We start from the raw sequence: 57671 nt of genomic DNA, 5'->3' as shown, positions 1-57671 counted from the left end.
CAGATCATAATGCATTTGGCCGCGCTGTCGTTCGCGCTGTATCACGTATGCCAAAAGAAGAGCGCCCAGTTATCCATGCTGTTGCGATTACGAAAAATCGTGAAGCAGTATTAGGAGAACCGGATGTTGTAAATAACATTAGTGAAGTATTTGATCATAAATTAACTGCATTAGGTGCGCACCGTTCACAAACAGAAGCAATGCTTGAAGACACGCATGCAAAAATAAAAAACAAAGATGCAGCAACATTAAAATGGCTGCAACTTGAACAGTTTTGGACTTATAAATGGGAGTAGGCTAGAAGGATACCTTCTAGTTGCTCTTACATAGAAAAAGCGCCGTCACTTGTGATGGCGCTTTTTCTTGTTGAAGACTATAAATTTCTTAGGGTGCTTCAAAATTTTTAAATTAACGTGCAGTATAGCCTCCATCAACAAGAAGTGTTGTACCGTTAACAAAACTAGCATCATCACTTGCTAAAAATAAGACAGCTTTAGCGACTTCTTCTGGTGTTCCAAGTCTGCCTTGTGGATGAAGTGAAGCTAAATATTCTTTCTGTTCAGGATTAACACTACCAAGTAAAGGGGTGTCAATATAACCGGGGCACACCGCATTAATACGTATTCCATATTTAGCGTAGGCAGTACATAAATTTTGAGTTAATAGTTTCACACCACCTTTTGCAGAGGAGTATGCTGTTGGGGTAGGTAATGAAACAAAACTATGAATCGAACCAGCGTTAACGATGACACCACCTGTACCTTGTTTAAGGAATTGTTCAATCGAATATTTATCAGAAAGGAATACCCCAGACAAATTAATATCAATAGTTCTTTTCCACTTTTCATAGGATAATTCGTTTGCTGGTGCATCATCAGCAACGCCGGCATTGGCATACATAATATCTAATTTACCGTATGTACTTACTGTCTCATGAATTAGCTGTTTAATATCTGCCTCTTTTGTTACATCAGTTTTAATAAATAACGTATTATATCCATGTGCATTCAATTCATCTGATAGTTCTTTTCCACGTTCAGAAAAGTCAGCAATAACTACTTTTGCACCTTCTTCGATAAAAAGACGAACAGTAGATTCGCCAATTCCACTTGCACCACCAGTTATGATTGCTACTTTGTCTTTCAATTTCATATAAACCTCTCCATTCATCAATGAATTTAAGTCGAATTTTTAAATCTGGTTATATCACTATTAACCTTAAATAGTAAGTAGATAGAAGAAAAAGCTCGCGTTTACTTAATTGTGAGAGTGCTATTTTTTCTTTAGTGTACTTTTTGATACAGTTATGGACTAAAATATTAATTTGGTCAATCTTATCATTAGATTGAATATTTGGTAAAGAGCTCTCGAACAGAGCGAGTACGGATGCTGAAAAATTAAAATAAATATGAAGTATTATTTGTAGGGTAAGGAACAAGGGGGAGAGAAGCATAATGAAAACTACTACTCTATTTAAATAGGAAAAAACCTTGCAGGGGGGCAAGGCTTTAAACAGGGTATTAAAAATGATTGATTTATTAAGAAGAACTTCTTCTTGTGAATAAACTAATTTTAGCATGATAACTCATATGTATGTGTTACGAATTTGTGAATAAAAACTCAATGATAAAAGTATGAGTGAAAGGAAATAATGTATTTGAAATATGTATTATTACACAAAGTTTAGTTGAAATAGTGAGGGAAATAAAAAAGCGCAATGAGCAAAATAATTAAGAGACGAATTATATGAAAGATTAGTTGAACGCCTAATATTTAATTTGTTTTACTATATTATTAATTCCGATGATACAAAATTCAAGAAATGACTTATCAATATAAAAACAAAAAGTCCTTAGAATCTACGGCTTTAATATGAAAAGATTTTAATCATTGGGCATAAGGGAATTCTATATTGATTGGTTGAAAGAGGGGATTTGTATATGTAATTTCTTTTTTCATTTAATTCTTTAGAACCTATTTTTAATAATGTATATAAGAAGCGTATATTTTGAATTATTTAATAGAATAATATATATTTATATTGATTTAGTGATTTTAGTTTGTTAAAAATGGGGAAATCGATATGAAGGTTAAATTTGCCGTAATAAAAGATGAGAGCTTTGATTGTAGTTTATTGGAAACAAAATTATTGAAAACTTTTAAAGAAGTAGATTGTGAAGCAGATATTGTAAAGGTTGAGGATGAAATTTTTGAAAACAATGATGTACAAACGCATTTATCAGAAATAACCATTCATGTTACTGGAAAAAATATTGGATATAGATCCGTTTCAGCCAGTATATTTATTGTTCTAGAGAGTTTATCAATACAGCTATTTCGTATTCATATTAGTATACTTTAAGCAGTTCAAAAATTGGCTTCTTCAGAAAATCATACTGATTATATGGAGTTGTAAATATGAAAACAATAGAAATTATCGTAGGTGCTCCCGAATGGTGGATTGCACCTTGTTTGTTGTTAAATAAACAAGGGATTCCTTTTCTAATTTTAATGTATCTCAACGCTAATTTATAAATAGAAGAATGGAAACATGTGAGTAATTCAATTAGATTGTACAAAAAAATTGGTACGCGGATATACGCAATGTATTCACAGGTAAGAGGGTTGTCTCATAATATATATAGATTTTTCTATTAAGATGAACAGAGGGTGTGAATATATGGAAGATGTTTACGCTAAAATTGACAATCTCAAGGCGGAGCAAAAAGAAATTATGAGAGACATTCGAAATTTAGAAACGCGTACCACTATTAATGAGAAAGACATAGCAACAATCAATAAGCAATTAGAAAAAATAAGTACAAACACTACTTGGATTTTGCGAATTATTATTAGCGCGATAATAATGTCAGTTTTAGGATTAATATTAAAAGGAATGATTTAGTCTTGTGAAATAGAACGATATAAAAGAAAGAGGGGAGCTCCCTCTTTCTTTTATGTAAATGAGAATCTATAAATTTTCCGTTTCCTTTTCGTCTGCATACTTATCCTCTAAGGAAATTAATAGAGGGATTGATATAGTTACTAGAATGATTAAAGTAGTTATAAAAGATTTAGAAAGAGAAAAAGAACCTTCAATTAAAGGTGATAAAAACTTGAATGAAAGTATACTTGTTATTAAGGAAATTACTAAAAAGCTAAAAAGAGAGGTATTTTTATTCTTTATAGATGCCTCTATAAAGTCTTTAACACAGGTTATTACAACAAATATAGTTAATATGATAAGAGAAACAAAATAATGTGTTAAATTCGTCATACTAATAGTAGAATCGTCTATTATGTAAGCAAGTAACTTAGATACTAATATTCCTCCAAACAATAAAATAATAAAAGCAAGTAATCCTTCCGATATATAAGTGCTGAAATTGTTTTTCTTGTTAAAAAGCTTATAGTTCAGAGTAGATTGGATTATTTGAATTAGGAATAGGGTAATAATCCATACATAATACACAAAGGGTAATTCTCCTGAGAATAGAGAAATTAGGAAGTTTACTACTGTCCTTAAAATTTCAATCATTACGAAAATCCTCCTACTTGTTCAACTTTATGACATTAGGAATATATGAGTCTATCATTTTATAATCAGGTTCATTAATTCAAACTATTTCTAATTATTCCATAATAAGGCGTTCATATCAAGTTGTTATCTTTTATGGTGTTTATTATTTGTTCACTAATATAAAAAGAGCATTCGAAATGATAATACTAGAAAAATAAAATTAATATGTAATATAATTGAAAAAGTATATTTAAAAATCGATGTTAATATTACCCTCCTATAAGTATTAACATACGTAATTGAGGTGTTTTCTTTGTTGTTTTATGACCGGATTTCTATAATGGCCCCTCCTGTTCCGTAGCTTAGGAAAGTCTTTTTACTTCTGAGATTTTCAAAGTTATAGGAGGGTATGAAAAATGAAAAAAGTCTCAGTACCATCACTTTTGTTAATGATTATTCTTGTCGCATTTCCGCAAATTAGTGAAACGATTTACACACCGTCTTTACCTGACATTTCAAAGGCGTTACATGTAAGTAATAATGAGGTGCAGTTAACGCTTAGTGTGTATTTTGCTGGATTTGCTTTAGGTGTATTTTTTATTGGATGGCTATCAGATATAATTGGCCGTCGCCCAGCAATGTTATTTGGAATTGTCGTATATGGCGCTGGGAGTTTCTTGTGCTTTATTGCAAATTCCATTGAAGTTTTATTGGTAAGTCGTTTTATTCAAGCGTTTGGAGCAAGTGCAGGATCAGTTGTGACGCAAACGATTCTTCGTGAAAGTGTAGAAGGGCATAAGAGGCATGTTATGTTTGCTCAAATTTCAGCAGTCATTGCTTTTACACCAGCGATAGGACCGTTAATTGGTGGCTTTCTTGATCAAATGTTTGGATTTAAAATAGTATTTTTAAGTTTAGTAGTTATGAGTATCGGTATTTTTCTGTATACGTTTGTTTCTCTTCCTGAAACAAAAACGGGCTCAGTAACGAATAAAATAAATGTATTTTCAGTCTTGAAGAGGTTAATTACAAATCCAAAAGTGGTAACGTATGGGCTATTAATTGGAGGAGCAAATGGTGTTTTATTTAGCTATTATGCAGAAGCGCCGTTTATCTTTATTGAATACTTTCAGTTATCGCCTAGTATGTATGGCTTTCTAGGAATTGTTGTAGCGTCTGCTTCTATTGTTGGAGCGAAAATTTCAAAACGTTTACTTGCTACTTATAAACCAGAGAAAATTATATATATCGGTTGTCTCGTAATGACAGGAGGAGCTATCCTTTTATCTGTTATTACGTTTGTGGGATCAAATCCGAATGTAATATATATGGTTGTATTTTTAATAGCGATGTTTATATTGTTATTAGGAATTGGAGTATCGTTACCTAATTGTTTAAGTTTAGCGTTAGTAGATTTTCAAGATGTCATTGGTACAGCTGGAGCGTTGTTTAGCTTAGGATACTATGTAATTGTAACGATGACAATTTGGGGAATGAGTCAATTGCATACGGGCTCGTTACTGGTGATGCCACTTTATTTTCTAGTTATTGTAGTTATAATGGCAGTGTTTACTAGGGTATTTATCTTTGGTAAGCAAACTTCGAAATCGATTTAAATATGAAATTGTAAAAGAGTCTCATTTTTTAATGAGACTCTTTTATATTTTATCCCGTTGTTTTGAGGCAGAAAGGTTTCTGCCTCAAAATTTGGCTGGGGTAAAGAAGTTAGTAGTTTATTAATATATTAAATTTCTTATTGGTATATGAATCGAATGTGTGGGAAATTACGTTATCAACTATAAAGGTTGAAGTATTTGAGATATGAAACCGAGGAAGATAGCATCTCCTCGGTTATTTATATTGTAATAATATACATGCCGGAATCATATTGAATAGATGTATTTTATTGTTAATTTAGTTAAAAATTAATCAGACTTATGTATAATAATTTATTGAAAAAATAATTGAATTTTTCAGATTAATGAATTAATATAAGGTAAGTAATTTTAAGATTTATAGAATATTGGAAGATGAAAGGTTTTGAGAATTTTATTAGGAGCACAAAACGATTTTAGGATAGCTTTAAAGCTAGTGTAAAATGACGTTTGCTTCATCATTTTCAGGGCCAAAAAAGGAATTAGGGGAAAGCATCTTGTGTTAAAATGCGGCTATGAATCATCTAAGAGGGGGAAGTGAAGTGGCAAACAAAGAATTGAAAAGAGGTTTAGAAGCACGTCATATTCAAATGATTGCTTTAGGCGGAACGATTGGTGTTGGTTTGTTTATGGGGTCAGCCAGCACAATTAAATGGACAGGTCCGTCAGTAATGCTTGCTTATGCAATTGCAGGTATTTTCATCTTCTTCATCATGCGTGCCATGGGAGAAATGTTGTATATGGAGCCAAGTACAGGCTCATTTGCGACATTCGGTCATAAGTATATTCATCCACTAGCTGGTTATATGACAGCGTGGAGTAACTGGTTCCAGTGGGTTATCGTTGGGATGTCAGAAATTATCGCGGTTGGAGCGTATATGCAATATTGGTTCCCGGATTTACCAGCTTGGATACCAGGTATAATTGCAATGGTTATTCTTGGTGCAGCTAACTTAATTTCTGTTAAGTCATTTGGTGAATTTGAATTTTGGTTTGCGATGATTAAAATCGTTACGATTCTATTAATGATTATTGCAGGATTTGGCCTTATTTTCTTCGGAATTGGTAACGGTGGAGAAGCGATTGGCATATCTAATCTTTGGTCAAATGGCGGTTTCTTTACAGGTGGTTTTTCAGGATTCTTCTTTGCATTATCACTTGTAGTTGGAGCGTATCAAGGTGTGGAATTAATCGGTATTACTGCTGGTGAAGCGAAGGATCCGAAGAAGACACTTACAAGAGCGATTCAAAGTACAATTTGGCGTATTTTAATTTTCTACATCGGTGCTATTTTCGTTATTGTAACTGTGTATCCGTGGGATCAATTAAGTACAATTGGTAGCCCGTTCGTAGCAACTTTTGCGAAGGTTGGTATTACGGCAGCAGCTGGCCTTATTAACTTCGTTGTTATTACAGCAGCAATGTCTGGTTGTAATAGTGGTATTTATAGTGCTGGTCGTATGCTTTATACGTTAGGTGTAAATGGACAAGCACCGAAATATTTCACGAAACTTTCTGGAAATGGTGTACCTTTATTTGGTACAGTTGGCGTAATTATCGGTCTGGCGGTTGGTGTTGTTTTAAGTTACATCGCACCGAAAAACTTATTCGTATATGTATATAGTGCGAGTGTACTTCCTGGTATGGTACCATGGTTCGTCATTTTAATTAGTCAAATTCGTTTTAGGAAAGAAAAGGGAGCAGAGATGAAAGATCATCCGTTCAAAATGCCATTTGCTCCTGTAACAAACTATTTAACAATTGCCTTTTTAATTATGGTATTAATCGGAATGTGGTTTAACGATGATACACGCATTTCATTAGTTGTAGGTATTATTTTCTTAGCTATCGTTACAATTAGTTTCTATGCTTTCGGAATAGGAAAGCGAGCTCCGTTAGACGTTCAAAATAATAAAGAGATTTCAAGTAAATAAAGAAGAGGCTGTTCATCTGGAACAGCCTTTTCTTATTGTTGTTATTTGTTGATAAATTGATATAACTTGTCGAATCGTTGATATAATTTGATTTGTGATAGATATATTTGAAAAATCGTTGATATATTGTACGTTATGATAGATATATTCGAAAAATTGTTAATATAATTTCACATACTATCTGTCACTATCATGATTAAAATTTTTCTAATACGATTTTCCCAATGGTGTGCCCGCTTTCAAGTAGTGCATGTGCTTTCTTTAAGTTTTCAGCGTTAATCGGTGTTAATGTTTCATTTAAAGTAAGAATTCTTTACTTCTATATTATAGTTGGTGAAATACTGCTATGTAAAAAAATATCCTCTTTTTTATGCAAGCTGCACTGATAGTCTAGAAGGAGTTTATTTCTAAAAAGAAGAATTTTTTAATGTATTACTTTATCCAAAACTAAATGTAAAGGTGGATACATAATGACAGTAAAGAAACTTTATTTCATCCCAGCAGGTCGTTGTATGTTGGATCATTCGTCTGTTAACAGTGCGTTAACACCGGGGAAACTATTAAACTTGCCGGTGTGGTGTTATCTTTTGGAGACGGAAGAAGGTCCTATTTTAGTAGACACAGGTATGCCAGAAAGTGCAGTTAATAATGAAGGGCTTTTTAACGGTACATTTGTTGAAGGACAGATCTTACCGAAAATGACTGAAGAAGATAGAATCGTGAATATATTAAAGCGTGTAGGGTATGAGCCGGACGACATTTTATATATTATTAGTTCTCACTTACATTTTGATCATGCAGGAGGAAACGGTGCTTTTACAAATACACCGATTATTGTGCAGCGAACGGAATATGAGGCAGCACTTCATAGAGAAGAATATATGAAAGAATGTATATTACCGCATTTGAACTACAAAATTATTGAAGGGGATTATGAAGTGGTACCAGGTGTTCAATTATTGTATACGCCAGGTCATTCTCCAGGCCATCAGTCGCTATTCATTGAAACGGAGCAATCCGGTTCAGTTTTATTAACGATTGATGCATCATACACGAAAGAGAATTTTGAAGATGAAGTGCCGTTCGCAGGATTTGATCCAGAATTAGCTTTATCTTCAATTAAACGTTTAAAAGAAGTTGTGAAAAAAGAGAAACCAATTATTTTCTTTGGTCATGATATAGAGCAGGAAAAGGGTTGTAGAGTGTTCCCGGAATATATATAGTGCAAAAAGTCATGAGTTCGCGTGCTCATGACTTTTTCGTTTAAATAATTTTTTTAAATAAATTATAAACTTTTTGTGAACTATCTTCGTTTAACTGATAGTACGTAAGGTTTACATCATCAGGAGTATCTTGCTGCGCAATCATCACTTCGCTGCTGTGATGATCAACTATCCATATGAAATATTTTTTATAAGTTCCATCCTCGAAAGTAATCCACATATCACAATCTATTAAATCTGATCCTTCTTCATCCAATGTTAATTTGCCTTTTTTTGCGGTATTCATACTGTTAATAAATGTTTTTAATTCATCTGTTTTTGTGAGAAAGATATCCTTTTTTGTTTTAATTGATTCTACATGTATATCTTTTATTTCCTGCTTTCCTAAAAAAACAGGGGGCTCATTTGGATCTCGCGAGCTTGAAATAATAGTAGCTTTCTTTTTCGGTTTGTTTGCAGTATAGAGATCTTGAATAGATTTTCCCGAGTTTACAAACCATACAATTCCACAAATAATTAATACGCTACCTAGCAATAAAATAATTTTTTTAATAGAGTTTTCTCCTTTCTATTATTTCGTGTGAAGAGCTTTTCTATTAATATATGATAGGTAAGCGTAAAGTATTATAGTTGAACTTGGTTATGCTTCACAGTTTTTATCGGGCGATCTATGAGTAAATTGTAAGTGAGCCCAATTAATACGAAAATGCCACCGATAACTTTACCGATTGAGAGTTCATTTGTCAGGAAGAAATCAATAATAGTCCCCGCAAATAATTGTCCGATAAAGATGAGTAATGTTAAATAAAAGGCTGATATTTTAGGAGTAATATAGTTGGATAATGAAATAACGATAACGCCTACTAATCCGCCTAAGTACACAGCAATAGGAATAGATTGTAACGTCTGCATTGGAATATACAATGAATCTGAACTGAAAATTAAAAATAACATAGAGAAAAATAATCCAGTAATATAATTAAAAAACGTGCCTTCCCAATTTCCGATTTTCGCTGCTAAATTCGCGTTAATAATTCTAGCAACAACGATAGAAACACCAGCTAAAATAGCGATCGTAATATATAACATTTTCTTGCCCCCATTAATAAATTGTCATGATTATAATTCCAGAAGAGATGAAACATAATCCAATTAGTTTTTTCTTTTCAAACTTTGCAACTTTCATTCCTAATAAGCCGAAATGATCGATAATGATGGAAGCAATGGATTGGCCGAGTAAACTTAATGCGATCGTAATAGAGGCACCAAGGACGGAGAAACTTATATTATTAAAAAGAACAGTGAATACTCCAATCGCTCCAGCGCTATATAAAAAAAGCGGAATACCTTTATCGAAATGAATTTTATGTTTGTTTAAGATTAAAACGAAAATAACTGCAATTAAACCGACAAGGTGAATGACAACGCTTGCTGTATACTTTCCAATTAACTCGGATAAAATTCCATTTAATGGAAGCATAACGGCGATGAGCACACCAATAAAGACAGAAAGAAAGTTATACAATGTAATATCCCCTTTATATTTCATATTTGTAATGACTGTATCATGCTGAAATTGTGTATTGTTATGACATATGTCATAGTGGAAGAAGAAAATTTTGATTACAATGGGGATGAGTTGTAAAGGTGGGGAACTATGAAGAAAGTATGTAATTCTATTAAATTAGCAGAGTATATAAAGCAAAATAATATTGATTCATTTTTTAGTCATGATATGAAGCCATATATGGAACTTATATTTTTTAAAAAGAATGAGTTTATTTGTAGAGAAAATGAAGAGATAGATTATTTATATTTCTTTGTTGAAGGAAAAGCGAAAGCGTTTAACACATTAAGTAACGGGAAATCGGTATTATTATGTTTTTACGATAGTTTGCAGTTACTTGGAGATGTGGAGTTAATTCATTCTCAAAGAATCACTTCAAACGTACAAGTGATGGCAGATTCGTATTGTGTGGGTTTACCTTTAGGAAAGGTGAGAAATAAGCTATTTCATGATGCGAAATTTTTAAGATGTATTTGCGGATCATTGGCACATAAATTAAACCGACTTTCCAAAAACAGTACAATTAATTTATTGTATCCGCTTGAAAATAGACTTGCGAGTTACATGTTAGCAGCAGGAGAACGAGCAGTTCAGCATGAAAATAGAATTGTGTTTAGTGGGAATTTAACGGAAATAGCGGAGTTGTTAGGAACGAGTTATCGGCATTTATTACGTACTTTGAATCTCTTTTGTGATAAAAATATAATCAAGAAAAACAATGGTTGTTTTGAAGTAGTGAATGTAGAAGTTTTGAGGGAATTGGCTGCAGATGTTTATAAATAATATATTAAAGTAGGGATTAAGATGAAAATAGCTATAATTTCAGATATCCACGGAAATAGTCACGCTTTAAAATCGGTATTAAAAGATATTACACGTCGCAAGGTCGAAATGATAATAAATTTAGGAGATAGTGTGTATGGGCCGTTAGAGCCTTTAGAGACAATTGAAATATTAATGAGTAGCGAGATGATACATATTAAAGGCAATTGTGATCGCATGCTTTGGGAACCTATACAAGAGCAATCTGCTACACTAACTTTTGTTCAAAATCAATTAACAAATTATCATATAGGTTGGTTAAAACAACATCCTTCACAATTTATTGTAGACGATATGTTATGTTGTCACGGTACGCCAACTTCAGATGAAGTGTATTTGTTAGAAGAGATGAATGAGAATGGTGCAATATTAAAGAATGAAAAAAATATAATGGATCAACTCCAAAATATAGAACAAAAAATAATAGTATGTGGTCATACACATATTCCTAGAGTTGTTTATTTAGCGAACGGAAAGATCATTATAAATCCAGGAAGTGTAGGACTTCCAGCATACAAAGATGAGTTACCTGTTATGCATAAAATGGAATCAGGAACTCCGCATGCAAAATATGTAGTGATAGAAAAGGTTTTGGGAGAATGGACAATTGAACAAATTTCAGTTCCTTATAATTGGGAAGAAGCTGCTGGATTGGCTGTTCAACAAGAAAGATATGACTGGGCACAGGCGCTAAAGACTGGGAAGATAGAATGAAGGGGAGTTTACTTTATGGTAAACTGCTCTTTTTTATTTTGAGTAGATATTGAATTATATAAAAATAAAATGTTATGATTATGGAAACGCATGAATATATGAACAAGTATTCATATGTAAAGGAAGGAGGGATTAGAATGAAAGACCTAATTATTATTGGAGCGGGTCAAGCTGGATTAACAATGGGATATTACTTGAAGCAAGAAGGATATAATTTTTTATTACTTGAGGCAGGAAACCGAATTGGGGATTCATGGAGAAATCGATATGATTCTTTGCAGCTTTTTACCCCAAGGTCTTACAGTAGCTTGCCGGGTATGGCGTTAATAGGTGAAAAAAATGAATTTCCATGTAAAGATGAAATTGCGACTTATTTAGAAGAATATGCAAGACATTTTCAATTACCGGTACAATTACAAACGGAAGTTCTAAAAATAAAGAAAGAAAAAGAAATATTTGAATTACATACTCCTACAGAAATTTTACAAACGAAAAAAGTTATTATCGCATCAGGTGGTTTTCAGCAACCATTTATTCCCTCAGTTTCAGCAAATCTATCATCACATATTTTTCAAATACATTCATCACAATATAGATCATCATCGCAAATTCCACAGGGGAAGGCACTTGTAGTAGGTGGCGGAAATTCAGGAATGCAAATAGCAGTAGAACTTGCAAAAACGCATGAAGTTATGTTGTCTATTAGTCATCCTTTAACGTTTTTACCGTTACAACTTTTTGGAAAAAGTATTTTTAATCTGCTAGAAAAAGTGGGTTTATTGTACGCTGAAATAAATACAAAGAGGGGAAGATGGTTTCAGAAGAGAAAGGACCCTATTTTCGGTTTGGAGGGTAAGAAACTTATTCGGAATAGAGCAATTAAACTGCAAGAAAAAGTAGTAAGTGCATCAGGAAATAACATCATGTTTCAGAATGGTGATACTTATAGTGCAGAAAGCGTTATATGGTCAACTGGTTTTGTTCAAAATTATAATTGGATTGAAATTGAACAAGCAGTGAATGAGAAAGGATTTCCTAATCATATAAAGGGAATCAGTCCAGTAAAAGGATTGTATTATATCGGATTGCCGTGGCAATCTCAAAGGGGTTCTGCACTTATTTGTGGTGTAGGAAAGGATGCAGCATATTTGCTTTCTGAAATCAAAAAAATAGATCAGTAGCGATAACTACTGATCATCCATATGTACATGAATTAGGAGAGGTCAAACATTTATTAACTTTATTATAATAGATTTTTACGGAATTAAAAACTGAAAATTCAAATTTAATGTTGAGAAAGTTTTTTGTATCGAAATATATGAAAGAATAGGGATTTTTATTGAAACAGAAAAAGATATTTCTATTTTAGTAAATTATGATATAGTCTAAATAAGCGTGTTTTTCCATAAATGTAATTATTTTCATTGTAGTTTTGTTTATATGAGGGAAGGAGAAGTAATTATGAAGTTTGATGATCAACGCTTATTAGGAGTCCGATTAGGTTCTATACTTGTGACAGAGGAAAATCAATATTTAGTAATTAAGAAAAAAGATCATTATGCACTGTTAAATATACATAATTTAGAATGCACACATGTTGAAGTGCAGTTAGAACATTTGGAAGAAATGTTGCGGGAAGATTTCCAAGAAAGTATAACGGAGATTATCGCACCAGAACATATAAAAATTGTTGCGAAAAATGTTATATAGATAAAGAAGCTGGAAGGAACAGCTTCTTTATTTTCATTATAAGGATAACGTTTTTACAACCTCACCAATGATCCCTTCCATTTGATGAACACCTAAATCAGAATTGGTCATAATAACAGCACCATTCCCGCAGTATGGATAACAAACCATCATACATTGAAATCCAACGCCCCATCCGAGTGAATAAACCTGTAATTCTTCATTAGAATCATCTAGAAAAACACCTAATCCAGTCCATTTTGAGCAACCTTGAGGAGAAATCATGTCTATTACTAATTTTTGAGAAAGTTTTAGTTTACCCTTTCCTTGTAAGGAATGAATGATTTCAATAACTAAAGCTGATAAGTCAGTTGGTGTTGTCCAAATACCTGAAGCAGCTGCGAATGGATAAAATGGATACTTCTCATTTGTTACAGTTCTATCTTTATTATGTCCGCAAGCAAAAACATCGGTTTTATCTATGTCTTTTGGAGAGAAAAGTGTACTATTTTTCATTTGTAGTGGCTGGAAGATGTGTTCTTCTAATAACTGACTAAATGATCTTCCTGTAATATCTTCAAGTAGTAGTTCGATTATACAAAAGTTTGCGTCTGAGTAGCGAAATTTACTTTCTGGTTTATAAGTTACCTCTATAGGTACGGGGCAATATAGTGTTTTACCGGAAAGGAGCTCAGACATATTAGGTAAGCCTTTTGCAGGTGTATAATGTTCAAAACTACTAGGTGGATCAATGAGTCCAGATTGATGGCTTAATAAGTTTCTCAAAGTGATGCTTTTTTGTGAAGTAAATAGATTAGTAGGAATGTTCCAAGATGTGAGTTTATCATTTACGTTTTCATCTAAATATACGATACCTTGCTCTGATAATGTTAGTACGAGCATTGTAGTGATGAATTTGCTGATAGAACAAGAATTAAAGAGAGAATTTGTAGTAATAGCTCTAGTTGTTCCAGCTTCAAGTGTTCCAAAGGCAGTCGCTTCATCTAGTTTGCCATTACATATAACAGCGAGGCTTAAACCTGCAGCGGAATATTGGTTCATTTTCTCGTATATATTGCTAATTTTTAAGTTCATGGTGACTCCTTTCTTTAAAGACAGAATATTATTTTTATTATACAGTAGTAAAAAAAAGAAAACACTTCGTAATTCACCAATGAAGTGTTTTCTTTTTTAGTTAGTTTGAAGTGAACTTTTGAAAAAATTTGTCTCGGTACATGTACATAACCCATGAGATTGTTATTAAAGAAATAATGATTTGTTTGTTTTTAATTGGTGCATTGAAAACAAGCCAACCAACTATATCAAATAATAAATGTAGCACGATTGACAGAACTACAAATTGAAGTAACGTATTTAAAAATCTTTTCATAAAGCGTCCCCCTAAAATAATAGGTTTTATTAACAGTTTGATATAGTGGTATTATACAGTAAATGTGTCCTGTGGTAAAATTTACATAAGTTAGTGAAATAAAACAAATGAAAGTTAGTAAGGGGGAACATTTATGGAATTCTGGATGGTTATACTGATATTAGCCTTTGGTTTCATTTATATCGCTGAAAAATTAGCTACAATTGAAAAGAAAAATGATGCGCGTTTAAAGAGAATTGAAGATAGATTACAATTAATTACGAAAGAAATGAGAATTGTAGAAAGAGAACCTGAAATTAATAAAGAACTACGCCAGCTTGTAGAAGAAGGCAAAAAAGTTACAGCAGTTAAGAGAGTAAGAGAAGCTTTTGGTTTTTCCTTACTAGAAGCGAAGCAATATGTTGATAAATTATAAAAAAGATCATCCATTTGGGTGATCTTTTTTACTGCACCATGCGTGTATTTACATAAGCGGCGATAATAAAGTGTCCAATTATATGGAACAAACATTTGAGATGAATTGTCTAATATAGGTAATAACTATTTAGCTTGAAAGAAAGGGTTGATAACATGAAAAAGAATACGTTGTTAAAAGTAGGATTATGTGTAGGTTTACTAGGAACAATTCAATTTGTTAGCACAATTTCTTCTGTACAAGCATCACAAAAGGTAGAGAAAACAGTAATAAAAAATGAGACGGGAACCATTTCAATATCTCAGTTAAACAAGAATGTATGGGTTCATACGGAGTTAGGTTCTTTTAATGGAGAAGCAGTTCCTTCGAACGGTCTAGTTCTTAATACTTCTAAAGGGTTAGTACTTGTGGATTCTTCTTGGGATGACAAATTAACGAAGGAACTAATAGAAATGGTAGAAAAGAAATTTCAGAAGCGCGTAACGGATGTCATTATTACACATGCGCACGCTGATCGAATTGGCGGAATAAAAACGTTGAAAGAAAGAGGCATTAAAGCGCATAGTACAGCATTAACTGCAGAACTAGCAAAGAAAAGTGGATATGAAGAGCCACTTGGAGATTTACAAACCGTTACAAATTTGAAGTTTGGAAATATGAAAGTAGAAACATTTTATCCAGGGAAAGGGCATACAGAAGATAATATTGTCGTATGGTTACCGCAATACAATATTTTAGTTGGAGGCTGTTTAGTGAAATCTACGTCCGCAAAAGATTTAGGAAATGTTGCTGATGCTTATGTAAATGAATGGTCTACATCGATTGAGAATGTGCTGAAGCGATATAGAAATATAAATGCAGTAGTGCCTGGTCATGGGGAAGTAGGGGACAAAGGATTACTTTTACATACATTGGATTTATTAAAATAAGAAATTGTAGAAATACAAAAGAGAGGAGAAATAATTTTCTCCTCTCTTTCTTCTAACTATATTTAAATGCTGAATCTGTTGATTACGTCAGCATATATTACTGAGATTTTAATTCCAAGTATACAAATACTAGTACTGTCATAATTGCTATAACAACATAAGTAGCATCAAGCATTATAAGTGTTTTTAAAGTTTCAGTCATCGTAATTCACCCCTGTTATAAAAATATAACATGATCTTTTTATTGATTAGATAAGAGATCATAAAGAGAAAATGTATATGAAATTTCTTAAGTAGCTTCTATATAAATATATCATATAAATAATGTAAGTAATGTTAAGATAATGTAAATGTATTGTAAATAAAAAGGTTTACAATAAAGACTTTAATAAAAAATGATAGCTCCTTAAAATGACAAATACGCTCTTCTTTCTATTGAATGATAGAAAGAAGAGCGTATTTTTATGTCTATTTTCATATGTGATGAATTGCAACTATTTGTACATTTGATTCAAAAATTTTTTTCGTTGTATATATTTCTCCAAATTAATTAGCTATTTAAAAGTATCGAAAGATGTGTGTACACTAATGCATATTTTTTAGTGTCAATAAAAATATTATGTCAACAATATGAACTGTCACAAATCTTTATATATTATTGTGATTGATATCACATCACTTTTTTTCAATGGGTATTATGCTTAAGGTGTAATGAATGATTGGGAGAGGGTGGGATGATATGTTTTGTTATCAATGTGAACAAACGCCAGCAGGCGGATGTAAAGTAATGGGTGTGTGCGGCAAGAATGAAACGATTGCGAGTTTACAAGATACGATTGTGTTTGGGCTAAAAGGAATTGCAGCTTATCGCACACATGCTGCTCAGCTAGGGTATACGGATGCATTTGTAGATGCTACAACACAAGAAGCTTTATATATGACATTAACAAATTCTAACTTTAACGAACAAGAGCATATTGATATGGCTATGAAAGTGGGGAAATCAGCTTTACGGGTGATGGAATTATTAGATGAGGCACATACGAATCATTTTGGTGTGCCAGAGCCTGTACAAATTACACAAAATCGTGTAGAAGGTAAAGCAATTGTAGTTACGGGTCATAATTTATTTGCACTAGAAGAATTATTAAAGCAAACAGAAGGAAAAGACATTAATATTTATACACATTCTGAAATGCTACCAGCACACGGATACCCGCAGCTGAAAAAATATAAACATTTAAAAGGAAACATCGGTAAGGCATGGTATGATCAAAGACGCCTTTTTGAAAAATTTACTGGTGCCATATTAGCTACAACGAACTGTGTTATGCCAATTAAAGGCTCGTACTCTGATCGATTCTTTTCATATGACATTGCAGGTTTAGAAGGTGTACAAAAAATTGAAAATGATGATTTTACACCATTAATTCAAAAAGCACTAGAACTTCCAGAAGTACATATGGAGTCGGATGAACAGTTAGTGACAGGGTTTCATCATAATACAGTATTGTCATTAGCTCCAGAAATTATTGATGCAGTAAAAGAGGGGAAAATAAAGCGTTTCTTTGTTATCGCCGGTTGTGATGCACCGGGAAAAGGCGGAGAATATTATCGTGAATTAGCAACGTCACTTCCGCCAGAAACGGTTATTTTAACAACTTCTTGCGGGAAATTCCGCTTTAATGATGTGGATTACGGTGTTGTACCTGGTACGGAAATTCCGCGTTACATTGATTTAGGACAGTGCAATAATTCAATTTCTACAGTGAAAATAGCGGCTGCTTTAGCTGATGCTTTCCAATGTGAAGTGAATGAATTGCCAGTAAGTATTGTGCTATCATGGTTTGAACAAAAAGCGGTTGCCATTTTACTCGGGCTATTTAGTCTTGGGATTCAAGATATTCGCATCGGTCCAAAGGCTCCTGAATTTATTTCACCTGGCGTGCTTGATGTATTACAAGAAACATTTGGTTTAAAACTAATTACAAATGCAGCAGAAGACATGGCTATGATGTTATCGTAACGGAAAAGATGTTTTCACTTAATTGTAGCTTTATAAATCATTTGTATGTGTGTGAGTAAACGTACATACAAATGATTATTAATAAAGAAAATCGCTATATCTATAAATTTTATAAAGCTTTTAAAGTGTAACACCACATGCCCATCACCTTAAGATTTTAAGTATCCCCAAAACGAAATTTCTACATGAATATCTATAATTTTACCTCTTTTTCATTTGATTTGAAAATAAGCTTTCTATTTTTAAAAACCAACGATACCACCTCAAATTATATGAATAAAATCCATTCATTTATTAGGAAAATGGATTGAAAATAATAAGGTAGACTAAAAAGTAAAATATTATTTATGATAATCATTCTTTTATAAAATTTAAATTGGAAATAGCCCTACTCATTTTGATTGCGCATTTTCAAAATGGAGGGGCTTTTCTTACTGTAAAATCAATAACTGCAGCTTATTTTGTTGAAAAAATTCTCATTCTTATTTTGAAAGTGATATGGGTACATTTACATGCACATCAATCTTTTATGATGAAGTGGCCCTTGAATATATTATTTTTTATTGACAGACATAAAAATGATTTATTTGCTATATTGATAATTTATAGACGTTATAATAAAATGTTTACGTATATGTAAACTTAATTTATTCTTGTTTGGTTTTATTGTGAGGTTAGGCAGTGTTAATAACAATAAAATAATGAATATATCACCTGCAAAAAGAATGCAACCAATACGGAGAAGATGATTTCGTTAAAAATTCGAAAAATAAGCGTTATTAGCTCTTGAAGAAAAATGACTAGAAAAATTATAAGCATATGGAAAATAGGGTTACACAAAAAGTCCTAAAGGGGGACGGAATTATGGAGAAAAGAAAGTATTCAGTAACACCACAAGATCGAATGAATTATGTATTAGGTCTTTATTCTGCAGATCAACAAATTAATGCAGTTCTTTATTTTCCTGTAGGTATATCCAAGGAAATACTTGAAGAATCAGTAAGGATAACGTTGCAATTGCAACCAGTTTTGAACAGCCGGTTTGTAGAAAATGATATTCCTTACTGGGAGGAACATTCATCTGACACTAACTCATCTATTTGCTTTTTTGCAGAAGGAAATAATCAAGAACTTGAAATAATGGCAATAGATTTTATTAAGGAACCTGGTGATCGTATTCAGGGGCCTATGGTTCAAACGAAATTATTACGGGGCACTACAACAGATATGTTAGTTGTGAAATTGTCTCATCTATGTTCAGATGGTGCAGGAGTCAAGGAATATATTAAATTGCTTGGAATGATATATACTCACCTTTCATTGGGACGGTCTAAGAAGCAAATTATAAAGGAATTTGATGAGGGAAATGAGAGTTGTCGAGATCAATCACATGTATTCAAATACGCTGGAATATCGGACATAAAAAGTGCGTATCGTCCTAACCAAGAACAACAGGCATCGTTATGGTCTTTTCCATCTCAACCTAACAAAAATAAATTTCCCCAAATGTCCGTACGGCGATTGAGCCATGAGCAAACTCTACGTTTAACCCAATGGACAAAAGCTCAACAGGCTACCTTGAATGATGTAATCATGACTGCATACTTCCGAGCTTTATCACATTTCACTGTGTATGCAGAACCTCGCACTGCAGAAAAAATGATTGGCTTGACAATTGATTTACGTCGATATCTGCCTAATAATACAACTGGTGCTATTTGCAACTTATCCGGTATGGAAATGCCAGTGATTAAAATGGAAGACGATGAAACATTTAAGCAGACTCTTGTTCGAGTTAAACAATCAATGGATAAAATAAAGTCTCAAAATCCAGGTCTTTCTTCAGCAGCAGGAATGGAGTTACTGGCAGAAATGAAGCTATCTACAGTGAAGGAAATGTATAATCAGCAATATGAACAGGCTGTACAGATGGGGATGGCGTTGCCATTACTGACAAATTTGGGAGTAATCGCTGAGGAACCTATTCAGTTTGGTGAAATTCAAGCTGAGGACGGGTATATGACATCACCTATTATGTATGCACCATTCTTTTCAATGGGAGCAAGCTCTTATAATGGAAGGCTTACATTTACGATCGGTTATCATGCGCCGGATACATCAAAAGAAAAGGTAGAAAAATTTTTAGATAGTGTTGCTAATCAACTATCAGAAATAAAATAAAAGAGAATATAGAGAACAGATTTCTAATAGAATTGTATTTTGGAGGCTCGTATCATGTACGGATAATCTCTGGAAATTTTCTCTGACCGCACTTGCCTTTATGCTTTATATGCAATGGGAATGGTAGGGAGAAACAATTTGTATCGTGAAAAAACAAGATATAACGGTATGAAAACAATAAAGCAGAGCTGATTTAAATTACACTTTGAATCAGCTCTGTTTTACTAGTTTGATGGCCCTTACAACAAAAAAGGAGGCTGTATCCGGTTAGGGTAAAGCGGATTTTTAATTTTTTTGAAAATAAAGTTGACATCCACAACTACTTAGTCATACAATGTAGTTGTAATAAGTAATACTGAATAGTGTGGTTTTACTCAAAAGCTATTCAGTAAAAAATTCGCCTTAGTACTCTGTGATACTGAATATAAGTCAGACAGAATAGGGGGTAAAGGAGGATCAGGACATGGAAAATTTAACTGAAATGCTAAAAGGTTCACTGGAAGGGTGTGTACTGGAAATCATCAGTCGCCGTGAAACGTATGGCTATGAGATTACCCGCCATCTGAATGATCTTGGGTTTACCGAAGTTGTGGAAGGTACGGTGTATACCATCCTTGTACGATTAGAGAAGAAAAAGCTTGTGAATATTGAAAAGAAACCATCAGATATGGGACCGCCTCGTAAGTTTTATTCATTAAATGAAGAGGGCCGCCAAGAGCTTGAATTGTTTTGGAAAAAATGGGATTTTGTATCGTCAAAAATTAACGTCTTGAAGTCAAAATAGGTTCATAAGATAAAATGTTCCGGCCGATACTTTGGGAATTTCTTGTTCGGTTTTATAAAAAAGGAGGAAAATAAGATGTTAGAAATGTTTAAAAAGTTAATTGGTGATAAAAAAGAGTACAAAATGATGATGGCACGAGTTGAGGCTCTGCCAGAGGACTACCAATTTGTATTTAAGAAAATTCAAAACTACATGTGGAATTTCTCAGCGGGTAACGGGATGGATATGTTACACATACAGTATGAATTAATCGATTTGTTTGAAGCTGGTGCAGCAGAAGGAAGACAAGTGCTTGACATTACTGGGGATGACGTGGCTTCCTTTGCTGACGAACTAGTGGCAAATGCTAAAACTTACGTCTCCAAGTATCGTGAAGATTTGAATGAAAGTATTATGAAGAAATTGAGAAAAAAATAAATGGAATAAGTAATACCGACTGATTAGCTGGTTACACATATGAATTGCCACCATAGCTATTCAGTTATATTTTTAGCTTGGTACTAAGTGATACGGAATATCAGTGGTACTAAATAGATAGAGGTAAATAAATTATCTCCGCAAAACATTTTTATAGGGAGGAAAAAAGTATGAGTAATGCAGCGATTTCTATAAAAGGCTTGAAAAAATCCTTTAAAGACAAGGAAGTTTTAAAAGGGGTAGATTTTGAGGTGCAGCGTGGAGAAATTTTCGCGCTGCTAGGCTCAAATGGAGCGGGAAAGACGACAACGGTTAACATCCTTTCGACGCTAATGAAGCAAGATAGCGGTGAAGTAAGTATTTGCGGATTTGATGTACAGCGTCAACCAGACCATGTTCGTCAAAGTATCAGTTTGACAGGGCAGTTCGCAGCTTTAGACGGTATGCTGACAGGGAGGGAAAACTTGATAATGATCGCCAAATTACGTGGTGTTTCCAATCCCGCTCAAGTTGCTGACAATCTACTTGCAAGATTTAGCCTGACTGATGCGGCAAACCAAAGGGCAGATCAGTATTCAGGTGGGATGAAGCGCCGGCTTGATATCGCGATGAGTTTGATTGGGGCGCCAGCAGTTATTTTTCTTGACGAACCAACGACTGGACTCGATCCTGAAGCGCGGATTGAAGTGTGGGATACAGTCAAGGAACTTGCTGATAGTGGTACAACTATTTTGCTTACGACTCAGTACTTGGAGGAAGCAGAACAACTGGCTGATCGTATCGCAATTTTGCATGGTGGAAAAATTATTACGACAGGTACTCTTTCTGAACTGAAAGAGATGTTCCCACCGGCAAAAGTGGAGTATATCGAGAAGCAGCCTACATTGGAAGAAATATTCCTTGCGATCATTGGCAAAAAGGAGGGGATATAAATGAAAAGCAAAACAAGCGTATTACTTGGGCGCTTAATGCGCAATATTATGCGTAGTCCAGATACAATTATTACGGTAGCGATTACACCGATTATGATGATGCTATTGTTTGTATACGTATTTGGTGGGGCTATACAGACAGGAACAGATAACTACGTCAATTATTTATTGCCGGGAATTTTGCTAATGGCTATCGCATCCGGTGTAGCTTACACTTCTGTGCGACTCTTTACGGATGTAAAGAGTGGGCTGATGGCACGTTTCATTACGATGCCTATTAAGCGTTCATCGTTATTGTGGGCTCATGTTTTAACCTCTCTTGTTGCTAATGTACTTACTATCGTTGTAGTTATTCTTGTTGCGCTCTTAATGGGTTTCCGTTCCAGTGCGAATATTCTAGATTGGCTTGCAGTAGCTGGGATACTAGGAATGTTTACGTTAGCGCTAACATGGTTGGCTATCATTCCAGGGCTGACGGCAAAGTCTATGGAAGGGGCGACAGCCTACTCGTACCCACTAGTTTTTCTTCCATTTATTAGTTCAGCCTTCGTACCTACCGAAACGATGCCAAAAATTGTTCGTGTGTTTGCGGAGAATCAGCCTGTAACTTCAATCGTGAATGCGATTCGTGCTCTTTTATATGAAGGAACTGTTGGAAACGATATTTGGATTGCGCTCGCTTGGTGCGTCGGAATTATGGTTATTGCTTGCTTCTTTGCTAGTAAAGCATTTAAACGTCAGCTAGGGTAAGTGAATGAAATCATCCGGAATAATATATTTTTTTGAAAAAGCACGGGAAGATTTTCCGTGCTTTAATAATTCATTCATACTTCGCTTAATTGTAGTAGTTTTAAAGTAAATAGGAGAATAACAAATTGAATACACATGCCTGTATGGTATGTTAACACTTAACTAAAATGACTTGTTAATAAACAGAATATTCCGTGTAAATATAGAGGTTATCGTAGTGATGTGTTATATTTATACTTATAAGGTATATAATGTATAAATTAATCGTTTAGGGGATGAAAAAGGGAGAGGTTCAAATGAAATGGTATTTATATACTCTCAAAAACTATGCGAAATTTAGTGGGAGAGCTACGAGAAAAGAGTACTGGATTTTTACTTTATTTAATAAGGTTACGTTTTGGTCATTAATATATTTGGCCTCTTATTCTTCGTCGGCCTTTTACTTAAGAGCCAATATTACCTTGCTATATATAACAATTTTTATCGTTCCTACTCTGGCAGTGGAAGCTCGTCGATTACATGATAGTGGAAAAACAGGATGGTGGCAGCTATTAAATTTTGTGCCATTTGGAGGAGCGGTTCTACTTGTGTTTTGTATCATTGAAAGTGATGAAGGTGAGAATAAGTATGGACCAAATCCACATTCAAATCTTAAACAAGCAATTTAATGTGTTTATAGAAAACTCTAATATAAAAGGTAGGAACTAAAAGTTAGTTCCTACCTTTTTTGTTGTATTATTCATAGAAGCCTCGTTAAGTAGTGATCGCTTAAACTCAATATTTTGAGGTTTAACTGATCACTACTTATGGGGAATATAAACATAATCGCTCTTGTAAATCTTTTAATATTTCTTCAGGCATTTCCCTAATTGTAATATCCTTCCCTAGAAAAAGCAGCCAATTTATTATTTCCGTCACTTCATCGGGATTGTTAACATTGATAAAAGTTTTTAAAATGGCTGTGGATTGGTAAGGATTAGTATAAGATATTGAAATTTTTAAAGGATGGTATTTTTTGAACTGGGCAATTGCTGTCGGACCAAGTTCAAGTACAAGGTTAATTGCTTCAGCCTTCTTACTTAATTTTTCTAAAATCTTTTTCTTATTGAGCCTTTTATTCGTCGTGTATGGTTCGATATTGATGAGATCATCGACAGGAAACATTAACTTCTTTTCTTCTTTTAAGTCAAATCCTTCAATAATCCAATGGCTTTTTTCTTGATAAAGGTGTAATAGATAAATTGGATAAGACTTAATTTCTTCATCTTTTTTAATGGTAATCAATAAATGGTTATCCAAAAGAAGGATTTGAATGAGTTTTTCTAACATAGGATGGGGGAGATCAGAAAGCTCAAGTAGATCGGGATTATGAGGATTAGTTCCTTGGAACAGCAAGAGTTGATTTAAAAGAACAAGGTCATCCTGCTGGGTTTCTGAGATGAGTCCTAGTAGTTTTTCGGCTAAAGATTGACGACTCTTTAGGTAGGGAAGTTGTTGATTCCTCGTAGCCATAAAGGCAATAAAAAGAGCTTTCACTTCATTATCAGTAAAGCGAACAACGGGCAGGATAGAATTATGCATAACAAAATATCCACCCGTTCTCCCAACTTCAGCGACAAGTGGCATTCCCATAGCTTCAATTTCTCTAATGTCTCTAATAGCTGTCGATCGTGATATGTTAAATTCTCGTATGATTTCAGAAATTGTAAAGTGAGAGCGGTTGTTAATATATCGCATAATTGTATTGATCCGTTCAACTTTTTTCATTTTGGTCTCCTAAACAGTATCATTTTTTGACATGGTTTAAAGATATTATAAACGTATCAGATGAAAAGATAAATCGTTTGATTAATAAAAAAAGAGGCAGGTTTTGTATATGGAAAATTATACTATAGAAGAAAAAGATAGCTTTATTGTGTTAGGTATTGGAACTGAAATTAAGAGTGAGTACACAGACTTTGCTGGAATAAATAAAGAAAAGGAAGACTTTTGGTCGGCTGTTAAAGAAGATGGAAGGCTGGACACTTTAAAAGCTTTAGCGACAAATGAATACATTTTTTCTGTGAGCGAAGCGGTGAATAACAAAATGATGTATTATGCGGGTGTCATGACAGAAGCACAAATAGAAGAAGAATCTAGAGTGATTCAGTTTCCGAGGGGAGAATACTTAGTAGTAAAAGGGGAAGACAAAACAGCTGAAGAGTTAAGTAATAAGTTGACTGGCATCGCCTTCGGTCAAGCTTTACCAGATGCAAATGAGTTTGCTTATGTTGGTGGACCAAATACGACGGTTGAGATGGGGAAAAGAAACGGCTTAGTGTTTGGTGAAATGTGGATTCCAGTTGTAAGGAAGTAAAGTGATAAAAGATACGAATATGGGAAGTAGAGGCTAACAATCTTGGATTGTTGGCCTTTTTAACATGAATATAATATTCATATGTCTATTGTATTTTTTGCGGCAAGATTAAATAGCTTTTTTGTTACTTTACAATAAAGTATACTTAATATCAGTAATTCATATAATTAGGAGTGGTTTCTATATTTAGAGAAAATACAAAAAGGATACTTCTGTCATTAGTAACAAATCCAATACTAATAATTGTATACGGGATCTTTTGCTATGAGTTGGCCTTATACTGTAAGTACGGAAGAATGAATTATAATATTTACATTTTGTTATTATGTATAGTACTTTTTATATCCATAACTACATTTACTACAATGCGGGTGATAAAAAATAGAGAATATGAATCTAAAAAATTAACAAATTCAATAGCATGGAGATCCATTTCTATTATCATTATTGTTGCAATTACATCATTTTATGGGATGCAGATTTATAAAAGTGCAATAAATTACAATGGCAAATTGGCATGGTTTATAGAAAAGTTAAAACATGAAAGGTCAGTTAAACTTAAACATAATAATATATATAAATCTGGAGTAGAAGGTATTTTTGAAGATATAAATAAAAAATATCCTTTGCCAAAGAAATTGTATATGGCAACTGATTTTGATCTTACATTTCATTCAGATGGAACAATCACAGCGTTTGATACATTTGTTTATGGGAAAAATGTTGATGGGAAAGAAGAAACTTATTTAATCTCTTATAATAAGAAGAAATCAGAAGATATTACTATAATACGAGATGGATATGCAAAGCCTGATTATAATGATGATAAATTAGTAGAACCTTTAATTAAAACGGTTAAGGCGATCCCAGTTAAGCAAACGGTCAAAAAATGGAATGAAAGTAAGTATGGGTTGATTTATTATGGAAAAAGAAATTGGGGATCCAATACAGAGGGAATTATTAATATTACTGAGGATGGTAAGAGGCAGAGTGTTAAAGAAGCAGCTTCTGATATCATTGGATATACTGTATCTATATTTGTCCCTGGAAAAGAGAAAGAGCTAGTCCCTGCTAGATATAATTTAATAAGTGACGCAAGTTGGAGTAAATCAAAGACGCCTCCAAAAGAAGATATGCTTAAAGAGAAGGAACAACAAGATTTAAAGAATGAAAAAGAACAGTTTTTCCTATCGAAAGAAGTTGGTTATAAACTAAATATGACAGATAAAGCATTAGGGAGCGCCTTTTATTCATTAAGCAAGACTAGTGATGAAGGGAAAACATGGGAGGTTATCAATCCAGACCCATTTAATGGGGGGATTGGTAGTGTATCAGGAATCATTTTTATAAATGATAAACTTGGGTTTTTAGGAGCAATTAGGCCTTCTGGTAATGAAGGAGAGTTATATCGCACAGATGATGGGGGAGTATCTTTCAAAAAGGTAGAATATCCGCCGCATGAAGCGAAATTAGATCATACACAGTCCACAATAAGTCCTTTTGATTCTCCTAGTATGCCATATAAGAAAGATGGGGTTTTTAATATGTTAGTTGGACAAGGGGCAGATGGAGACTACAATGGCGATAGTAGTGCACTTTATCAATCAAAAGATAACGGAGAAACATGGGAATTTGTAGAAGAAGTGAAAAAGAAATAATCAGAATGTCTTTTTGAAAAATAAGGTAACTACTGAGCTATACATTTCATTTAGAAGTTTGGTAAGGAGTACAGTTCCAGCCATGAAGATAAAAATGGATCTATACCTCGCTGCCTTTCTTTGTTTTATTTCTTATGCTTACTATCAACGCTATATTTATAGAAAGGTATTTTGGTGATATACAAAAGTGGATTCGAAATATTACATGTTGCTTTGCTTTATTTGTAGTAGTTTTAGTAGCTCTACGGATAGGTTACTTTTGACTCCAAAGATTGCTATTTTGTATGTATTACTTCTACCTCAATTTGAAGATCCAGAGAAGGGGTCATTACTTTTTCAAGGTGCAGTTTTGGGCCTTACGCAAATCATTGTTAGCTTTATAGTTAACCTTGTAATTGTATGTATAGCAAGTAAAATTGCGAAATGCACACGCCCAACGGCAGCGTTGGCTTATGGCAAGTGTTTTAACGGGGCTTGCTGTACGTCTTGCTTTTGAACGTCGACAGTAAGAGCCTCTTTACCTTCAGTTTCTATAATATAACCTAATAAATATTAATATAAGTTATGTATAACAGATATTTACCTTATAAAATAAGGGGGCATATTATGACTGAGACAAACGAATCTTCAGGAGTCAATTTGAAAAAAGATGTGAAGTTTTCTATTATAATTCCTGCACACAATGAAGAAAAGTACATTAGAAAATGTTTAGATTCAATTGTAAAGGCATCAGAGGCATATAAAGAGCAAACGGAAGTTATAGTTGTTTTAAATCGTTGCACAGATAAAACAGAGGAAATAGCAAAATCTTATAATTGTGTTACATTGAAAAATAACGATAAAAACTTATCTAAAATTCGAAATGCAGGGGCTAAAATAGCTAATGGAGAAATAATCGTCACTATAGACGCTGATACCATAATGACAGAGTCTATGTTGTTTAATGTAGATAAATATTTAGCTTCAGGTAAATACATTGGTGGTGGGGTAAATGGAAAGTTTGAAAGAATATCTTTAGGAATATTTCTCTCCGCAATGTTAATAATCATCCCCTTACTTTTTAAGTACGGTGCTATATCTGTAGGGATTTTTTGGTGCTATAGAAAAGACTTTATGGCAATTAACGGATTTAATGAAAACATGCTTATGGCAGAAGATGCAGATTTCGCTAAACGGTTAAAAGAATGGGGAAAGAAAAATAATAAGAAATTCGGTACTATTAAAAATGGAATGATAACTTCATGCAGAAGATTTGATACATATGGAGACTGGACTTTACTTAAAAATCCAAAAGTAATTTTAGCTTATCTAAAAGGAAATGATAGAAAATACGCAGATAAGACATATTATGATAACCAAGAAAGATAAAAATGGAGAAAACCAGTAGAAAATAGTTAGTGCTTTTTTAGATATAATGAGAATCCAACTTAATTTAATAGATATTATAAGAAAACCATCAATTTGATTACCCTTTTTCAAATTGATGGTTTTTATTTTTGAAATAAATATGTATTTTTTTATGAAAATATTTTTTGACCCCCATAAAACTTTGTACTCCTCCGAATATGTATAGTGAAAAAAATAAATAGAAGAAAAATGACTATGAAAGAATATAGAAGTATTAATAAAATTACTAGATTAAGTGGCATCCAAAATGGAAGGATGAAATTACCAATTATATAGAGAAGAGTTATTCAAGGATTGCAGATAAAATAGAAAGAGAATAAGCAAAACGAACGGTAGAAAATAAGAAAGTAGATAAAAATACAAACTTAACTTTAGTGCCGAGAGAAAAGGAAAATTATTAAGAAAACGTTGGGAAAAGTTAGACTCGAAAAATATAACTAACAGCAAGAAAACAAGACCGAAGAAAAGTACCAAGAAAATCTGGTTAAATGGTCACTTGTGTAGTGGCCATTTTGCTATTTGAAGGAGGCTGGGAGATTACAAGTGTTGAGTTTAGTAATGAAGATCTTAAGAAAACCGAAAATAGAAGATATCGTATGTAACATACAAAACAACGAAGAAGACAAAGAAGCGTTTATCGTACAGTATCAGCCTTTTATTAGAAAATCAATCTCATCTGTCTGCCGTCGATATATTACAGAACAGGATGATGAATATAGCATTGGATTGTTTGCTTTTAACGAAGCAATTGAACAGTATTCCTATACAAAAGGAAAATCCTTTTTAGCGTTTGCTAATCTTCTTATAAAAAGAGATGTAATTGACTATATACGTAAGGAGTCTAAACATAACTTTGTCTTTTTAAAAGAAGATGAGCAAGAGGAAATGTTAGAAATGCAAGTGTCGCTTACGGAGTATATGAAAGAGATGGAAAATAGTAACCGTAAGGAGGAAATTCTTCATTTTCAAAGTGTGCTAGCTGAGTTTAAAATCACATTCTCAGAGCTTGCTAAAGAATCTCCTAAGCATCGTGATACACGTGAGCACTTAATAGAAATTGTGAAAATAATTATAAAAGAAGAGGAAATGATGGAAGAGCTGTTCCGAAAGAAAAAGTTACCGCTTAAACAGATTGAACCGCGTGTTAGGGTAAGTCGTAAAACGTTGGAACGACATAGAAAATACATTATTGCAATGTGTATTATTTTTGCAAACAACTATACATATATTCTGGATTACATAAGAGGGGAAAAGCATGATGAATAAAGGAATTGTGATGGATATAAAAAAGCATAGCGTAGTTGTTTTAACACCAAATGGAGAGTTTATTACGTGTAAAAGAAAAGGGGATTCTTGCATAATCGGGGAGGAAATCTCGTTTGATGAGCAAGAACAAAAAGCATCGCATTTTTCGATTCCTTCCTTTTTAAAGCCTGCATCAATACTTGTTGCTTGTTTTCTATTTGCAGTGCTGTTTTTCTACAACCAACCAGAAGAAAAAGTATTTGCTTACGTCTCAGTTGATATAAATCCAAGTTTAGAGGTGAGCGTAACAAAGGATTTTCGTGTTATAGATTTGCAGGCTTGTAATGATGATGGAAGGCGTATTTTAAAAGAATTGAAGCAATGGGAAAATAAACAATTACAAGAAGTAATACGTACTATTATAAAGCAAAGTCAAGAGGATAAGTATTTAACGAATGATAAGCAAGTTATGCTAACAGCTGTTGCAAAGGACAAGGCACTAGAACCACTTTTGGAAAAGGCAATGAAAGAATTAAAGAAAGAATATGAGCTAAAACATATTACAGTTGAATATCAAAGTAGCACAATGCAAATACGAGAGAATGCTAGAAAAGCTGGAATTGGCACAGGTGTTTATATAAAGCAAGAGAATGAGAAGAACAAATCACTTACGCCTCCTGTCACCCCGTCTGATCCGGTGGAAAACGAAGAAGAGGTGCAATCACACCCGGAGTCATCTCCTGATGCAACACTCGATTTGTCTCCTGTAAAAGAAAAAAAATATGAAAAGCAAGAGCAGAAAGAACAAAAGAAAACAGAGGAACAGCCATCGAAGCAAATAAAAGAAAACAATGGAAGAGGATCTCAGCAAGAAAATAGAGGGAATCAACAGGAGAATAACAGTAGAGAAGCTCAACAAGGAAATAATGGGAATCAGCAAGGGAACAACGGAAGAGGATCTCAACAAGGGAATAATGGAAATGGGAAAGGGAACAACGGAAGAGGATCTCAACAAGGAAATAATGGAAATGGGCAAGGGAACAACGGAAGAGGATCTCAACAGGGAAATAACGGAAACGAGCAAGGGAACAATGGAAGAGGATCTCAACAAGGAAATAATGGAAATGAGCAAGGGAACAACGGAAGAGGGTCTCAACAAGGGAATAATGGAAATGGGCAAGGGAACAACGGAAGAGATCCTCAACAAGGAAATAATGGGAATCAGCAAGGGAACAATGGAAGAGGATCTCAACAAGGGAATAATGGAAATGGGCAAGGGAACAATGGAAGAGGATCCCAGAAAGAAAATGACGGAAACGAGCAAGGGAACAATGGTAGGGGGTCTCAACAAGAAAATAGAGGCCACCAGCAAGGGAATGAAAAGAAGAATCAATAGAATATGGAAGTGAGAGATTCACTTCAAAGCTAAAAGGATTTATTCCGCTATTTGCTGGGCAGGCCGATTGGTGAGGGCTGATGATTAGTGGGGGATGAACAAAACCCCCACTGATTAAAGTTGCACTTTAATATTCTATAGTTCTATTAAGAAGGAGTATGTGAAAAATATAATGGAGAAAAACATTCAACAAGAGAAAGATAAAGAAAAACCTGTTTTTTATGATCCGAAAGGAAGGAGAAACATAGCCTTTATTTGGTTTCTATGTATCTCAATAGTTAGTGTAAGTGTTGTATTTTATTTTTTCTTTCAAAGTATTTTTTCAACACCAGAAATTCCAAATATGAATACCGCTGTACAACAAGATACTAAACTTGTACCAATTAATCAAAAACTTAGTGATCAGCAGTTAAAGAAGGAAGCATTTAACCCAAATACCGAAACAAAGGATAATAAAAATTTGGTGAATCCGCCGAAGGATAGTAAACATCCTAAAGAAGTGTATGGTTTTTATGTAAACTGGGATGAAAATAGTACCGCTTCTTTAAAAGAAAATATCGATTCATTAACTACGTTAGTACCAGAGTGGTATCATTTAAAAGCAGATTTAACGATTAGAAGTGAGATAAAACCTGAGATAGTAAAGTTGGCAGAAAAAAGTCAAGTGAAGATTATGCCTTTGCTTACTAACTATACTGAGGAAGCTTCTGGTCCTGATAGTGGGCTAATTCATAAGTTACTGAGTTCCTCAAACGATGTAAAGACAAAGTTTATTAATGATTTAGTAATCCAAGTTAAAAAAAATCAGTTTTCAGGTATTAATATTGACTTTGAGGCCGTACCTGAAAGTGATAGAGAAAACTTAACAAATTTTATGAAAGAACTTACTAAGGAATTTCATGAACATGATTTGCTCGTTACACAAGATGTTCCAGCTAATGATAAGGCTTTTGATTATAGTGCGTTAGCAAAAATAATAGATCGAATGATTGTAATGATGTACGATGAGCACTATGGAGCGGGGGAACCAGGACCAATTGCTTCAAATAAATGGTTCCAACATACATTAAAAGAACTGAATATTCCGTCTAATAAACTTATAGTTGCTTTCGGTAACTATGGATATGATTGGGAAGTAAATAGTAAAGAAGCTGCAAAGTCTATGACTTTCTCAGAAGTTATGGCAATGGCTCATGATTCAAATATAAAAATTCAATGGGATAAGGTGAGTGGAAATCCGTATTTTAGATATAAAACAGGAGAGAAAGAACATACTGCTTGGTTCTTAGACGGTGTTACTCTTTATAATCAAGTGAAAATCGCAATGGACAATCATGCAAAGGGGTTTGCGCTATGGAGATTAGGAGCAGAAGATCCTACAATATGGAAAGTTTTAAAAAATCCTATTGAGGTACAAAAAAATCCTAATGTATTACATAAAATCAGTAGTTTAGATGAAGTGAATTATTCTGGACAAGGTGAAATTTTACAGATTGAGAATGAAAGAAAAAATGGATTGAGAGATTTTAAAGTAGGCAAAGATGATTATATTACAGATGAAGTATATCAATCCTTACCATCTGCATATGAAGTGCAACGATATGGAAAACCAAATGGGAAACAAGTAGTATTAACATTTGATGATGGACCAGACCCGAAATATACGCCAGAAATATTAGATATATTAAAAGAGAATCAAATAAAAGCTGCTTTTTTTGTACTTGGTGAAAACGCGCAACTAAATACTAGTATTGTAAAAAGAATATACGATGAAGGGCATGAAATTGGCAATCATACTTTCAAGCATCCTAACATAGCAGATACGTCTTTACTACGAACGAAAGTAGAACTTAATACGACGCAACGTTTAATTCAGGAAGTAACTGGACATTCTACGGTTTTATTTAGACCGCCATATGAAGCGGATGCTAACCCGGATTCATCAAATGAAATATTGCCTATTTTACGTGCACAAAATATGAACTATACAATGGTAGCGGAAAAAGTTGATCCCGAAGACTGGGCAATACCATCAACAAATGAATTAGTAAAGCGTGCTCTTAATCCCATTTATAAGGGAGAGGGAAATATAATTCTTCTCCATGATGCGGGAGGGAACCGTACACATACAGTAGGGGCGCTCCAAATTATTATTAAAGACCTAAAAAAGCATGGATATAGTTTTGTAACAATTTCAGATTTAATGAATAAAGAACGAGATGAAATCATGCCTCCTGTTTCTTCTGAGGGGAAGCAATATTTGCTTTACAATAAAGCTGTCTTTTCAGGGGCAGGATACTTTAAGCATATATTAACAACTATTTTTTATATTGCTATTGGATTAGGGATTTTTCGATTTTTATTCTTAATTTATTTTGCATGGAAGCAGAAAAGAAAAACGTTATCTCGCTATATTAATTCGTCCTATCAACCTTTTGTTAGTGTTGTCATAGCAGCATATAATGAAGAAAAGGTGATAGCCAAGACAATTCACTCAATTTTGGATAGTAATTATAGAGAATTTGAAGTTATTGTTGTGGATGACGGATCGACAGATGGTACGTCAAAAGTAATGAAAGAAACATTTTATAAACACCCTAAAGTTCGTTTCATTCAGAAAGAAAACGGCGGGAAATCATCGGCAATGAACCTAGGGTTTCAACAATCGCGAGGAGAAATCATTGTCACTTTAGATGCGGATACTATTATTGCGCAAGACGCCATTTCTCTAATGGTTAGACACTTTGAAGATCAGAATGTAGCTGCAGTTTCAGGTAATGTCAAAGTGGGGAATAGACGGAATTTGTTAACTACTTGGCAACATGTTGAGTACATTACAGGGTTTAATTTAGAACGTAGAGCTTTTGATGAGTTAAATTGTATTACAGTAGTTCCAGGAGCTATTGGGGCGTGGCGCAAAAAGAATGTAGTTGAATCTGGATATTTAAGCGAAGATACGTTAGCAGAAGATACGGATCTTACTATTACATTTTTACGTCAAGGGCATAGAATTGTATATGAAGAAAAAGCGCATGCTTTTACGGAATCACCTGAAGATGTGAAAAGTCTCATTAAACAGCGGTATCGTTGGTCATATGGTACACTTCAATGTCTTTGGAAACATCGAAAAGCGTTATGTAATCCAAAGCATAAAACATTAGGATTTATTGCACTGCCTAATATGTGGTTATTCCAATATGTGCTGCAATTCATTGCTCCTTTTGCAGATATATTAATGATTATAGGACTATTTAGTAGTAATCCGCTAAAAGTTTTAGGATTTTATCTTGTTTTCTTTTTAATGGATCTTCTCGCTTCTCTGTTCGCATTTAAATTAGAGGAAGAGAACCCAAAACCATTGGCATGGTTAATTTTACAACGTTTTATTTATCGCCAATTTATGACTTATGTTGTCATTAAATCTATATTCTCATCGCTTCGAGGAGTAGCGGTAGGGTGGAATAAACTAAAGAGACTGGGGAGTGTTAAACATTCCACGGAACATAAGGAGGCATCATAAAAGGGCAGACTATCTGCTCTTTTTTTCATTGGTTTTAGTTAGTTGAATGTAGAGTTGTGGTATAAAAACTGCTGCTTCTATAATGAGATTCCTATTCATCATTAATGGTGAGACATTATGTTAAGCTAATCCTTTAGTTTCGGATTAAAGTTTTTTTATATTTTTTTTAAATGACGGACACAAAAACGCATATACCTCCGAATTATATATATGGATAACATAAATATGTATATAAAAGGGGAGAAATAAGATGAAAGAAAAAAAAGAAATGTTTCAAGAAATCGCTGAGGTGTTAAAGGTATTGGCGCATCCAGTTCGTCTATCTTTAGTAAAAATAATGCTTGCAAAAGGTCCTACTAATGTAACAACAATGTATGGGGATTTACAAATGCCTCAAAGTACAATTAGTCAACATTTATCTAAACTAAAAGCTGCTAAAATGGTTACAGGTACTCGGAAAGGATTAGAAATTTATTATGAGGTAACTGACAATCGCACAAAATCAATATTAGCATGTTTAGTTTAAATGATGATTTCTATTTCAAAATAAAAAGCGCTATTCTTTTCTATGATTTTACAGAGAGAATAGCGTTTTTTATTTTTAAGGAGTATCTTTTTATATGCCTATAGAATGGAGTGAAAGGTTTATGGGTTTAAATGTACCTACTATTACCTTAGGTTCTAATGTGTCTAATAATGAAAAAATTCTCGGTTTAGGGGTGCTTCTTTATAGCTTACGTACAATTGAGATTAGAAAAAGTAGAGCGAGCGTTTAATGAGGCGGAAGTAGTGTTTATATGCGAAACTTTATAGAAATCTCATTTTTCTAATTGTATCTTTTTAGATTGATGGATGTGGGGTCACGTCCATCAATCTAAGAAAACAAGTTAGCTAAAAAATGATGAAAATAAACTTTATAGAAATAAAAAATATGAACGTAGAGGATTAAACAAAGTATATAGTGCTTTTTTAGTCATGTAATCTTTTAATCTGATGATCTTTTCCCCATTCAAACAGATTATCCATTATTTGCATTAAAGATTTTCCATATTCACTTAGTGTGTACTCAACCTTTGGTGGAACTTCTTGATATACGGTACGATAGATAATCCCATCAGCTTCAAGTTGCCGAAGTTGTTGTGTAAGAACCTTTTGTGTAATGTTTGGGATTTCTCGTTTAATTTCATTTGTTCGCATTTTTCCATCCGACAAAATACATAAAATATGAACTTTCCATTTTCCACCGATTACATCGAGTGTTGTTGCAATTGGGCAATTATCATTTTGATTCATATAACACCTCCACAGGTACTTTAAGGTTCCTATAGCACTTTAAAGTACGTACTTTTCAATTATATGTGACTCATTCATACTAATACGTAAAGGGTTGAATAATTTATAAAGGGGATGAAAAAAGATGAAAACACTTGTAATTGTAGCACATCCTGATATTGAAAAATCAAAAATTAATAAAAGATGGATTGAAGAACTTGAGAAATATTCGGATGAAATTACGGTGCATGAATTGTATAAAGTGGCACCGAATTGGGAGTTTAATATTGAAGAAGAGCAAAAGTTATTAGTAGAACATGACAGATATATATTTCAATTTCCGCTTTACTGGTACAGCTCACCACCATTATTAAAAAAATGGTTCGATGATGTATTAACATATGGATTTGCGTACGGATCTAAAGGTGATAAAGTGAAGGGGAAAGAATTTGGTGTAGCTATTTCTATAGGTGGATTAGAAAAAGACTATGAAAATAGTGGAATTACAATGGATGAGTTGACGAAACCATTCCAAGCTACATGCTTATACACAGGTATGGAATTTATACCTTCCTTTTATTTATATGGTGCAGAATATAAACTAAGTGATGAAGAGATTGATAAAAGTGCACCTGAGTATGTGCAATATGTGATGAACAAGAAGTATTCTAATATATAATGAAAAATAGCCATTTACTTGTAAAGTAAATGGCTATTTTATATTCTTTTTATATTCTTTTTATATTCACTAAGTGTAATCTTTAGTAAATTAATAGTTAATCTGGTAAAATAAAAAACCTAACATATATAAAGGGGAGTTTTACTTGAGAACGATGCAAAAATTACTACAAAAAAGAGCAATGCAATCACCAAATTTGGAAGCGCTTGTAGGGGGGAAGAAAAGATATTCGTTTCAGCAATATAATGAACGAGTAAATCAGTTTGCACATTATTTGTTACATAATGGTGTGCAAAGAGGAGATCGTATAGGAATACTATGCAAAAATAATCACCCATTTCCAAGCGTTATGATGGCAAGTTTAAAAATTGGAGCGGTATTTATTCCGCTAAATCATCAGCTGACTGTTTATGAATTAGAAACGATTGTAAAAGAAGCGAAATTAAAAGTGTTAGTTATTGATGAAGAATTTAGTGAAGTGTTATTAAAGGTTGATGCTGTTAAAGAAATTCCTTATGTAATTCAAACAACAAAAGAAGGCTTTGGTTCATTTGAATTAGAGTTGCAAAAACAGCCAACGACAGAACCGAACGTAGAAGTTCATGAAGAAGACGATGCCATTTACTTGTTTACATCAGGAACGACTGGACAGGCAAAAGCATGTGTAATTGGACATAAAAACTTACATCATTATTTTGCTGAAATTGCGGGACAAAGAGAAATCCCAGCAGGTGAACGCTTTTTATCTGTGCATCCATTGTTTCATATGAGTGGCGTGCTTTCTATTTTAAATTGTATTTATCATGGCGTTACGATGATCTTCTTAGCTGATTCGAATCCTGCTCTTATTTGGGATAAGATTGAAGAAGAGAAAATTACTACGATGCTTGCTTTCCCAGCCGTTTATAGTTACATGCTTGATGAACTAAATAAAAAAGAACGTAACATTTCAACCTTTAAAGTAGCACAAAGCGGTGGTACAAAAGTGCCAGAAACACTCATTCAAAAATATATGGAAAAAGGCATATATATGGTGCAAGGCTATGGTAGTACAGAAGGTTGGGTTGTAACCTCATGGCATCCAATGATGGGAAAAGAAAAGATGTCTTCTGTAGGAAAGACCTTGAAAAATGTAGAGGTGAAAATTGTTCACCCGGAAACAGGACATGAACTAACAACAAATGAAGTTGGAGAGATTCATGTGAAAAGTCCATACATGTTTAAAGGATATTGGAATAATGAAAAGGCGACAAAGAAGGTAGTAAAAGATAACTGGTTTAACATGGGCGATGCTGGCATGATAGATGATGATGGATTCCTGCATATTATGGGAAGATATAAAGACGTTATTATACGCGGTGGTGACAACGTATATCCAGATCAGGTAGAAGATGTTATTCATGAAATACATGGTGTTTTAGAAGTTGCAGTAGTTGGAGTTCCAGATGACTTTTGGGGAGAGGTTCCAAGAGCTTACATTGTGAAGGATGGCGAAACAACATTAACAGAAGAAAGTATTATTCAGTATTGTAAGGAGAAGTTAGCAAGTTACAAAATTCCAGAAGTGGTATTCTTAGAAGAGTTACCGAAAAATGCTTTAGGGAAAGTGTTGAAGAGGGAATTACGAGATGCAGTTCTTGTGAAATAGAAAATTATGAAACGATGGAGAACCCAGTTATGTATAAAGCATGACTGGGTTTTTATGTATCAAAAACATAATGATTTACTAGATTTTGTATTTTGTGTAAGATAATAAAGAAAATTCAATTAATATTTCGAGGGATGAAATTAAATGAAGCTATCGTTGTTAGAAGTAGAGACGGATAGACTCATTATCCGTCCATTTCAAAAAGCTGATTATGAAAGTTGGTTAGATCGATTTTCTTATTGATTATAAAAATAAAGAAATGGACAAATAAGGGGAAAAGAAAATGAAGACTATAAACGTATTTCATTACGACGCATTTACGAATAAACCAAATAAGGGAAATCCAGCAGGTATTGTATTAGAAGCAGATGGATTAACGGAAGAGGAAATGCAAATTATTGCTGAAAAAGTTGGATATAACGAAACAACTTTTGTTCTTTCCTCAGAAGTAGGAGATATAAGAATGCGCTATTTTACACCTGGTTTTGAAATGGATTTATGTGGTCATGGGACAGTAGGATCGATATTTGCCTTGCGCGAAAAAGGTTTATTAGAAGAGAAAAGTAACCTTACGATTGAAACGAAGGCTGGGATTTTACCGATACAAATAGGTGTAAATGAAAATGGAGAAACCTTTATTAAAATGAGACAGGCAGCACCTCAGTTTAAAGAATTTACAGGTTCAACAGAAGAATTAGCTCATAGTATCGGTTTAGAAATAAATGATTTAGATGTAAGTTTACCGATTGTATATGGAAGTACTGGTAATTGGACTGTAATTGTACCGATTAAAAATCTTAATGCATGTGAGAGAATGAAACCTAATAATGCTGCATTTCCATCAGTATTAAAAGAAATACCTAATGCTTCTATTCACCCAATTTGTCTAGAAACTTATGATGAACTAGCACAAATGCACGGCCGTCATTTTTCATCAGCTTACGCTGGGACGATTGAAGATCCAGTGACAGGAACAGCTTCAGGTGTAATGGGAGCGTATTATGCGGAGTATTTAGAGAAAGGTTTTGAACATGAATTGAGTTTAATCGTTGAGCAAGGACAGGAAATAAATAAAGATGGTCGTGTAACTGTTTATGTAACGAAAGGGATAGAAAACGAGAAGTTACAAATAGATATTGCTGGAACAGCGGTGTATGTGAAAGAGTTTGAAGTTTCAATATAAAGTGAAACTTTAATCAGTGGGGGTCTTACTGCCCGGTGAATAGCGGGATAAAAAGAAAGCCCGGAATACATCCGGACTTTCATTATCTGTTCAATACTTCAATGTACGAAGCATTTCCAGTTGTTCTTAAAGCGGAGCGGAAATTATTATTTTCTAACGCCTTAGCAACTTGTTGTAACTGCTGTGCATCATCATGATGAATAAGTAAGCTGTCAGCACCGCTTTCCTCTATATGAATGTGTTCGACATTTCCGATTGCATCATGTACAGCTTTTAAAAATTTAGGTTTCATATTGTCCTCCTATATGTATGTAACGTTGTAATTTAGTATTTCCTTATTTATGAAATATAAAAGTAAATGAAAGGAGAAATAAAAATGAATATAAAGCAATTTAATGAACATATAACATCACTATTTGGAGAGCATCTTCATAAATATGGCGATGATGAATATGGTTTTACTTATATAAGTAAAGATGAATTTCACAAAATCGGTTACACAACAAATTTAACGTTAGAAACTATTGAAGAAGCGTATCGAAATGGAGTCGATATGATAGTTACACATCATGCGCCGTGGAGTTTTTTATTTGGTATGGAAGAGGCTTGTATTGAGAAATTGAAGCAATATGAAATGAATCATTTTTGGATTCATTTGCCGTTAGATTTTGTAAAGTTTGGCACGTGTACATCGTTATTTAACGAAATTGGGATAGATACAATACTGGAATATTCAACCTATGAGGAAGAAGAACTACCGGGAATAGGAGAATATAAAGAAGCGATTCCTTTTTCAAACTTAGTTGGAAAACTTGAAGAAAAAATGGAAGAGAAAGTGAAGAGCTGGAGAAATCACGATAAACCAGTAAAACGGATTGCGATCTTAACCGGTGCAGGAAACAATACAAATTTGATTGAACGTGCATTAGAAAAAGGATGTGACACGTACATAACAGGTGAAAAAACATTATATACAGTGCAACATGCGAAATTTAAAGGAATTAATTTAATTGTAGGCAGTCATACGTTTACAGAAATGTTTGGTGTAGAAAGTTTGGTTCTTAAGTTAAAAGAAAGAGATAATTCAATAGAAATTACTAGATTAAATGAAGATCATTTGGAGTGAAGAAATCACATCGCATTACCATAAATGGAATGAACTTTATGATGGAATATTGAAGGAAGCAGTTGAAATGAAATAAAATTATCTTTTGTTATATTAAGATTTTTAGGAGGAATTCCCTTATGTTTGTCAAATAATAGTAAAGTTGTCTTTTGAATTAAGGAAATATTCGGAGTTGAAGGGTGAGAGAATGGACATTTCAATAATCACTGCACAACTAGTTAAGGAAAAAGTTATTTCACATTATCCAAATAGCGTAAAAGCATTAAACGGGGGAACGACAAGTACTATATATTTGTTAGATGAACAATACGTTATAAAGTTGAATGAATCGGATGTCATACGTGAAGAAGCTTATTTTCTTCAGTTTTATAAAAAGGACGAATTATTTCCAAAGCTTTTATATAAGGAACCTTTAAATCGCTATATTGTTTACTCATTCCTTGAGGGCACAACTTCTTGCAAACTAGGCCATAAACGGAGTGTTCTTAGTAAACTTGTAAAGGAAGTTATCAATAAGTATGAAGTAGCTACAGAGGTTGATGGCTGGGGATGGAAAGAAAGCCCAGTTCAATCTTGGAATGAATTTTTAACGACAAATGTGATGGAAGCTCATGAAAATGTAAGACGTTACATAAGTGAGGAAGAGTATAGAACGGTTTTTAAGTTAGCAAATAGTCCAAGTAGGGGGACTGGAATAAATCAGCCATTTTTATTGCATGGTGATCTTGGATTTCATAATTTTATATTTCAAGAGAATAAACTGCACGGTGTAATTGATCCTTTACCAGTGTTAGGAGATCCTATATATGATTTAATTTATGCGTTCTGTTCAACCCCGGAAGATTTAACAAAAGAAACAATCGATTATGCGATGAAACAATGTGTATTTCATAAAAAAGACCGTGATTTATATGAAGAAATAGTCATAGGATTATATTTGCGTATAGATACGTGTTTACGGCACCACCCGAAAGATTTAGAAGATTATTTAGCAGCTTGGCGTTATTGGATGGGTGAGGTTGAGGTGACTTTATAGCACAAATATTTTTGGGGAGATAGTGAGATGAATGTTGCAGAAGCGAAAAAGGATTTACTGTAATTCCATTGTCAGTTACAGTTGTTTATTTACTTACTTTTATAAGTTTATTAATTGAAAATAAAAAAGTAGATTATTATCAACAAAAATCAGTTTAATAAAAATATAGGGATAGGGGGAATTATGATGAAAAATTACGTTTGTACAACGTGCGGTGTGCAGTATGCAGCGAGTGTAGAGGAACCGGTGAGTTGTCATATTTGTGATGAAGAGAGGCAATATGTGAATCCGAAAGGGCAGTCTTGGACGACTTTAGAAAATTTGCAAACAGATGATACATATAAAAATGTAATAATCGAAGAGGAAAATGGACTTTATAGTATTACGACAAAACCAGGATTTGCGATCGGTCAAACGGCATTTATAGTGAAAACAGAGTCATATCGTTTACTATGGGACTGTATTACGTATTTAGATGAAACGACAATTGCGAAAATAAAAGAGCTTGGTGGATTAGATGCGATTGCATTGTCTCATCCTCATTATTATTCAACGCAAGTAGAATGGGCAGAGACATTTGATGTACCAATTTATATACACGAAGATGATAAAGAATGGGTGATGCGCCCAAGTAGTCGTATTATTTATTGGTCTGGTGAGTCTTTACAATTAGCGGATGGGATTACTGTACATCGTCTTGGAGGACATTTTAGTGGTGGTTCTGTATTGCATTGGGAAGAAGGTAATGATGGAAAAGGGATTTTGTTAACAGGTGATATTATTCAAGTTGTAGCGGATGAGCGGTGGGTAAGTTTTATGTATAGCTATCCAAACTTAATTCCATTACCAGCGAGAAAAGTGGAAGAAATGGTGAACCGAGTGAAGCCGTTACAGTTTAATCGTTTATACAATGCTTTTCATCGAGTAGTAAAAGAAAATGCAAATGAGGCAGTTGAACGTTCTGCTGAAAGATATATAAAAGCAATAGAAGGAAAGTTGTTTCATACGTAAAAGGAGAGTAGCTTAATGAAAACGTTAGTATGCTTTGGAGATAGTATTACAGCTGATGAAACATTTTTTGATGGAATGCCGAGATTAACACCACGTTTGCAAGAGATGTTTCCGAAGTGGAAAGTAGTGAATGCAGGTGTTCCAGGGGATAATACATTCGATGCGTTAAATAGGATTGAAGAAGATGTAATATCATATAAACCAGATTTCGTAACAGTTTTTCTTGGTACGAATGATGCGGTTTCTTTTTCTCAAGTGTCATTACAAGCATATAAAGAAAACTTAGAGAAGATTGTGAACCATATTTCATCAGATAAAGTACTACTGATTAGTCCTGCACCAGTTGATGAAGAAAGACAGCGTAATAGAACAAATAGAGTGCTTGGTCAGTATGCAGACGTGGTGGAGAAAGTGGCGAGGGAAACAGGAAGTTATTTTCTAAACGTATTCGCTGAAATGATTCAAGAACGGGATTATAAAAGATTTGTAGAAAATGGTGAAAAAGATGGATTACACTTTGGACCAGAAGGCTATGAGTATGTAGCGAGGTTAATTGGTGAAAAGTTAAAAGGAATTTTATAAGGAGCAAAGCACTTAGTGTTTTGCTTTTTCTTGTTTTTTTGCAGTCTATAAACTTATTCACCGCTGTAATTTGCACAGATATTTTGTTTTTTTATATGCGTAAAAGGTTAGCTCTGTTTTAAAGTAATATAAATTTATTTTTAAAAATTTATATTTCGTAGTTGAAAATCAATAAAGGTGTAACTATAATAGTTACAGTTAGTTTGTTATTTTGAAATATACACATTGAATTACAAGAATGAAAGGAGTTTTTATGTAAATCAAAAAGTTATAAAAATCTATTAATTTTTATAATAAGATAAAAAGCTTTTCGGTTCATACACATTATTAAATATGTTAATTCTAATAGAAAACTAGAGGTGGAAAGATGAAAAATTTTAAAGGTATGTTGATATCATCACTTGCAATTACAACTTTTGCTGGGGTAGGTACGACATTTGTAACAAATACAGTACATGCTGCCAATAACGATTCTAGTAAAATACAATTTCGTTCTAATAAGAGTATAAACACAACAACTAGCTCGAGATTGCCTGTATTATCAATCAATCCTTATGATGAACCTAGATTTTCGAGACAGGGATATCTTGAAGAGGCACCTTTAGGAATTAATGCTCCTTATGCTTGGGGAATTAAAGGAGGAGATGGTCAAGGAGCAACCTTTGTAGATTTGGAAGAAGGCTGGTTATTAAATCATGAAGATTTAGTCGGTCAAAATATTGAATTTATGTCTGGAAAAATGAGTAATGATCTTTCTCACGGTACTTCAGTTCTAGGTGTTGTTTCTGCAGCTGACAATAGGATTGGGAACATTGGGATTGCACCAAAAGCAAAGGCAAAAGTAATTTCAGTGATCCGAGATAATGGGAGAATCGATGTAAGAGATGCTATTTTAAGTGCCGTAGATTCTTTACAGGCTGGAGATGTTTTATTAATAGAAGAATCCTTTAAATATGATGGATATGGAGATGACCCTTTACCAGTAGAAGTATACCCGAGTATATTTAACGCAATTCGTAAAGGTACAGATAAAGGTATTATTATTGTAGAAGCAGCTGGTAATGGTGGGATTGATTTAGATAAATTTAAAGACCGTAATGGTAAACAGATTTTAAATCGAAATAGTCCAGACTTTAAAGATTCAGGAGCTATTATAGTTGGAGCATCTACTGCAAGAGTTCCTCATAAACGTTTAGGTTTCTCTAACTATGGTAGTAGAATTGATGTATATGGTTGGGGAGAGTATGTTGATACATTAGATACATATCAAAATCAAAATAGTAAAGGACAAAAAGTTACAGATCAGAGTATAATGAATCGTTATACTTCTAATTTCCGTGGTACTTCTAGCGCTTCGCCTATAATCGCTGGGGCTGCTGTATCAATTCAAGGGATTGCTAAAGAACATTTAGGTAAGGCATATACACCAAAAGAATTGAGAGCAATTTTAAGTAATCCTAATACAGGCACAAAATCTAATGACCCATCATCTGATAAAATAGGGGTTTTACCAGATTTAAAAGCGATTTTGTCTAACCTTGGTTTTCATAGTGATTTAACTACCAATGATTCTATGGTATTTCCAGATAACGTAGAAAAAAATGAAGGAAAAGAAAATTCAACTTTCGTATTTCCAGGTGAAGAAACAAAAAAAACAGGGGATAAAAATTCAACTGTAACATTCCCAGAAGAAGATTTAAAACAGCAAGAAAAAGAAGAGGGATTAATTGTTTTTCCTGATTAATAAAAAAATACTACCTTCCATTTGGAGGTAGTATTTTTTATTTCTTGTCATTAACAAGCAGGCATGAAATTTGTATTTGTTTATCTTTCATAATGAACTTAACCACAAAGTCGAATGTTTGACTGTTAATTAACTTTTTCGTCTCAATCAATTACATGAATCAATCTAGAAATGCTTGCTGCAATGCTTTCAGTCCATCGCTGTATATACCATGAACCAGATTTATTGCCTCTTCATCACTAACTGCAACAGGAGTGAACGTACCAGACCACTCTACTAACGATGTGTTACTTTCAGTACCTTCTTTAACTTGGATTGTAGATAAATAATTAGTGACCGGGAACGGTGCATTCATGATTGAATACGTGTAGTAGCGTTCCTTATCATTGAATACTTCTAAGCGTTCTATAATTGTTTCACCATCTGGATTAGCTAGATGACGTACACGACCGCCTTCAGTTAATTTACTGCTAGGTATATAAGGTAACCAGTCTGGAAGGGAGTTGAAACCTCCGATTAATTGCCATACTTGTTCAGTTGATCCGAAAATTTCCATAGATATAGTAGTATATGCCATGTTCATTACGCTCCTTTTCATCTCGGTATTTACGGGTAAATAATCAGTAGAGAATAAATCGCCCCACTGATTAAAGTTTCACTTTATAGGTCCATAACTTATAGTGAGAACGAATTTTATCGTGGATTTTTTATTTAATATATAATTATAAATTTAAAACTATATACTTTTAATAATTAAATTATATAATAAATATAGAAACGAAAATTTATGAGCAAGGAAGTTGAAAAATATGACATTAACAATGGGCTTTATTGGATTTGGAAAGTCAGCTAACCGCTATCACTTACCTTATGTAAACACGCGTAATAATATAAAAATAAAAACGATTTTTGTACGTCAAATAAATGAAAAATTAGCGGCCCCATATAAGGGAAAAGGTGTTTACTTCACTACTGATTTGGACGAATTGTTGAATGACAAGGAAATTCAAGTGGTGACGGTCTGTACGCCAGCACATACGCATTACGAATTAGCGAAAAAAGTTATACTTGCTGGAAAATCAGTTATCGTTGAAAAACCATTTTGCGATACAGTGGAACATGCGAAAGAATTATTAGCTTTAGGACGAGAAAAAGGTGTAGTAGTTATGCCTTATCAAAACCGCCGTTTTGATGGTGATTTTTTAGCTGTGAAGCAAGTAATTGAACAAGGATTCCTTGGTGATATTATTGAGATTGAATCACATATTGATTATTTCCGTCCTGGTTCAATCACTCATGAAGCTCCAAAAGAAGAAGGTTCATTTTACAGTTTAGGTATTCATACGATGGACCGTATGATTTCACTATTCGGCCGTCCAGATACGGTTACATACGATATTCGTAATAATGAAATGGAAGGTGCGGTTGATAACTATTTCGATGTTGGTTTACATTACGGAAATCAGTTGAAGATTAAGCTGAAAACGAACCATGTCGTAGCAAAAGATTATCCACGCTTTATCGTCCATGGAACAAATGGATCATTTATTAAATATGGTGAAGATCAGCAGGAAAATGATTTGAAAGCGGGGATTATGCCTGAGAGTGCAGGGTTTGGTGAAGATTCACCGATGTACTATGGAGTTGCTAAGTATCGTAATGCAAATGGTGACTGGATTGAAAAACAAATTAAAACGCCACTTGGTGATTACGGTCGTTTCTATGATGCCGCGTATGAAACAATTATAAATGGTGCACCAAAACTTGTGAAAGACGAAGAAGCGGTAACGAATATTGAAATCTTAGAAAATGGATTTGCTGCCCCATCACCTTCAGTTTACAAACTTGAGGCTTTACATTTGAATGAATAGAAGAGAGTTTGCAGTATAAAGGAGGTATGAAAATGGCAAGCGGATCAACACAAGTAAAATACCTCGGCATTTATCAAAAGATTAAACAGCAAATTTTAGATGGTGAATATAAAATCAACGAAAAAATTCCGAGTAGCCCCGTCCTTGCTGAAGAATTTGGTGTTTCAGCCCTTACTATTAAGAAAGCGCTGGATCTATTAGTTAGAGATGGCTACATCATCCGCCGGCGCGGAAGTGGAACAGTGGTGCAAGATTGGCGTCAACAGGAAAAGGCACGAATGATTCAAACTTTAACGGGTACGAAAGCTGTATACGGCAGTGAGGTAGAAAGTAAAATTATCGAGTTTGCGATTGTTGGGGCTGATGAAGTAGTTGCTGAGAAATTGGGAGTTTCAATCGGTGATTTCGTCTATAAAATCATTCGCCTCCGCATCATTCACAGCATTCCGACGATTATGGAGCATACATGGATGCCAATTTCGGTTATCCCAGGTGTTGGGGCTTCTGTTTTAGAGGAGTCGATATACTCACATATTCAAAATAAACTTGGTCTTGAAGTAGGGACATCTGTTGTCAGGGTTAAAGGAATTCGCCCAGATGATAGGGAAAAGCAGTTTATGAACTTAACAAATCAGGATTTCCTAATGCGAGTTGAACAAGTAGCTTATTTAACGGATGGACGAACTTTTGAATATTCTTATGCAGATCATCTACCCGAAACCTTTGAGTTTGAAACAGTCATTACTGCAAAAAATTATAAAGAGATATAAAAATCGGTTGAGGCAAGTATTGTCTCAACTGCTCCTATTATACGTTAATAGAATGAATCCAAGACTTAACATTTGATTTATAGAACTGTAAAGTTTAAAATTACAGTATAGTTTTTAGAAGTGAGTTGTTATCGTCTGTAAAATGTAGATAAATTAAATATTCTCGAATAAATAATATTGCTTGTATTTGATTCTAAACTGTAATTTTTTTTAATACATTTCAATAACCGATGTTTAAAATGTACGTTTCATAACATTAAAGGAGTGAGTTAAATATGGTAATTCTATATACAACAGCAAGCTGTGCCTCATGCCGAAAAGCGAAAGCATGGCTTGAAGAGCATCAAATTGATTATATTGAAAAAAACATCGTATCAAATTCTATGACAGTTGATGAGCTTAAATCGATTCTTCGTTTAACTGAAGAGGGGGCTACTGAAATTATTTCAACTAGATCCAAAACTTTTCAGGACTTAAATATAAATATTGATGAGCTCTCGCTAAATGAATTTTATACATTAATAATTGAGCATCCACTAATGTTACGACGCCCAATTATGCTGGACGAGAAAAGATTGCAGATTGGTTTTAATGAGGAAGAAATTCGTAAATTTTTACCACGTAGCGTTCGAACGTTTTTGAACATTGAATTGCAAAAATTGGCCAATTAATAAGTAGTATTTTTAGAAAAAGTTTTTTGAAAGGAGGAAGCAGAAGATGATTGAAGTATGTGTTACAGTTAATTATAATGATAGAAATTATCAAACAAATGTTATTGTGAGTAAAGATACGATTTGGACAAAAATTAAACAACTGGCAGAAGAACAAGTGAAGAAACAGTGGAGTGTTTAATTTTATTTTCAACTTAAAAAGCTAAATGAAGTTATCAGATATAGGTGGGACCGGATAGAATATAAGAGAATTAATTTTTTATGGCAAGAAGTATTCTATATGTTTTAACGTTCTAACCTATCTGTAATATTTATGGCTACAGTTAATATATGAGAAACAATATTTTTGATCGTAGGAGGAAAATCATGAACAGCGACTTTACCTTGGCCATACACAGTTTAACTTATTTAGCTTTACAGCCAGATCGGATGTCAACAAGTAATGCTATTTCAGAAAGTGCAGGTGTACATCCAGTACGCATTCGCAAAGTACTAAGTTTGTTAAAAAAACATAAGTTTATACAATCGAAAGAGGGGACTGGTGGCGGTTTTATTTTCGCTCGCGATTTAGATGAAATTAATCTTTGGCATATTTATCAGATAACCTCTGAAGGTGCTTTGCAGCCGAAGTGTCCAGAATCAAACAATCAGTGTGTTGTAGGTTCGAACATGCGAAAAGTTCTTTTCGCTATTTTCTTAGGTGCTGAAGAGCATCTAGGTGAATACTTAAAGAATTATACAATGAAAGAAGTTGTTGACCTTATCAATCAAGAGCGTTAAGCGGCTTAATTATTATATAGCCGTGAGTTCTTAACACTTAAATGTAATGAAAAATATTACAGTATAATTGTTTTTATATATTTTTTATTGTCACAAAAAATATTTATAGGAAGGTGAAACGGTATGATGTCAAATAATAATCATGTTTTAAAAGTAGGAGATTGGGTTCGTGGAATATCAAATGAAGGTGAATTAATAGTTGGTTATATTGTATCACTTGATGATGTAGAGGATATAGTTACAGTTAGTATTGTGAAACGTGACGGCCAGTACACAATAAACGAAGCGATTTTACTCTTTAGTAAATACGTTAACAAACTCCCTGAATCAAAGGTAATAAATAAGGAACAAATCCTTTATCTTATAGATCTTGCATTATTAACAGGGGATGAAGAATGGTTTATCGAGCTTTCTTCAAAATTAAACTCGATAAAAGAGCTAGTTAATGAGGGATTTTAAAATTTAAACTTTTGAGGGTGCACACAATCCGCCTTATGGAGAGGACACAATTACTTTTCGCATAAAAGGAAATGATGTAAAAACGATTCATTACAAACATAGAGATATCCCTGAAGAAGAGCCGAACAAACTACAATTAAGATAATATTGAAGTGATTTGTTTGTGTATTCCTGATAACGATAATTATGTAAATGAGCTGTCCATATGGGGCAGCTTTTTTGTTTTTTACTCAGTGTATCTTTTTAAAATGTATATGAATTCAATATTAATAATATATATCCTAAAATTTGGTTTTTTTTATTTTGGAATTTTTTCTTTTTACCTACATTAATTATTTATTAGAATATCTTTTATGTTTAAAATGAAATTTTTTGATAAAGGGGATATAAGTATCTTTATAATGAGTAACCTAGAAAAACAATGTATTATTGTATTTTTTTACTAACTAATTCAGCTTTAAGCGATAAAAACAATGGCTACATGCTAACTGTAAAATATTATCCATATAAAATTATTCCACTTTAATATTTCTGAAAATATAAAAATATTAATTTTATAAATATACACGTTATAATGAGGGCGTCGAGAGAAATTTTATTATCTCTGGAGAAAATATAAAAAATGCGATTATTAGTAAGAAAGGTGTGTGATTAGAGGCGAAATGTATGTAATGTGCTTCAGTGGCTTGTGTAAGCAATATCATCAGTGCTACCGAAGTTATGAAAGCAATGTATAGAATTGAGAAAGAAACGCCTCGCAAATGAAGAGAGGCCGGTTTAGCTAAAATTACTTTTAAAAGTAAAAAAGAGAAACCATTAAAGTAATACACTGTTATTAGAAATGTTGCAACGTATTTATGAAGTCTATTCTATATTGTTCTCTTAAGAGGTCTTTATATAAAGAGCGGATATTACGAGTAAACTTTTTTGTGAACGCTAACAATTATATTAGGACGCTAACTAGCGAATGTTTCAATTTGGATTCATTATGATGAAGGACATACAAAGTGGGGCAACTTGTAAGGAATTCATTTTCCGAAAAGGGAATATTTGTTAGGTGTAAAGAGAGATGCAGGAATAGATACAAGGGGGAGTTATTATATGAACGGGAATACTGCAAAGAAAATAGAAGTTCAAGCTGAAAATACCGCACGAAAAAATGAGCAATATGCAGATCCGAAAAAGTGGCATAAGCAGGATACTACATGGGCACTCAGTCTATTTGGAACTGCAATTGGAGCAGGGGTGCTCTTTTTACCGATTAATGCAGGTTCAGGTGGTTTATTATCTTTACTACTAATTACATTACTTGCATATCCAGTTATGTATTACTCACATAGGGCGCTTGCTAAAATGATATACGCTTCTAATTCTGCTGATGAGGGGATCACAGGTACAATTAGAGAGTATTTCGGAAATAAAGCGAGTATCATTTTTAACATCGTATATTTCGGTTCAATTTATACAATCGTACTAATGTATTCGGTTGCGCTTACAAACACTGCAAGTAGTTTTATCGTGCATCAATTGCACATGCCAGAACCTCCAAGAGCTATTTTATCACTTGTATTAGTTCTTGGTCTTATCGCTATACTGAATTTTGGTCAAGATATTACTGTAAAGGTAATGAGTATGTTAGTGTATCCTTTCATAGTTTCTTTACTTTTTATCGCAATATCTTTAATTCCACAGTGGAATACGTCAATGCTTAGTTTTTCAGCTGTTTCAACTGCTTCAACAGGAACAGGCTATTTTGGAACGATATTGATGATTCTACCAATCATCGTATTCTCATTTAATCATTCACCTATGATTTCATCATTTGTTGTGAAACAGAGAGCTACGTATGGAATCGAAGCCACTGATGCTAAATGTGCGCAAATACAAAAGGTTTGTTATATCATGACATTCGCTGTTGTTATGTTCTTCGTTTGGAGTAGCGCATTGAGCTTGACTCCAGATGATATAAAAATGGCAAAAGAACAAAACTTATCAATTCTTTCATATCTTGCTAATGAGCTTAATTCGCCTGTAATCACTATTGCAGCTCCAATTATTGCTTTTGTGGCTATTACAAAGTCTTTCCTTGGCCATTATATCGGAGCATTTGAAGTAATGCGTGACATGATTATTAAGTTCGGTAAATCACGTGGAAAAGATATTGAAGAAAAAACAATTAAGACAGTAATCCTTACTTTTGTTGTATTATCATGCTGGTTTGTTGCTTATACAAATCCAAGTATTCTTGGACTTATTGATTCTCTAAGCGGTCCATTAGTTGCTGCTATCTTATGTCTATTACCGATGTATGCGATTCAAAAAGTGCCGGTACTAGCTAAATACAAAGGGAAAATGAGTAACGTATTTGTTATTATTGTAGGTGTACTTACTGTCTTAGCAAGTATTAAATCATTATTCTAATTCACTACTGTTGGTTTTAGTATCAAAATAGTTGGATCTGAGAAAAGAAGGAGCAAGTTTTGAATAGTTTTTTTCAAAACTTGCTCTTAAAATATTCTAATGAATTAATTTTACAAATAAGTTTATTCATATTAGTCATCTAGCATTTTGGTTATATACTCATCCAATATTATCAAGACCTAAATCGAGAAATTTTAAATATCAAGCGCCTAACGTATTATATATCCCTAATATGTTAGGCGCTTTTATTTTGGATAATAAATTTTGAACCTGAATTTGAATAGTATCTCTATTTGATGCTTATTTAATATTGTAAAATTTGTATTGAAAATTCGAGGTTTTAAAAGTACCATATACATATTCAAACATTTGAAGATGTATATGGTACTTTTGAAAATTGAGGAAAAGTAACGGAGGGATTTCAATGGGAAACGAAATGCAACAATTTAAAGCAGATTTCTTTAAAGCCTTAGCACACCCTTTGCGAATAGGTATCTTAGAATTATTGTCAGAAGGTGAAAAAAGCGTAAACGAAATTCAAGATATTCTAAATAAGGAAGGTTCAGCTGTTTCTCAGCAATTAAGTGTACTACGTTCAAAAAACATTGTTGTTGGTAGAAAAGATGGAAAAAGAGTTTTATATTCTTTACGAGACCCTATTATTGTGGATTTATTGGTGGTTGCACGGAAGATTTTTAACAACCATTTAATCGATACGATTTCAATGTTAGAAGAGCTAGATGGAGCAGAAACTGAAATGATGGCTAAGGAGGGATAGGTTGAGTATTGAGGTTAAGAAAGAAGATATCATCCAACATGGGATTGAAACATTTTGCTCATTAGGAGCTCATTACGTTTGTGAAGTTTGTATAAAAAGTGGAAATTCTTGTTGTTTTTCATGCCAACATTTACAAGATGGAGTTGGATGTCGAAAAAGAAATACTGCTTGTACAGCTTGGTTATGTGGAATTCAAGGTTTTTTATTTGATCAAATAGGATTACTGGATGAATGGAATCGTTTTTGGAGTGAAATTCCAGGACAAATGTTTCGTAGAGATATTACTCCAGATAAGGTAAGGATTAGATCGTTTATTGATACGAAGAAGCTAGATAGTCGAGCCGGAGAACGTCTAGCAGAAAGATTGAAATCCTATGTACAACAAGGTGGAGATATAGGTGAATTGGAGTGTCATTTAAGTAAAACATATAGTAAATATTAGGATGGTTTTTCTTTTTGCGAAAAGGACAATTTTCTGTATAAGGGACCGAGAAATACATTTGTAATCCAGATCTATTAAAAATAGAAAAGAAGGGTTTGTAATGAGAAAGTTATTTACAGGAAGGTTTGAAGGATATTCATTAGCACATTTTCAAAAGGATCTTCTTTCAGGAATGATTGTTGGAGTTGTTGCGATTCCACTTGCTATGTCTTTTGCTATTGCCTCTGGTGTTAAGCCAGAGTATGGGATTTATACAACCTGTATTGCTGGAATACTCATTTCACTGTTTGGTGGTTCGAAGTATCAAATTGGAGGACCTACAGGTGCTTTTGTTCCGATTCTTTTAGGAGTTGTAATTACCTATGGATACGAAAATTTACTACTCGCGGGTTTGTTAGCTGGAATTATTTTATGTCTTATGGGAATCTTCAAGCTAGGCTCTTTAATTAAGTTTATTCCACGTCCTGTAACAATTGGTTTTACTTCAGGTATTGCTGTTATTATTTTTACGGGACAAATTGCTAGTTTTTTAGGTTTAACAGGTATAAAAAAGCATGAGGAATTTCTAGCGAATTTGAAGGAACTCTTCACTCATATCAGTACTACCAATTTTTATAGTGTTATAACTGCTTTGATTTGCTTTTTTGTTATACTCATAACACCAAAGATTTTACCAAAAGTGCCTGGTTCATTAGTAGGTGTTGTTATTTCAACTGTAATTGCAACTGTATTTTTCTCAGGTTATGTACCTACTATTGGTACAGCATATGGTACGATTCCAAATACACTTCCTCAGTTTGATATACCAGAAATCACATTAGAACGTATAAAGCAGTTAATTGGTCCTGCATTTGTTATTGCGATGCTCGGTGGAATTGAATCACTTTTATCCGCTGTCGTGGCAGATGGTATGACAAATAGTAAACACAACAGTAACAAAGAGCTTATCGGTCAGGGGATTGCCAATATTGTTACCCCGTTATTTGGCGGAATTCCGGCAACTGGAGCGATTGCACGTACAGCAACTAATATTAAGAGTGGAGCTGTATCTCCGATGGCGGGTGTTATTCACGGAGGATTTGTGTTATTTACACTTCTACTGTTAGCGCCATATGCTTCACATATTCCACTTGCTAGTATGGCCCCGATTTTAATGGTGGTAGCTTGGAATATGAGCGAGCAGAAACATTTTTATCACATACTTAAAATGAAGACGGGAGATTCTCTTGTATTATTGGTAACATTTTTACTTACTGTATTTACTAGTTTAACAACAGCTGTAGAGATTGGTCTTATATTAGCTATTATTTTGTTTACAAAACGTATGAGTAATATGCTTGTCATATCAAAAGTGCTTCCTGATCATACAAAAAGAAATGAAAAATTGCTACCACATGTGGTAAATAAAGCTCATGATTGCCCACAAATTAGCATTTATACAATAGAAGGGCCATTATTTTTTGGGGCTGCTCAAACATTTGAACAAAATATTTTAGCGACTATTCATTATAAACCTAATGTTTTAATTTTACGTATGGGAAAAGTTCCTTTTATTGATACCACAGGAGAGTCTTACTTTAGGAATATTGTTCAGCACTTCAAAAAACAAGGTGGCGTACTTCTTATTTCTGGAATTCAATCAGAGCTAAAAGCCAATCTAGATAAGAATGGATTGTACGCTGAGATTGGGGAAGAAAACTTTTTTAATCATACCGGAGAAGCAATTAATTGTGCTTTAGGACATCTGAATACAAAAAAATGTATAGGGTGTAAGCATTTTGCTTTTCATGAATGTACAGGGCTTTCTCAGCAATCTCAGGAAATCAATACAATAAAGAATAAAGAAAATGCATTAGATTTTTAAAAATTTCACTTCACATACAAAGTTTGTTTGAGTTAATCTACTTTTTTAATCATTTTATTAAAAAAGTAGAGAAGAAGAAAGTTTGCTTTGGAGAATGTGGAGAAGATTTTTTACAAGGTGTGAACAAGTAGTTTTTTTATACATTCAACAAATAAGTATCAAACAGCAAGAAGAGAATATTTTCCGTACATTTAAACGAAAAACGGAAATTAAAAATAATATTTATTTAATAGAATAAACGAAAACGAGTGGAGGAAATAAAAATATGCCTAATTTACCAAATTGTCCAAAATGTAATTCAGAATACACTTACGAAGATGGGAATCTTTTTGTTTGTCCAGAATGTGCTCATGAGTGGACTTTAGAATTAGAAGCTGAAAATAGTGAAGATACAAAGGTAATTAAAGATGCAAATGGAAATATTTTAAACGATGGTGATTCTGTAACAGTAATTAAAGATCTTAAAGTAAAAGGAACTTCATCAGTTGTAAAAATTGGTACAAAAGTAAAGAGTATCCGATTAGTTGATGGAGATCATGATATTGATTGTAAAATTGATGGTTTTGGAGCTATGAAATTAAAATCTGAATTCGTTAAAAAGGTATAAATACAAATTTTGTTACATCAAAATTTGTTTGAAGTTAATGAATATACACTGTTTTTCAGCTGTACCCCGTGCCCGACAACTTAAGAATTTCGAATTACTCCGAAATGATAAAATGAACTTTTTGGTTATGATTCAGCAGATTTTTTTTTGAGTACCATGAAATTTTAGCTTGCTAGCGATATAGTACTGCCGAGCTATTTGAAATAGCTATAAGACTATTCTTTCGATGGTATGATGAAAGATGTGGAAAAGGAATAGGTCTCAATCAGACCTCAATATTAATCTTCACCATTAGCAACAAAAAACCACCTCTCATAAAGGTGGTTTTTCAGTATTAATATATTTTAATTAATCACGTCTAAATGGACCTTTTGGAGCAATTAGCTCTAAATTAGTACCATCTGGATCACGGAAGTAGGCAACGCCTGTGCCAAATCCAGATTTCTAGCCGTCTTCTTGAAAGATAATTGGTTCGTCATATGGGTACTATCCTATGCCCATCAAGCTAACAAAATGGATTGCCTCTGAAACAAAAATGATTTTTATTACTATAAAAAACGTAAAGTATCTGTTTTTAGAAAAAATTAATTTTTATAAATTGATGGAGATATAACTCAATTCTTTTATATATGTAGTTAAATATGATTGTCAGAATGAACTTAAAGTAATTATGATTTCTAGAAATGCGAACTGATGTTTTGAATTGGTTTAAAGTTGCTGGAACAAAATAAAACCAATTGAGCAAAAAAACTTGCAAAAATAAAAAGAGAGATGTATATTAATTGATGTATCAATAATTGATACATCAATTAATATTTTAACAAGAAAGAAAAGGAACATTTTATGAAGGAAATGTTCGTAAATATCAGTGGAGAAGAACGAAAAATACTTATTCATGTTCTATTACAGATGCAAAAAAATGTAGAGAATATTAAAGAATAGAGAGTGTAGGGGGCAGAATAGTGTGGAAATAATCGCAGCTATTTTAGTCGGGATCGTAGCATTAGAACATTTGTTTATCATGATCCTTGAAATGTTTTTTATTGATTCAAAAGTAGCGAAACGTGCTTTCAAATTACCGAAGCATTTAGAAGGAGATCGAAACGTAGCCATTATGTTTGCAAACCAAGGTTTATATAATGGATTTTTAGCGGCTGGTCTCATTTGGGGACTTGTACTTGGGCTCAATCCAATTGGTTATATGGTCCAATTATTTTTCGTGATTTGTGTGGTGATAGCAGCTATTTTCGGAGGTTTCACATCTAATAAATCGATTATTGTGAAACAAGGATTTCCAGCTGTTTTAGCACTGGTTGCCCTTTTATGTATGATATAGAATCAAAGTTTCTCAATAAAAGAACTCATTTTTGAAAAGAATACGCTATTCTTTCTTTAGAATTATAGGAAAGGATGGCGTTTTTGTATGTCTATTTCTATACGTAGTGAATTATGACTATTCCCTCAAGGGACTCAACTGCTTTTCAGCTTTTGGATATACTTTCATCCATCTTTGTTTCCTCCTATTGTTGGATAGTGTAATAATTGATAAAAATTTTGATGAAATTGGATTATAACGATTGATCAAAAAAGTTAGTGATTAAAAATATTATTCTTTAGTACATACATTTTTAAGATGTTAAATATATTTCATAATAGTCTCTGTAAGATAGGGATAAGTAGAATAGTACTTTTTATAACTTTGAATGTCATTCATAATAGCACCAGTAAGAAGAAAACAAGCTTTACGGTACTACTAGTTATCAAAGATGTTACAGTAGTTTATTTAGAATCAGTGTGATTAAAAGGTTGTATTATATGGCCTAATAATTTCGAAAAAATGTCGGTGTGGCATAAAACAATTATGGAGGTTAAAGATATGAGTACTTCAAATTTGAATGAAATAAGTAAACAAATTTTAAAAGAGGAGGAAACACTTCAATTTTCCTCTTTTACAAATGAAGATGCCTTGCAACTAGGTTTATTTATCGTTGAAACAGCAAAGCAAGAGGGGAAATTGATTGCTGTTGATATAACGAAAAATGGTGTGCAATTATTTCATTTCAAGATGACAGGGACAAATGAGGAAAATACGAAATGGATTGAGCGTAAAAAACGAGTCGTTTCCCTGCATGATCGTAGCTCGTATTATATGCAGATACAAAGTGAAATAACTGGGGTCTCCTATAATGAAAAATAT

General features: G+C 33.4%; 59 protein-coding genes and 8 pseudogenes (2 of these 67 cut by a window edge). 53 read left to right on the top strand and 14 right to left on the bottom strand.

Annotated elements, in window-relative coordinates; genetic code table 11:
* A protein-coding gene (bshB2, locus tag ES895_RS20095; protein WP_000439483.1) for a bacillithiol biosynthesis deacetylase BshB2 crosses the window boundary here: on the top strand, positions 1-296 show its end. 367 nt of this gene lie to the left of the window's left edge; only the last 296 of its 663 coding nucleotides appear in the window; its start codon lies off the left edge, out of view; its stop codon occupies positions 294-296.
* Between the two features lie 112 nt (positions 297-408).
* Here the strand turns inward: bshB2 and ES895_RS20090 are convergent, their stop codons facing one another.
* Entirely contained in the window at positions 409-1152 is a 744-nt protein-coding gene (locus tag ES895_RS20090) for an SDR family NAD(P)-dependent oxidoreductase (RefSeq protein WP_000768017.1), read from the bottom strand.
* Between the two features lie 931 nt (positions 1153-2083).
* On the opposite strand from ES895_RS20090, the gene ES895_RS20080 reads away from it, so the two are divergent.
* Together ES895_RS20080 and ES895_RS20075 are read left to right on the top strand one after the other, a co-directional pair.
* A complete protein-coding gene (locus ES895_RS20080; protein ID WP_000865018.1) occupies positions 2084-2362 on the top strand; it encodes a hypothetical protein in 279 nt (92 codons plus the stop codon).
* A 318-nt stretch (positions 2363-2680) separates the two neighbouring features.
* A complete protein-coding gene (locus ES895_RS20075; RefSeq protein ID WP_000390458.1) occupies positions 2681-2905 on the top strand; it encodes a hemolysin XhlA family protein in 225 nt (74 codons plus the stop codon).
* A 66-nt stretch (positions 2906-2971) separates the two neighbouring features.
* Here the strand turns inward: ES895_RS20075 and ES895_RS20070 are convergent, their stop codons facing one another.
* Complete coding sequence (locus tag ES895_RS20070; RefSeq protein WP_097995142.1) at positions 2972-3538, bottom strand: DUF5823 family protein; 567 nt, start codon at positions 3536-3538, stop codon at positions 2972-2974.
* Positions 3539-3936: 398 nt separating this feature from the next.
* On the opposite strand from ES895_RS20070, the gene ES895_RS20065 reads away from it, so the two are divergent.
* Positions 3937-5136, top strand: coding sequence for a multidrug effflux MFS transporter (locus ES895_RS20065; RefSeq protein ID WP_097995143.1), 1200 nt, complete (start codon positions 3937-3939; stop codon positions 5134-5136).
* 581 nt (positions 5137-5717) lie between these two features.
* A complete protein-coding gene (locus ES895_RS20060) occupies positions 5718-7109 on the top strand; it encodes an amino acid permease (protein ID WP_001284405.1) in 1392 nt (463 codons plus the stop codon).
* 196 nt (positions 7110-7305) lie between these two features.
* On the opposite strand, the pseudogene ES895_RS20055 reads toward ES895_RS20060, so the two are convergent.
* Positions 7306-7413, bottom strand: a pseudogene (locus tag ES895_RS20055) (zinc-binding alcohol dehydrogenase family protein); the annotation flags it as partial.
* A 166-nt stretch (positions 7414-7579) separates the two neighbouring features.
* On the opposite strand from ES895_RS20055, the gene aiiA reads away from it, so the two are divergent.
* Complete coding sequence (gene aiiA / locus ES895_RS20050; RefSeq protein ID WP_097995144.1) at positions 7580-8332, top strand: quorum-quenching N-acyl homoserine lactonase AiiA; 753 nt, start codon at positions 7580-7582, stop codon at positions 8330-8332.
* Between the two features lie 40 nt (positions 8333-8372).
* Here the strand turns inward: aiiA and ES895_RS20045 are convergent, their stop codons facing one another.
* From ES895_RS20045 to ES895_RS20035, 3 genes are all read right to left on the bottom strand, one after another.
* The gene (locus tag ES895_RS20045) at positions 8373-8867 is read right to left on the bottom strand and encodes a YhfM domain-containing protein (RefSeq protein ID WP_087948614.1); all 495 of its coding nucleotides are present in this window, start codon (positions 8865-8867) and stop codon (positions 8373-8375) included.
* A gap of 89 nt (positions 8868-8956) precedes the next feature.
* A complete protein-coding gene (locus tag ES895_RS20040) occupies positions 8957-9421 on the bottom strand; it encodes a DMT family transporter (protein ID WP_000965802.1) in 465 nt (154 codons plus the stop codon).
* 13 nt (positions 9422-9434) lie between these two features.
* The gene (locus tag ES895_RS20035; protein WP_002103413.1) at positions 9435-9881 is read right to left on the bottom strand and encodes a DMT family transporter; all 447 of its coding nucleotides are present in this window, start codon (positions 9879-9881) and stop codon (positions 9435-9437) included.
* 108 nt (positions 9882-9989) lie between these two features.
* Here ES895_RS20035 and yeiL point away from each other — a divergent pair, with 108 nt between their 5' ends.
* From yeiL to ES895_RS20015, 4 genes are all read left to right on the top strand, one after another.
* Positions 9990-10682: a transcriptional regulator YeiL gene (gene yeiL / locus ES895_RS20030; RefSeq protein ID WP_000754824.1), complete on the top strand. Its 693-nt coding sequence runs from the start codon at positions 9990-9992 to the stop codon at positions 10680-10682.
* 21 nt (positions 10683-10703) lie between these two features.
* A complete protein-coding gene (locus ES895_RS20025) occupies positions 10704-11435 on the top strand; it encodes a metallophosphoesterase family protein (protein ID WP_000684254.1) in 732 nt (243 codons plus the stop codon).
* Positions 11436-11572: 137 nt separating this feature from the next.
* Positions 11573-12616: a flavin-containing monooxygenase gene (locus tag ES895_RS20020; protein WP_000653879.1), complete on the top strand. Its 1044-nt coding sequence runs from the start codon at positions 11573-11575 to the stop codon at positions 12614-12616.
* A gap of 280 nt (positions 12617-12896) precedes the next feature.
* Positions 12897-13145 (top strand): hypothetical protein, encoded by a 249-nt coding sequence (locus tag ES895_RS20015; RefSeq protein ID WP_135238590.1) that lies wholly within the window; start codon positions 12897-12899, stop codon positions 13143-13145.
* Between the two features lie 36 nt (positions 13146-13181).
* Here the strand turns inward: ES895_RS20015 and ES895_RS20010 are convergent, their stop codons facing one another.
* Together ES895_RS20010 and ES895_RS20005 are read right to left on the bottom strand one after the other, a co-directional pair.
* Entirely contained in the window at positions 13182-14219 is a 1038-nt protein-coding gene (locus ES895_RS20010; RefSeq protein ID WP_135238589.1) for a serine hydrolase domain-containing protein, read from the bottom strand.
* Positions 14220-14319: 100 nt separating this feature from the next.
* The gene (locus tag ES895_RS20005) at positions 14320-14514 is read right to left on the bottom strand and encodes a hypothetical protein (protein WP_000819660.1); all 195 of its coding nucleotides are present in this window, start codon (positions 14512-14514) and stop codon (positions 14320-14322) included.
* Between the two features lie 133 nt (positions 14515-14647).
* Between ES895_RS20005 and ES895_RS20000 the strand changes: the two genes are divergently transcribed.
* On the top strand, positions 14648-14929 hold the full coding sequence (locus ES895_RS20000) for a hypothetical protein (RefSeq protein WP_061654639.1): 282 nt from the start codon (positions 14648-14650) through the stop codon (positions 14927-14929).
* Positions 14930-14957: 28 nt separating this feature from the next.
* Here the strand turns inward: ES895_RS20000 and ES895_RS30250 are convergent.
* Positions 14958-15038, bottom strand: a pseudogene (locus tag ES895_RS30250) (DUF3784 domain-containing protein); the annotation flags it as partial.
* 46 nt (positions 15039-15084) lie between these two features.
* On the opposite strand from ES895_RS30250, the gene bla2 reads away from it, so the two are divergent.
* From bla2 to ES895_RS19960, 8 genes are all read left to right on the top strand, one after another.
* Positions 15085-15858, top strand: a complete 774-nt coding sequence (bla2, locus tag ES895_RS19995; protein WP_000742471.1) for a BcII family subclass B1 metallo-beta-lactamase — start codon at positions 15085-15087, stop codon at positions 15856-15858.
* 739 nt (positions 15859-16597) lie between these two features.
* Complete coding sequence (gene hcp / locus ES895_RS19990; protein WP_016512509.1) at positions 16598-17884, top strand: hydroxylamine reductase; 1287 nt, start codon at positions 16598-16600, stop codon at positions 17882-17884.
* Positions 17885-18748: 864 nt separating this feature from the next.
* Positions 18749-20065, top strand: coding sequence for a condensation domain-containing protein (locus ES895_RS19985; RefSeq protein WP_000415482.1), 1317 nt, complete (start codon positions 18749-18751; stop codon positions 20063-20065).
* 463 nt (positions 20066-20528) lie between these two features.
* Positions 20529-20849, top strand: a complete 321-nt coding sequence (locus ES895_RS19980) for a PadR family transcriptional regulator (RefSeq protein ID WP_000429488.1) — start codon at positions 20529-20531, stop codon at positions 20847-20849.
* A gap of 75 nt (positions 20850-20924) precedes the next feature.
* Positions 20925-21266, top strand: a complete 342-nt coding sequence (locus tag ES895_RS19975) for a DUF1048 domain-containing protein (RefSeq protein ID WP_000891986.1) — start codon at positions 20925-20927, stop codon at positions 21264-21266.
* Between the two features lie 170 nt (positions 21267-21436).
* Positions 21437-22198: an ABC transporter ATP-binding protein gene (locus ES895_RS19970; RefSeq protein WP_061655483.1), complete on the top strand. Its 762-nt coding sequence runs from the start codon at positions 21437-21439 to the stop codon at positions 22196-22198.
* Entirely contained in the window at positions 22199-22948 is a 750-nt protein-coding gene (locus ES895_RS19965; RefSeq protein ID WP_135238588.1) for an ABC transporter permease, read from the top strand.
* A gap of 296 nt (positions 22949-23244) precedes the next feature.
* Complete coding sequence (locus tag ES895_RS19960; protein ID WP_070756828.1) at positions 23245-23616, top strand: DUF805 domain-containing protein; 372 nt, start codon at positions 23245-23247, stop codon at positions 23614-23616.
* A gap of 136 nt (positions 23617-23752) precedes the next feature.
* Here ES895_RS19960 and ES895_RS19955 read toward each other — a convergent pair whose 3' ends face one another.
* Positions 23753-24715: a helix-turn-helix transcriptional regulator gene (locus ES895_RS19955; RefSeq protein WP_016111509.1), complete on the bottom strand. Its 963-nt coding sequence runs from the start codon at positions 24713-24715 to the stop codon at positions 23753-23755.
* Between the two features lie 109 nt (positions 24716-24824).
* Here ES895_RS19955 and ES895_RS19950 point away from each other — a divergent pair, with 109 nt between their 5' ends.
* The 10 genes and pseudogenes from ES895_RS19950 to ES895_RS29360 all read left to right on the top strand — a co-directional run bounded on the left by ES895_RS19950 (position 24825) and on the right by ES895_RS29360 (position 35306).
* Positions 24825-25304, top strand: coding sequence for a GyrI-like domain-containing protein (locus tag ES895_RS19950; RefSeq protein ID WP_098663999.1), 480 nt, complete (start codon positions 24825-24827; stop codon positions 25302-25304).
* Between the two features lie 173 nt (positions 25305-25477).
* The gene (locus tag ES895_RS19940; protein WP_346986748.1) at positions 25478-26962 is read left to right on the top strand and encodes a WD40/YVTN/BNR-like repeat-containing protein; all 1485 of its coding nucleotides are present in this window, start codon (positions 25478-25480) and stop codon (positions 26960-26962) included.
* A 107-nt stretch (positions 26963-27069) separates the two neighbouring features.
* Positions 27070-27225: pseudogene (locus ES895_RS19935) on the top strand (DUF3963 domain-containing protein); the annotation flags it as partial.
* Positions 27219-27471 (top strand): annotated as a pseudogene (locus tag ES895_RS29815) (LysE family translocator); the annotation flags it as partial. The pseudogenes ES895_RS19935 and ES895_RS29815, both read left to right, overlap by 7 nt.
* A gap of 97 nt (positions 27472-27568) precedes the next feature.
* Complete coding sequence (locus ES895_RS19925) at positions 27569-28330, top strand: glycosyltransferase family 2 protein (protein WP_097995148.1); 762 nt, start codon at positions 27569-27571, stop codon at positions 28328-28330.
* A 582-nt stretch (positions 28331-28912) separates the two neighbouring features.
* Positions 28913-29635, top strand: a complete 723-nt coding sequence (gene sigI, locus ES895_RS19920; protein WP_098618827.1) for an RNA polymerase sigma factor SigI — start codon at positions 28913-28915, stop codon at positions 29633-29635.
* A complete protein-coding gene (locus ES895_RS19915) occupies positions 29625-31010 on the top strand; it encodes an anti-sigma factor domain-containing protein (protein ID WP_098851711.1) in 1386 nt (461 codons plus the stop codon). Before sigI ends, ES895_RS19915 begins: the two co-directional genes overlap by 11 nt.
* 172 nt (positions 31011-31182) lie before the next feature.
* On the top strand, positions 31183-34530 hold the full coding sequence (locus ES895_RS19910; protein WP_135238600.1) for a trifunctional glycoside hydrolase family 18/polysaccharide deacetylase/glycosyltransferase family 2 protein: 3348 nt from the start codon (positions 31183-31185) through the stop codon (positions 34528-34530).
* A 250-nt stretch (positions 34531-34780) separates the two neighbouring features.
* Positions 34781-35056 (top strand): ArsR/SmtB family transcription factor, encoded by a 276-nt coding sequence (locus ES895_RS19905; RefSeq protein WP_000660066.1) that lies wholly within the window; start codon positions 34781-34783, stop codon positions 35054-35056.
* A gap of 94 nt (positions 35057-35150) precedes the next feature.
* Entirely contained in the window at positions 35151-35306 is a 156-nt protein-coding gene (locus ES895_RS29360; RefSeq protein WP_002098201.1) for a hypothetical protein, read from the top strand.
* Between the two features lie 193 nt (positions 35307-35499).
* On the opposite strand, the gene ES895_RS19900 is transcribed toward ES895_RS29360, so the two are convergent.
* Positions 35500-35823: a winged helix-turn-helix transcriptional regulator gene (locus ES895_RS19900; protein ID WP_001072981.1), complete on the bottom strand. Its 324-nt coding sequence runs from the start codon at positions 35821-35823 to the stop codon at positions 35500-35502.
* A 124-nt stretch (positions 35824-35947) separates the two neighbouring features.
* On the opposite strand from ES895_RS19900, the gene ES895_RS19895 reads away from it, so the two are divergent.
* The 4 genes and pseudogenes from ES895_RS19895 to ES895_RS19885 all read left to right on the top strand — a co-directional run bounded on the left by ES895_RS19895 (position 35948) and on the right by ES895_RS19885 (position 39312).
* The gene (locus ES895_RS19895; protein ID WP_000855231.1) at positions 35948-36481 is read left to right on the top strand and encodes an NAD(P)H-dependent oxidoreductase; all 534 of its coding nucleotides are present in this window, start codon (positions 35948-35950) and stop codon (positions 36479-36481) included.
* Between the two features lie 154 nt (positions 36482-36635).
* Positions 36636-38129, top strand: coding sequence for a class I adenylate-forming enzyme family protein (locus ES895_RS19890; protein WP_205687983.1), 1494 nt, complete (start codon positions 36636-36638; stop codon positions 38127-38129).
* A gap of 144 nt (positions 38130-38273) precedes the next feature.
* Positions 38274-38366 (top strand): annotated as a pseudogene (locus ES895_RS29615) (GNAT family N-acetyltransferase); the annotation flags it as partial.
* Positions 38367-38412: 46 nt separating this feature from the next.
* The gene (locus ES895_RS19885) at positions 38413-39312 is read left to right on the top strand and encodes a PhzF family phenazine biosynthesis isomerase (RefSeq protein ID WP_000849316.1); all 900 of its coding nucleotides are present in this window, start codon (positions 38413-38415) and stop codon (positions 39310-39312) included.
* Positions 39313-39394: 82 nt separating this feature from the next.
* Here ES895_RS19885 and ES895_RS19880 read toward each other — a convergent pair whose 3' ends face one another.
* Positions 39395-39604 carry a hypothetical protein gene (locus ES895_RS19880; RefSeq protein WP_135238585.1) on the bottom strand — a complete coding sequence of 70 codons (210 nt, stop codon included), beginning with the start codon at positions 39602-39604 and terminating at the stop codon, positions 39395-39397.
* 84 nt (positions 39605-39688) lie between these two features.
* Here ES895_RS19880 and ES895_RS19875 point away from each other — a divergent pair, with 84 nt between their 5' ends.
* The 6 genes and pseudogenes from ES895_RS19875 (at position 39689) to ES895_RS19855 (ending at position 44811) form a co-directional block, all read left to right on the top strand.
* Positions 39689-40438 (top strand): Nif3-like dinuclear metal center hexameric protein, encoded by a 750-nt coding sequence (locus ES895_RS19875; RefSeq protein WP_135238584.1) that lies wholly within the window; start codon positions 39689-39691, stop codon positions 40436-40438.
* A 187-nt stretch (positions 40439-40625) separates the two neighbouring features.
* Entirely contained in the window at positions 40626-41474 is an 849-nt protein-coding gene (locus tag ES895_RS19870; protein ID WP_000355251.1) for an aminoglycoside phosphotransferase family protein, read from the top strand.
* Between the two features lie 41 nt (positions 41475-41515).
* Positions 41516-41632: pseudogene (locus ES895_RS30245) on the top strand (DUF7010 family protein); the annotation flags it as partial.
* 25 nt (positions 41633-41657) lie between these two features.
* Positions 41658-42485: an MBL fold metallo-hydrolase gene (locus tag ES895_RS19865; RefSeq protein WP_003284929.1), complete on the top strand. Its 828-nt coding sequence runs from the start codon at positions 41658-41660 to the stop codon at positions 42483-42485.
* 15 nt (positions 42486-42500) lie between these two features.
* Positions 42501-43067 (top strand): SGNH/GDSL hydrolase family protein, encoded by a 567-nt coding sequence (locus tag ES895_RS19860; protein WP_000855202.1) that lies wholly within the window; start codon positions 42501-42503, stop codon positions 43065-43067.
* Positions 43068-43434: 367 nt separating this feature from the next.
* On the top strand, positions 43435-44811 hold the full coding sequence (locus ES895_RS19855; RefSeq protein ID WP_135238583.1) for a S8 family peptidase: 1377 nt from the start codon (positions 43435-43437) through the stop codon (positions 44809-44811).
* A gap of 160 nt (positions 44812-44971) precedes the next feature.
* Here ES895_RS19855 and ES895_RS19850 read toward each other — a convergent pair whose 3' ends face one another.
* Complete coding sequence (locus ES895_RS19850; RefSeq protein WP_000332045.1) at positions 44972-45388, bottom strand: SRPBCC family protein; 417 nt, start codon at positions 45386-45388, stop codon at positions 44972-44974.
* A 232-nt stretch (positions 45389-45620) separates the two neighbouring features.
* Between ES895_RS19850 and ES895_RS19845 the strand changes: the two genes are divergently transcribed.
* The 12 genes and pseudogenes from ES895_RS19845 to ES895_RS19790 all read left to right on the top strand — a co-directional run bounded on the left by ES895_RS19845 (position 45621) and on the right by ES895_RS19790 (position 55474).
* The gene (locus ES895_RS19845; RefSeq protein ID WP_135238582.1) at positions 45621-46682 is read left to right on the top strand and encodes an oxidoreductase; all 1062 of its coding nucleotides are present in this window, start codon (positions 45621-45623) and stop codon (positions 46680-46682) included.
* Positions 46683-46714: 32 nt separating this feature from the next.
* Positions 46715-47452: a GntR family transcriptional regulator gene (locus ES895_RS19840; protein ID WP_086403312.1), complete on the top strand. Its 738-nt coding sequence runs from the start codon at positions 46715-46717 to the stop codon at positions 47450-47452.
* 275 nt (positions 47453-47727) lie between these two features.
* Positions 47728-48123 carry a transcriptional regulator SpxA gene (spxA, locus tag ES895_RS19835; protein WP_000236189.1) on the top strand — a complete coding sequence of 132 codons (396 nt, stop codon included), beginning with the start codon at positions 47728-47730 and terminating at the stop codon, positions 48121-48123.
* A gap of 46 nt (positions 48124-48169) precedes the next feature.
* Complete coding sequence (locus ES895_RS19830) at positions 48170-48304, top strand: BA3454 family stress response protein (RefSeq protein WP_000573532.1); 135 nt, start codon at positions 48170-48172, stop codon at positions 48302-48304.
* Positions 48305-48489: 185 nt separating this feature from the next.
* Complete coding sequence (saiR, locus tag ES895_RS19825; RefSeq protein ID WP_001083465.1) at positions 48490-48903, top strand: Rrf2-family transcriptional regulator SaiR; 414 nt, start codon at positions 48490-48492, stop codon at positions 48901-48903.
* 123 nt (positions 48904-49026) lie between these two features.
* Positions 49027-49362 carry an IDEAL domain-containing protein gene (locus ES895_RS19820; protein WP_097999235.1) on the top strand — a complete coding sequence of 112 codons (336 nt, stop codon included), beginning with the start codon at positions 49027-49029 and terminating at the stop codon, positions 49360-49362.
* Positions 49363-49369: 7 nt separating this feature from the next.
* Positions 49370-49507, top strand: a pseudogene (locus tag ES895_RS19815) (DUF3888 domain-containing protein); the annotation flags it as partial.
* 956 nt (positions 49508-50463) lie between these two features.
* Positions 50464-51783 carry an aromatic amino acid transport family protein gene (locus ES895_RS19810; protein WP_001014190.1) on the top strand — a complete coding sequence of 440 codons (1320 nt, stop codon included), beginning with the start codon at positions 50464-50466 and terminating at the stop codon, positions 51781-51783.
* Between the two features lie 424 nt (positions 51784-52207).
* Positions 52208-52561, top strand: a complete 354-nt coding sequence (locus ES895_RS19805) for an ArsR/SmtB family transcription factor (RefSeq protein ID WP_065703588.1) — start codon at positions 52208-52210, stop codon at positions 52559-52561.
* Position 52562: 1 nt separating this feature from the next.
* Complete coding sequence (locus tag ES895_RS19800; RefSeq protein ID WP_098348176.1) at positions 52563-53003, top strand: DNA mismatch repair protein; 441 nt, start codon at positions 52563-52565, stop codon at positions 53001-53003.
* A gap of 100 nt (positions 53004-53103) precedes the next feature.
* Entirely contained in the window at positions 53104-54867 is a 1764-nt protein-coding gene (locus tag ES895_RS19795; protein ID WP_070756814.1) for a SulP family inorganic anion transporter, read from the top strand.
* 265 nt (positions 54868-55132) lie between these two features.
* Positions 55133-55474, top strand: a complete 342-nt coding sequence (locus ES895_RS19790) for a zinc ribbon domain-containing protein YjdM (protein ID WP_001133198.1) — start codon at positions 55133-55135, stop codon at positions 55472-55474.
* A gap of 348 nt (positions 55475-55822) precedes the next feature.
* Here the strand turns inward: ES895_RS19790 and ES895_RS19785 are convergent.
* Positions 55823-55957, bottom strand: a pseudogene (locus ES895_RS19785) (VOC family protein); the annotation flags it as partial.
* Positions 55958-56438: 481 nt separating this feature from the next.
* Here ES895_RS19785 and ES895_RS19780 point away from each other — a divergent pair.
* Together ES895_RS19780 and ES895_RS19775 are read left to right on the top strand one after the other, a co-directional pair.
* A complete protein-coding gene (locus ES895_RS19780) occupies positions 56439-56810 on the top strand; it encodes a DUF1304 domain-containing protein (RefSeq protein ID WP_000402470.1) in 372 nt (123 codons plus the stop codon).
* A 501-nt stretch (positions 56811-57311) separates the two neighbouring features.
* Positions 57312-57671, top strand: partial view of a heme-degrading domain-containing protein gene (locus ES895_RS19775; RefSeq protein ID WP_002061924.1) — the 5' portion only. 156 nt of this gene lie beyond the right edge of the window; only the first 360 of its 516 coding nucleotides appear in the window; it begins with the start codon at positions 57312-57314; the stop codon falls past the right edge of the window.

Source organism: Bacillus sp. 007/AIA-02/001, from assembly GCF_004634455.1.
GTDB classification, from domain to species: domain Bacteria; phylum Bacillota; class Bacilli; order Bacillales; family Bacillaceae_G; genus Bacillus_A; species Bacillus_A cereus.
This window is presented reverse-complemented; position numbering and strand designations above follow the sequence as displayed.

Bases quoted from the DNA above. Each gene is read 5' to 3' on its own strand.
- ES895_RS20090 (WP_000768017.1), bottom strand. From the start codon at position 1,152: ATGAAATTGAAAGACAAAGTAGCAATCATAACTGGTGGTGCAAGTGGA.
- ES895_RS20080 (WP_000865018.1), top strand. From the start codon at position 2,084: ATGAAGGTTAAATTTGCCGTAATAAAAGATGAGAGCTTTGATTGTAGT.
- ES895_RS20075 (WP_000390458.1), top strand. From the start codon at position 2,681: ATGGAAGATGTTTACGCTAAAATTGACAATCTCAAGGCGGAGCAAAAA.
- ES895_RS20070 (WP_097995142.1), bottom strand. From the start codon at position 3,538: ATGATTGAAATTTTAAGGACAGTAGTAAACTTCCTAATTTCTCTATTC.
- ES895_RS20065 (WP_097995143.1), top strand. From the start codon at position 3,937: ATGAAAAAAGTCTCAGTACCATCACTTTTGTTAATGATTATTCTTGTC.
- aiiA (WP_097995144.1), top strand. From the start codon at position 7,580: ATGACAGTAAAGAAACTTTATTTCATCCCAGCAGGTCGTTGTATGTTG.
- ES895_RS20040 (WP_000965802.1), bottom strand. From the start codon at position 9,421: ATGTTATATATTACGATCGCTATTTTAGCTGGTGTTTCTATCGTTGTT.
- ES895_RS20035 (WP_002103413.1), bottom strand. From the start codon at position 9,881: ATGAAATATAAAGGGGATATTACATTGTATAACTTTCTTTCTGTCTTT.
- yeiL (WP_000754824.1), top strand. From the start codon at position 9,990: ATGAAGAAAGTATGTAATTCTATTAAATTAGCAGAGTATATAAAGCAA.
- ES895_RS20025 (WP_000684254.1), top strand. From the start codon at position 10,704: ATGAAAATAGCTATAATTTCAGATATCCACGGAAATAGTCACGCTTTA.
- ES895_RS20020 (WP_000653879.1), top strand. From the start codon at position 11,573: ATGAAAGACCTAATTATTATTGGAGCGGGTCAAGCTGGATTAACAATG.
- ES895_RS20015 (WP_135238590.1), top strand. From the start codon at position 12,897: ATGAAGTTTGATGATCAACGCTTATTAGGAGTCCGATTAGGTTCTATA.
- ES895_RS20010 (WP_135238589.1), bottom strand. From the start codon at position 14,219: ATGAACTTAAAAATTAGCAATATATACGAGAAAATGAACCAATATTCC.
- ES895_RS20005 (WP_000819660.1), bottom strand. From the start codon at position 14,514: ATGAAAAGATTTTTAAATACGTTACTTCAATTTGTAGTTCTGTCAATC.
- ES895_RS20000 (WP_061654639.1), top strand. From the start codon at position 14,648: ATGGAATTCTGGATGGTTATACTGATATTAGCCTTTGGTTTCATTTAT.
- bla2 (WP_000742471.1), top strand. From the start codon at position 15,085: ATGAAAAAGAATACGTTGTTAAAAGTAGGATTATGTGTAGGTTTACTA.
- hcp (WP_016512509.1), top strand. From the start codon at position 16,598: ATGTTTTGTTATCAATGTGAACAAACGCCAGCAGGCGGATGTAAAGTA.
- ES895_RS19985 (WP_000415482.1), top strand. From the start codon at position 18,749: ATGGAGAAAAGAAAGTATTCAGTAACACCACAAGATCGAATGAATTAT.
- ES895_RS19980 (WP_000429488.1), top strand. From the start codon at position 20,529: ATGGAAAATTTAACTGAAATGCTAAAAGGTTCACTGGAAGGGTGTGTA.
- ES895_RS19975 (WP_000891986.1), top strand. From the start codon at position 20,925: ATGTTAGAAATGTTTAAAAAGTTAATTGGTGATAAAAAAGAGTACAAA.
- ES895_RS19970 (WP_061655483.1), top strand. From the start codon at position 21,437: ATGAGTAATGCAGCGATTTCTATAAAAGGCTTGAAAAAATCCTTTAAA.
- ES895_RS19965 (WP_135238588.1), top strand. From the start codon at position 22,199: ATGAAAAGCAAAACAAGCGTATTACTTGGGCGCTTAATGCGCAATATT.
- ES895_RS19960 (WP_070756828.1), top strand. From the start codon at position 23,245: ATGAAATGGTATTTATATACTCTCAAAAACTATGCGAAATTTAGTGGG.
- ES895_RS19955 (WP_016111509.1), bottom strand. From the start codon at position 24,715: ATGAAAAAAGTTGAACGGATCAATACAATTATGCGATATATTAACAAC.
- ES895_RS19950 (WP_098663999.1), top strand. From the start codon at position 24,825: ATGGAAAATTATACTATAGAAGAAAAAGATAGCTTTATTGTGTTAGGT.
- ES895_RS19925 (WP_097995148.1), top strand. From the start codon at position 27,569: ATGACTGAGACAAACGAATCTTCAGGAGTCAATTTGAAAAAAGATGTG.
- ES895_RS19915 (WP_098851711.1), top strand. From the start codon at position 29,625: ATGATGAATAAAGGAATTGTGATGGATATAAAAAAGCATAGCGTAGTT.
- ES895_RS19910 (WP_135238600.1), top strand. From the start codon at position 31,183: ATGGAGAAAAACATTCAACAAGAGAAAGATAAAGAAAAACCTGTTTTT.
- ES895_RS19905 (WP_000660066.1), top strand. From the start codon at position 34,781: ATGAAAGAAAAAAAAGAAATGTTTCAAGAAATCGCTGAGGTGTTAAAG.
- ES895_RS29360 (WP_002098201.1), top strand. From the start codon at position 35,151: ATGCCTATAGAATGGAGTGAAAGGTTTATGGGTTTAAATGTACCTACT.
- ES895_RS19900 (WP_001072981.1), bottom strand. From the start codon at position 35,823: ATGAATCAAAATGATAATTGCCCAATTGCAACAACACTCGATGTAATC.
- ES895_RS19895 (WP_000855231.1), top strand. From the start codon at position 35,948: ATGAAAACACTTGTAATTGTAGCACATCCTGATATTGAAAAATCAAAA.
- ES895_RS19890 (WP_205687983.1), top strand. From the start codon at position 36,636: ATGCAAAAATTACTACAAAAAAGAGCAATGCAATCACCAAATTTGGAA.
- ES895_RS19885 (WP_000849316.1), top strand. From the start codon at position 38,413: ATGAAGACTATAAACGTATTTCATTACGACGCATTTACGAATAAACCA.
- ES895_RS19880 (WP_135238585.1), bottom strand. From the start codon at position 39,604: ATGAAACCTAAATTTTTAAAAGCTGTACATGATGCAATCGGAAATGTC.
- ES895_RS19875 (WP_135238584.1), top strand. From the start codon at position 39,689: ATGAATATAAAGCAATTTAATGAACATATAACATCACTATTTGGAGAG.
- ES895_RS19870 (WP_000355251.1), top strand. From the start codon at position 40,626: ATGGACATTTCAATAATCACTGCACAACTAGTTAAGGAAAAAGTTATT.
- ES895_RS19865 (WP_003284929.1), top strand. From the start codon at position 41,658: ATGATGAAAAATTACGTTTGTACAACGTGCGGTGTGCAGTATGCAGCG.
- ES895_RS19860 (WP_000855202.1), top strand. From the start codon at position 42,501: ATGAAAACGTTAGTATGCTTTGGAGATAGTATTACAGCTGATGAAACA.
- ES895_RS19855 (WP_135238583.1), top strand. From the start codon at position 43,435: ATGAAAAATTTTAAAGGTATGTTGATATCATCACTTGCAATTACAACT.
- ES895_RS19850 (WP_000332045.1), bottom strand. From the start codon at position 45,388: ATGGCATATACTACTATATCTATGGAAATTTTCGGATCAACTGAACAA.
- ES895_RS19845 (WP_135238582.1), top strand. From the start codon at position 45,621: ATGACATTAACAATGGGCTTTATTGGATTTGGAAAGTCAGCTAACCGC.
- ES895_RS19840 (WP_086403312.1), top strand. From the start codon at position 46,715: ATGGCAAGCGGATCAACACAAGTAAAATACCTCGGCATTTATCAAAAG.
- spxA (WP_000236189.1), top strand. From the start codon at position 47,728: ATGGTAATTCTATATACAACAGCAAGCTGTGCCTCATGCCGAAAAGCG.
- ES895_RS19830 (WP_000573532.1), top strand. From the start codon at position 48,170: ATGATTGAAGTATGTGTTACAGTTAATTATAATGATAGAAATTATCAA.
- saiR (WP_001083465.1), top strand. From the start codon at position 48,490: ATGAACAGCGACTTTACCTTGGCCATACACAGTTTAACTTATTTAGCT.
- ES895_RS19820 (WP_097999235.1), top strand. From the start codon at position 49,027: ATGATGTCAAATAATAATCATGTTTTAAAAGTAGGAGATTGGGTTCGT.
- ES895_RS19810 (WP_001014190.1), top strand. From the start codon at position 50,464: ATGAACGGGAATACTGCAAAGAAAATAGAAGTTCAAGCTGAAAATACC.
- ES895_RS19805 (WP_065703588.1), top strand. From the start codon at position 52,208: ATGGGAAACGAAATGCAACAATTTAAAGCAGATTTCTTTAAAGCCTTA.
- ES895_RS19795 (WP_070756814.1), top strand. From the start codon at position 53,104: ATGAGAAAGTTATTTACAGGAAGGTTTGAAGGATATTCATTAGCACAT.
- ES895_RS19790 (WP_001133198.1), top strand. From the start codon at position 55,133: ATGCCTAATTTACCAAATTGTCCAAAATGTAATTCAGAATACACTTAC.